Annotated in this window: 53 protein-coding genes (1 of these 53 running past the window's edge); 30 read left to right on the top strand and 23 right to left on the bottom strand. The window is 65.9% G+C overall.

The window, feature by feature from the left end:
* A partial coding sequence (locus F624_RS0127910) for a WD40/YVTN/BNR-like repeat-containing protein (RefSeq protein ID WP_019577681.1) occupies positions 1-913 on the top strand: 913 nt, incomplete at its 5' end.
* A gap of 149 nt (positions 914-1,062) precedes the next feature.
* The gene (locus tag F624_RS0127915) at positions 1,063-2,013 is read left to right on the top strand and encodes a SphA family protein (RefSeq protein WP_245573751.1); all 951 of its coding nucleotides are present in this window, start codon (positions 1,063-1,065) and stop codon (positions 2,011-2,013) included.
* Here the strand turns inward: F624_RS0127915 and F624_RS0127920 are convergent, their stop codons facing one another.
* Positions 2,014-3,123 (bottom strand): helix-turn-helix transcriptional regulator, encoded by a 1,110-nt coding sequence (locus tag F624_RS0127920; protein ID WP_019577683.1) that lies wholly within the window; start codon positions 3,121-3,123, stop codon positions 2,014-2,016.
* 283 nt (positions 3,124-3,406) lie between these two features.
* Between F624_RS0127920 and F624_RS0127925 the strand changes: the two genes are divergently transcribed.
* From F624_RS0127925 to F624_RS0127940, 4 genes are all read left to right on the top strand, one after another.
* Positions 3,407-5,158: an amidohydrolase gene (locus F624_RS0127925; protein ID WP_019577684.1), complete on the top strand. Its 1,752-nt coding sequence runs from the start codon at positions 3,407-3,409 to the stop codon at positions 5,156-5,158.
* A gap of 181 nt (positions 5,159-5,339) precedes the next feature.
* Positions 5,340-6,824 carry an amidase gene (locus F624_RS0127930; RefSeq protein ID WP_019577685.1) on the top strand — a complete coding sequence of 495 codons (1,485 nt, stop codon included), beginning with the start codon at positions 5,340-5,342 and terminating at the stop codon, positions 6,822-6,824.
* A gap of 67 nt (positions 6,825-6,891) precedes the next feature.
* Positions 6,892-7,878, top strand: coding sequence for a Bug family tripartite tricarboxylate transporter substrate binding protein (locus F624_RS0127935; protein ID WP_019577686.1), 987 nt, complete (start codon positions 6,892-6,894; stop codon positions 7,876-7,878).
* 149 nt (positions 7,879-8,027) lie between these two features.
* Positions 8,028-9,086 carry a helix-turn-helix domain-containing protein gene (locus tag F624_RS0127940; RefSeq protein WP_019577687.1) on the top strand — a complete coding sequence of 353 codons (1,059 nt, stop codon included), beginning with the start codon at positions 8,028-8,030 and terminating at the stop codon, positions 9,084-9,086.
* Positions 9,087-9,349: 263 nt separating this feature from the next.
* Here F624_RS0127940 and F624_RS0127945 read toward each other — a convergent pair whose 3' ends face one another.
* The 8 genes from F624_RS0127945 to F624_RS0127980 form a co-directional block, all read right to left on the bottom strand.
* The gene (locus F624_RS0127945) at positions 9,350-10,075 is read right to left on the bottom strand and encodes a substrate-binding periplasmic protein (protein ID WP_019577688.1); all 726 of its coding nucleotides are present in this window, start codon (positions 10,073-10,075) and stop codon (positions 9,350-9,352) included.
* Positions 10,076-10,487: 412 nt separating this feature from the next.
* Positions 10,488-10,973: a cytochrome c family protein gene (locus F624_RS0127950; protein WP_019577689.1), complete on the bottom strand. Its 486-nt coding sequence runs from the start codon at positions 10,971-10,973 to the stop codon at positions 10,488-10,490.
* Positions 10,954-11,415: a c-type cytochrome gene (locus tag F624_RS0127955; protein WP_019577690.1), complete on the bottom strand. Its 462-nt coding sequence runs from the start codon at positions 11,413-11,415 to the stop codon at positions 10,954-10,956. Before F624_RS0127955 ends, F624_RS0127950 begins: the two co-directional genes overlap by 20 nt.
* Positions 11,416-11,964 carry a methylamine dehydrogenase light chain gene (locus F624_RS0127960; protein WP_019577691.1) on the bottom strand — a complete coding sequence of 183 codons (549 nt, stop codon included), beginning with the start codon at positions 11,962-11,964 and terminating at the stop codon, positions 11,416-11,418.
* Positions 11,961-12,566, bottom strand: a complete 606-nt coding sequence (mauD, locus tag F624_RS0127965) for a methylamine dehydrogenase accessory protein MauD (RefSeq protein ID WP_051107557.1) — start codon at positions 12,564-12,566, stop codon at positions 11,961-11,963. Before mauD ends, F624_RS0127960 begins: the two co-directional genes overlap by 4 nt.
* The gene (locus tag F624_RS0127970) at positions 12,562-13,140 is read right to left on the bottom strand and encodes a MauE/DoxX family redox-associated membrane protein (RefSeq protein ID WP_019577693.1); all 579 of its coding nucleotides are present in this window, start codon (positions 13,138-13,140) and stop codon (positions 12,562-12,564) included. Before F624_RS0127970 ends, mauD begins: the two co-directional genes overlap by 5 nt.
* Entirely contained in the window at positions 13,140-14,306 is a 1,167-nt protein-coding gene (locus F624_RS0127975; protein WP_019577694.1) for an amine dehydrogenase large subunit, read from the bottom strand. The genes F624_RS0127970 and F624_RS0127975 overlap by 1 nt, the downstream gene beginning before the upstream one ends.
* A 163-nt stretch (positions 14,307-14,469) precedes the next feature.
* A complete protein-coding gene (locus F624_RS0127980) occupies positions 14,470-16,254 on the bottom strand; it encodes a methyl-accepting chemotaxis protein (RefSeq protein WP_019577695.1) in 1,785 nt (594 codons plus the stop codon).
* A 325-nt stretch (positions 16,255-16,579) separates the two neighbouring features.
* Here F624_RS0127980 and F624_RS0127985 point away from each other — a divergent pair, with 325 nt between their 5' ends.
* Both F624_RS0127985 and F624_RS0127990 read left to right on the top strand, forming a co-directional pair.
* A complete protein-coding gene (locus F624_RS0127985; RefSeq protein ID WP_019577696.1) occupies positions 16,580-17,011 on the top strand; it encodes a DoxX family protein in 432 nt (143 codons plus the stop codon).
* Between the two features lie 450 nt (positions 17,012-17,461).
* Entirely contained in the window at positions 17,462-20,104 is a 2,643-nt protein-coding gene (locus tag F624_RS0127990) for a bifunctional diguanylate cyclase/phosphodiesterase (protein WP_019577697.1), read from the top strand.
* Positions 20,105-20,205: 101 nt separating this feature from the next.
* Here F624_RS0127990 and F624_RS0127995 read toward each other — a convergent pair whose 3' ends face one another.
* Positions 20,206-20,835, bottom strand: a complete 630-nt coding sequence (locus F624_RS0127995; protein ID WP_019577698.1) for a DJ-1/PfpI family protein — start codon at positions 20,833-20,835, stop codon at positions 20,206-20,208.
* Positions 20,836-20,941: 106 nt separating this feature from the next.
* Between F624_RS0127995 and F624_RS35135 the strand changes: the two genes are divergently transcribed.
* The gene (locus tag F624_RS35135) at positions 20,942-21,157 is read left to right on the top strand and encodes a HEAT repeat domain-containing protein (protein WP_019577699.1); all 216 of its coding nucleotides are present in this window, start codon (positions 20,942-20,944) and stop codon (positions 21,155-21,157) included.
* On the top strand, positions 21,154-21,432 hold the full coding sequence (locus F624_RS0128005) for a hypothetical protein (protein ID WP_019577700.1): 279 nt from the start codon (positions 21,154-21,156) through the stop codon (positions 21,430-21,432). The genes F624_RS35135 and F624_RS0128005 overlap by 4 nt, the downstream gene beginning before the upstream one ends.
* A 244-nt stretch (positions 21,433-21,676) precedes the next feature.
* Here the strand turns inward: F624_RS0128005 and F624_RS33720 are convergent, their stop codons facing one another.
* Positions 21,677-22,174, bottom strand: coding sequence for a midcut-by-XrtH protein (locus F624_RS33720; protein WP_019577701.1), 498 nt, complete (start codon positions 22,172-22,174; stop codon positions 21,677-21,679).
* Positions 22,175-22,419: 245 nt separating this feature from the next.
* Between F624_RS33720 and F624_RS0128015 the strand changes: the two genes are divergently transcribed.
* A complete protein-coding gene (locus F624_RS0128015) occupies positions 22,420-22,602 on the top strand; it encodes a hypothetical protein (protein WP_019577702.1) in 183 nt (60 codons plus the stop codon).
* Between the two features lie 15 nt (positions 22,603-22,617).
* Here the strand turns inward: F624_RS0128015 and F624_RS0128020 are convergent, their stop codons facing one another.
* The 3 genes from F624_RS0128020 to F624_RS0128030 are packed head-to-tail and all read right to left on the bottom strand — an operon-like array spanning position 22,618 to position 25,613.
* Positions 22,618-23,313 (bottom strand): aspartate/glutamate racemase family protein, encoded by a 696-nt coding sequence (locus F624_RS0128020; protein ID WP_019577703.1) that lies wholly within the window; start codon positions 23,311-23,313, stop codon positions 22,618-22,620.
* 7 nt (positions 23,314-23,320) lie between these two features.
* Positions 23,321-24,238 carry an amino acid ABC transporter substrate-binding protein gene (locus tag F624_RS0128025; RefSeq protein WP_019577704.1) on the bottom strand — a complete coding sequence of 306 codons (918 nt, stop codon included), beginning with the start codon at positions 24,236-24,238 and terminating at the stop codon, positions 23,321-23,323.
* A 40-nt stretch (positions 24,239-24,278) separates the two neighbouring features.
* The gene (locus tag F624_RS0128030) at positions 24,279-25,613 is read right to left on the bottom strand and encodes an aspartate aminotransferase family protein (protein ID WP_019577705.1); all 1,335 of its coding nucleotides are present in this window, start codon (positions 25,611-25,613) and stop codon (positions 24,279-24,281) included.
* Positions 25,614-25,781: 168 nt separating this feature from the next.
* Between F624_RS0128030 and F624_RS0128035 the strand changes: the two genes are divergently transcribed.
* A complete protein-coding gene (locus F624_RS0128035) occupies positions 25,782-26,630 on the top strand; it encodes a MurR/RpiR family transcriptional regulator (RefSeq protein ID WP_019577706.1) in 849 nt (282 codons plus the stop codon).
* A gap of 154 nt (positions 26,631-26,784) precedes the next feature.
* Here the strand turns inward: F624_RS0128035 and F624_RS0128040 are convergent, their stop codons facing one another.
* Positions 26,785-27,705 (bottom strand): TauD/TfdA dioxygenase family protein, encoded by a 921-nt coding sequence (locus F624_RS0128040; RefSeq protein WP_019577707.1) that lies wholly within the window; start codon positions 27,703-27,705, stop codon positions 26,785-26,787.
* A 293-nt stretch (positions 27,706-27,998) separates the two neighbouring features.
* Positions 27,999-29,513, bottom strand: a complete 1,515-nt coding sequence (locus tag F624_RS0128050; protein ID WP_019577709.1) for a SidA/IucD/PvdA family monooxygenase — start codon at positions 29,511-29,513, stop codon at positions 27,999-28,001.
* Positions 29,514-29,695: 182 nt separating this feature from the next.
* Between F624_RS0128050 and F624_RS0128055 the strand changes: the two genes are divergently transcribed.
* The 5 genes from F624_RS0128055 to F624_RS0128075 all read left to right on the top strand — a co-directional run bounded on the left by F624_RS0128055 (position 29,696) and on the right by F624_RS0128075 (position 34,560).
* Positions 29,696-30,331 (top strand): LysE family transporter, encoded by a 636-nt coding sequence (locus F624_RS0128055; protein WP_031256532.1) that lies wholly within the window; start codon positions 29,696-29,698, stop codon positions 30,329-30,331.
* Positions 30,332-30,439: 108 nt separating this feature from the next.
* Entirely contained in the window at positions 30,440-30,907 is a 468-nt protein-coding gene (nikR, locus tag F624_RS0128060) for a nickel-responsive transcriptional regulator NikR (RefSeq protein WP_019577711.1), read from the top strand.
* A gap of 125 nt (positions 30,908-31,032) precedes the next feature.
* Positions 31,033-31,857: a HoxN/HupN/NixA family nickel/cobalt transporter gene (locus F624_RS0128065; protein ID WP_019577712.1), complete on the top strand. Its 825-nt coding sequence runs from the start codon at positions 31,033-31,035 to the stop codon at positions 31,855-31,857.
* A gap of 56 nt (positions 31,858-31,913) precedes the next feature.
* Positions 31,914-34,058 carry a TonB-dependent receptor gene (locus tag F624_RS0128070; RefSeq protein ID WP_051107549.1) on the top strand — a complete coding sequence of 715 codons (2,145 nt, stop codon included), beginning with the start codon at positions 31,914-31,916 and terminating at the stop codon, positions 34,056-34,058.
* Between the two features lie 94 nt (positions 34,059-34,152).
* A complete protein-coding gene (locus F624_RS0128075) occupies positions 34,153-34,560 on the top strand; it encodes a GFA family protein (RefSeq protein WP_019577714.1) in 408 nt (135 codons plus the stop codon).
* A gap of 141 nt (positions 34,561-34,701) precedes the next feature.
* On the opposite strand, the gene F624_RS0128080 is transcribed toward F624_RS0128075, so the two are convergent.
* Together F624_RS0128080 and F624_RS0128085 are read right to left on the bottom strand one after the other, a co-directional pair.
* Entirely contained in the window at positions 34,702-35,916 is a 1,215-nt protein-coding gene (locus tag F624_RS0128080) for a multidrug effflux MFS transporter (RefSeq protein WP_019577715.1), read from the bottom strand.
* Between the two features lie 66 nt (positions 35,917-35,982).
* Positions 35,983-36,306 carry a hypothetical protein gene (locus tag F624_RS0128085; RefSeq protein WP_157443666.1) on the bottom strand — a complete coding sequence of 108 codons (324 nt, stop codon included), beginning with the start codon at positions 36,304-36,306 and terminating at the stop codon, positions 35,983-35,985.
* A gap of 252 nt (positions 36,307-36,558) precedes the next feature.
* Between F624_RS0128085 and F624_RS0128090 the strand changes: the two genes are divergently transcribed.
* The 3 genes from F624_RS0128090 to F624_RS0128100 are packed head-to-tail and all read left to right on the top strand — an operon-like array spanning position 36,559 to position 38,862.
* On the top strand, positions 36,559-37,743 hold the full coding sequence (locus tag F624_RS0128090) for a thiolase family protein (RefSeq protein ID WP_019577717.1): 1,185 nt from the start codon (positions 36,559-36,561) through the stop codon (positions 37,741-37,743).
* A gap of 14 nt (positions 37,744-37,757) precedes the next feature.
* A complete protein-coding gene (locus F624_RS0128095; RefSeq protein WP_019577718.1) occupies positions 37,758-38,225 on the top strand; it encodes a MaoC family dehydratase in 468 nt (155 codons plus the stop codon).
* Positions 38,226-38,277: 52 nt separating this feature from the next.
* Entirely contained in the window at positions 38,278-38,862 is a 585-nt protein-coding gene (locus tag F624_RS0128100; protein ID WP_019577719.1) for a PaaI family thioesterase, read from the top strand.
* 364 nt (positions 38,863-39,226) lie between these two features.
* Here F624_RS0128100 and F624_RS0128105 read toward each other — a convergent pair whose 3' ends face one another.
* Entirely contained in the window at positions 39,227-40,696 is a 1,470-nt protein-coding gene (locus F624_RS0128105; RefSeq protein WP_019577720.1) for an efflux transporter outer membrane subunit, read from the bottom strand.
* 88 nt (positions 40,697-40,784) lie between these two features.
* Between F624_RS0128105 and F624_RS0128110 the strand changes: the two genes are divergently transcribed.
* The 5 genes from F624_RS0128110 (at position 40,785) to F624_RS0128130 (ending at position 47,540) form a co-directional block, all read left to right on the top strand.
* Positions 40,785-41,402, top strand: a complete 618-nt coding sequence (locus F624_RS0128110) for a TetR/AcrR family transcriptional regulator (protein ID WP_031256533.1) — start codon at positions 40,785-40,787, stop codon at positions 41,400-41,402.
* Between the two features lie 82 nt (positions 41,403-41,484).
* Positions 41,485-42,600 (top strand): efflux RND transporter periplasmic adaptor subunit, encoded by a 1,116-nt coding sequence (locus F624_RS0128115; RefSeq protein ID WP_031256534.1) that lies wholly within the window; start codon positions 41,485-41,487, stop codon positions 42,598-42,600.
* Positions 42,597-45,665 carry an efflux RND transporter permease subunit gene (locus F624_RS0128120; protein WP_019577723.1) on the top strand — a complete coding sequence of 1,023 codons (3,069 nt, stop codon included), beginning with the start codon at positions 42,597-42,599 and terminating at the stop codon, positions 45,663-45,665. Before F624_RS0128115 ends, F624_RS0128120 begins: the two co-directional genes overlap by 4 nt.
* Before the next feature lie 38 nt (positions 45,666-45,703).
* Positions 45,704-46,510: an oxidoreductase gene (locus F624_RS0128125; RefSeq protein ID WP_019577724.1), complete on the top strand. Its 807-nt coding sequence runs from the start codon at positions 45,704-45,706 to the stop codon at positions 46,508-46,510.
* 49 nt (positions 46,511-46,559) lie between these two features.
* On the top strand, positions 46,560-47,540 hold the full coding sequence (locus tag F624_RS0128130; RefSeq protein WP_051107552.1) for a LysR family transcriptional regulator: 981 nt from the start codon (positions 46,560-46,562) through the stop codon (positions 47,538-47,540).
* A gap of 48 nt (positions 47,541-47,588) precedes the next feature.
* On the opposite strand, the gene F624_RS0128135 is transcribed toward F624_RS0128130, so the two are convergent.
* Positions 47,589-48,761 carry a serine hydrolase domain-containing protein gene (locus F624_RS0128135; RefSeq protein ID WP_019577726.1) on the bottom strand — a complete coding sequence of 391 codons (1,173 nt, stop codon included), beginning with the start codon at positions 48,759-48,761 and terminating at the stop codon, positions 47,589-47,591.
* A gap of 27 nt (positions 48,762-48,788) precedes the next feature.
* Positions 48,789-50,033: a serine hydrolase domain-containing protein gene (locus tag F624_RS0128140; RefSeq protein ID WP_084679744.1), complete on the bottom strand. Its 1,245-nt coding sequence runs from the start codon at positions 50,031-50,033 to the stop codon at positions 48,789-48,791.
* A 141-nt stretch (positions 50,034-50,174) separates the two neighbouring features.
* Between F624_RS0128140 and F624_RS0128145 the strand changes: the two genes are divergently transcribed.
* Together F624_RS0128145 and F624_RS0128150 are read left to right on the top strand one after the other, a co-directional pair.
* The gene (locus tag F624_RS0128145) at positions 50,175-50,828 is read left to right on the top strand and encodes a response regulator (protein ID WP_019577728.1); all 654 of its coding nucleotides are present in this window, start codon (positions 50,175-50,177) and stop codon (positions 50,826-50,828) included.
* Entirely contained in the window at positions 50,825-52,189 is a 1,365-nt protein-coding gene (locus tag F624_RS0128150; protein WP_031256540.1) for a sensor histidine kinase, read from the top strand. The genes F624_RS0128145 and F624_RS0128150 overlap by 4 nt, the downstream gene beginning before the upstream one ends.
* Positions 52,190-52,300: 111 nt before the next feature.
* Here the strand turns inward: F624_RS0128150 and F624_RS0128155 are convergent, their stop codons facing one another.
* Both F624_RS0128155 and F624_RS0128160 read right to left on the bottom strand, forming a co-directional pair.
* Entirely contained in the window at positions 52,301-52,852 is a 552-nt protein-coding gene (locus F624_RS0128155) for a hypothetical protein (protein WP_043426924.1), read from the bottom strand.
* 93 nt (positions 52,853-52,945) lie between these two features.
* Positions 52,946-53,641, bottom strand: a complete 696-nt coding sequence (locus tag F624_RS0128160; RefSeq protein WP_019577731.1) for an NUDIX hydrolase — start codon at positions 53,639-53,641, stop codon at positions 52,946-52,948.
* Positions 53,642-53,802: 161 nt separating this feature from the next.
* Here F624_RS0128160 and F624_RS0128165 point away from each other — a divergent pair, with 161 nt between their 5' ends.
* From F624_RS0128165 to F624_RS0128175, 3 genes are all read left to right on the top strand, one after another.
* Complete coding sequence (locus tag F624_RS0128165) at positions 53,803-54,666, top strand: cysteine hydrolase family protein (protein ID WP_019577732.1); 864 nt, start codon at positions 53,803-53,805, stop codon at positions 54,664-54,666.
* 63 nt (positions 54,667-54,729) lie between these two features.
* Positions 54,730-55,926 carry a nicotinate phosphoribosyltransferase gene (gene pncB / locus F624_RS0128170; RefSeq protein ID WP_019577733.1) on the top strand — a complete coding sequence of 399 codons (1,197 nt, stop codon included), beginning with the start codon at positions 54,730-54,732 and terminating at the stop codon, positions 55,924-55,926.
* On the top strand, positions 55,920-56,012 hold the 5' portion of the coding sequence (locus F624_RS0128175) for an NAD+ synthase (protein WP_019577734.1). It continues 1,608 nt past the right edge of the window; only the first 93 of its 1,701 coding nucleotides appear in the window; the start codon lies at positions 55,920-55,922; the stop codon falls past the right edge of the window. Before pncB ends, F624_RS0128175 begins: the two co-directional genes overlap by 7 nt.

The raw sequence follows: 56,012 nt of genomic DNA on the forward strand, positions 1-56,012 counted from the left end.
CAACGCCCCCCGCCTGGTGCCCGCCGTGCGCGTGGCCCATGCCGGCACAGCCTCTTTGCTGGGCGCCACGCGTGCGGGCGATCGCCTGGTGGCGGTGGGCGACCACGGGGTGGTGATGCTGTCGGACGACGGCGGCCAGACCTGGCGCCAGGCCAAGAGCGTGCCGGTGGACAGCACGCTCACCAGCGTGTCGTTCACCGATGCGCGCCAGGGCTGGGCTGCAGGGCACTGGGGCGTGATCCTGCACACCGAAGACGGGGGCGAGAGCTGGGCCGTGCAGCGCAGCGCCACGGGAGAAGACCGGCCGCTGTTTGCACTGCACATGCTGGACGCCCAGCGCGGCGTGGCGGTGGGCCTGTGGTCGCTGGTGCTGGTGACGGAGGACGGCGGCAAAAGCTGGAACCCGGTCACGCTCGCGCCGCCCGAGGGGGCGCGCAAGGCCGACCTGAACCTGCTGAGCCTGTTTGCCACGGGCCAGGGCGTGCTGTACGCCACGGCCGAGAAGGGCATGCTGCTGCGCTCGGCCGACCAGGGGCGGCACTGGAGCTACCTGAGCACGGGCTACAAGGGCTCGTTCTGGACCGGGGTGGCGCTGCCCGGGGGCGAGTTGCTGGCCGCGGGGCTGCGCGGCTCGCTGTACCGCAGCACGGACGAAGGCAAGAGCTGGAGCCGCATCGACAGCCACAGCGAGTCGTCGATCACGCAGCTGCTGGCAGTGCCGGGTGCAGGGGGGGCGCAAGTCGTGGGTGTGGGGCTGGATGGCCTGAGGCTGCAAAGCCAGGACGCTGGGGCGAGCTTCAAGACCGAGGTGCGGCCCGATCACCTGGGGCTGACGGCGGCGGTGGTGAACGCGCAGGGGCGGCTGGTGCTGCTGTCCAAGCAGGGCTTGGTGCAGGACGCTGCCAAGCCCTGATGCCGGCGCTCGAACGGGGCGCCATTTCAGTGAATCTTCGAGGCAGATTTTTGAGGCGCCGATGTGCTCTGTGGCCCATATGGGACATGCGCCGCAAGCACCGTGTTTTTACGCTGGGGGCTCACCCAATCAACCCACGAGTCACCCTCATGAAGAAGCTTCAGACATCTCAACTGCCCGCCCGGTCCACCCGCTGCCTGATGGGCTTCGGCCTGGCCACACTGGCCCTGCAGGCCGCCCACGCGGTTGAAAACGGTTCGCCGATCACCCCCCCGGGTGTCTACGATTTCGGTGCCGGCCTGATGCCCCCGCCCACCGAGTTCGGCACCGTGGGTGTGCGTGCCGCGGCCACACGGGCCAGCGATCTGCGCGACAACGCGGGCCAGCGCTCTGCGGCCACGCCCAACCTCAAGGTGAACAGCTATTCGATGGCCTACATCCGCATGACCGAGCACAGGGTGGGCAGTGCCCGCTATGGCTGGGGCGGTGTGGTGCCGGTGCTGGACATGTCGATGAACCTCAGCGTGCCCACCCCGGTCGGCCCCGTGGGCCTGTCGGGCAAGAACCAGGCCCTGGGCGATGTGCAGCTGATCCCGGTGATCCTGCAGTGGGTGCACAACCCCGGCCTGTTCAGCAACTTCCAGCTGGCGGCCCAGTTGCCCACCGGCTCGTACGACAAGAACCGCTTGATCAATGCCGGCACCAACCACGCCACGCTGTCGCCCTCGTGGGCCTTCAGCTGGATCCAGCCTGGTGGGTTCGAGGTGTCGTCGTGGTTCCAGCTCAACTTCAACCAGCGCAACAAAGACACCAACTACCGCTCGGGCACCGAGTACGAGCACGACTTTGCCGTGGGCCAGCACTTCGGCCCCTGGACTGCGGGCCTCGGGGGCTACCTGTACCAGCAGATCAGCGACGATGTGGCGCCAGGCCTGAGCAACGGCAACCGCTCGCGTGCGCTGGCCCTGGGCCCGGCGCTGACCTACTTCCAGCCGGGCTCGGGTCTGCCCCTGGTGTCGATGCACATTTACCGCGAAACCCAGGCGCGCAACCGCACCCAGGGCACCAGCGCTGCCATCCGCCTGGGCTGGAGCTTCTGATCAGCCCAGCACCTGGGCCGCTGCCGAGCTGAGCGCCACGCGCACCAGGTCGGCCTGGCGCGAGGTGCCGGTCTTGGCCAGGGCCATCTTGAGCTGGTTGCGCGCCGTACCCAAGGCAATGCCCCGCTGCGTGGCGTGCAGCTCCACGGTCTCGCCTTGCGCCAGGGCGGCCACCAGCCGGGCTTCGGCCAGGGTCAGGCCCAGCAGCTTGGCCCAGATGTCGGGCGGCACGTTCACCAGGTCTTGCGCGCTGGTGACGGCCAGCATCACCGAGCGTGCGCCTTGCGTATCCACCGAGCTGGCACGCAGCGCGATGTGCAGGGGGCCATGCCCGTTGTCGATCACGGTGTAGTGCACGGCGCGGGCCGTATCGCGTGCGGCGGCCGCGATGTCTTCATGCAGGCGGGCGGACAGGCCGGGGCTTTGGGCCCGCAGCAGGCCGCCGCGGCTCGACAGGCCCCGCTCGGCACCGGTGAGCAGCATGGCGCTGTGGTTCATCCATTGCACCTGGCCCTGCTCATCGCAGGCGATCAGGGCGCAGCGCAGCATGTCGGCGTGCTGCTGCTGGCGTTGCATCTCGGTGCGGGCCGACAGCAGTTGCTGCCCCAGCTCGCAGGCCTGGCTCAGGTGGGGGGCGAGGGCGGCCAGCCGATCCTCGCTGTGGCGGTCAAAGGTGTCGGGGTCGCCCCAGGGGCGGTGCAGGGCGATGCCCAGCAGGCGTCCGTCGGCCAGGGGCTGCAGCGCCCCCATGAATTCGCCCAGGCCGATGCGGGCCAGATCGGCCTGCAGCGTGACACGCCCCGGGTCGTGCCGGTCAAACAATTCATCGTCGCGCACCACGCGGTTCAGGCCGCGCTTGAAGCGGTGTGTCTGCAGGCGCGGGTTGTGCTCACCCGTGACCTGGGGGCAGTCGAGCGGCCTCTGGCGTTGTGTGCGCGAGTCGCTGGCCTGCCAGCCCAGGCGCACGCCTTCGGTGCCCAGCTCGAAAGTCTGCACCACGGCCGAGCAGGCACCGGTCTCTGCACACAGCTGGTCCAGAGCCATGGTCCAGTGGGCCGGTTGCGACGCGCAGGCGTAGAGCTGAAGCAAAAGCTCGTCTTTGTTGTTCATGGCGTTCAGGGCGTCAAATTGGTGCGGCGTGATGCTTGGTGGGGCGTGTTGGGGCTTGATTCAGACCGTGCAAGCACCGACTGTGCCGACTTGCTTGGCGAGCCACCATAGAGAGATTCACCAATGCCTTCGCCGGCGTGTTGTGAGGGCAACGAGGACTTCGGGTCGGCTTGTACCAATTGGTACATGACCGGTTTCGCTGCGGTCGGTAGCCTGGGCTCTGTCAGTTCGCGGGCCAGGTTGCTGGTCTGCGCTCGGCATCAACCCCTTGCACTACACCGCCATGAACCGAACCCACGCGAACCCCCTCCATCGCCGCCGCTGGCCCGCCTTGTGCGCCTGGCTGGCCGGCGCCACCACGTTGCTGGCCCACGCCGCGGCCCCCACGCCACCCGCCGACCTGGTGGTGCGCCATGCCGCGGTCTATACCGTCGAGGCCCGCACCGGCTGGACCGATGCCTTTGCGGTGCGTGACGGCCGCTACGTGGCCCTGGGCGAGCGCGAGGTGCGCCGCCACATCGGGCCCCAGACCCGGGTGCTGGACCTGGCCGGGGCCATGGTGATGCCCGGCATCAACGACGTGCACATCCACCCTCTGGACGGGGGTTGGGAAGACCGCTTCGGCTGCAACTTCTCGCCGGCGGCCACGCTGGAGCAGGTGCTGGCCCGGGTGAGCGACTGCGCCAGCAAGGCCGGCCCGGGCGACTGGATCGTGGGCGCGGCCTTCAACGGCGGCCTGCTGGCCCAGATGTCCAGCAGCCAGGCGCTGGCCCTGCTGGACAAGGCCAGTGGCGACCACCCGGTCATCCTGCGTGACGACAGCTTCCACAACCGCTGGGTGAACAGCGAGGTGTTGCGCCGTGCCCGGCTGGATGCGGCCAGCACCCCGCCGCCTGGTGGCTTCTACGTGAAGGACGCCGGTGACGGCCAGTTGACCGGGCTGATGAAGGAGTTCCCTGCCTTCCACGCCATCGAGCAACTGATCCCGCCGCGCACACCCGAGCGCCAGATGGAGGCGGCCCGCGGCGCGGTGCGCACCCTCAATGGGCTGGGCATCACCGGCATCCAGGACGCCTTTGCCTACGAGAGCAGCCTTCGCCTGTGGGGCCAGCTCGACGCCCAAAAAGGCCTGAGCCTGCACTATGTCGGCTCCTTGCCTTTCCTGCCTTCGCCCCAGGCGGGTGACCGCAGTGGCCTGGATCTGGTGCAGGTTCGCGAATCATTGCGCAGCCCCCATGTGGCGCCTGACTTTGCCAAGCTGTTTCTCGACGGCGTGCCCCCGGCGCGCACCTCGAACATGATTGAGCCCTACCTGCCCGATGCCGAGCATGGCGCGCACTACCATGGCCCCAGTACCTACACCACCGAGCAGCTGGTGGACATGCTGACCGAACTGGACCGCCGGGGCGTGCCGGTGAAGATGCACGCGGTGGGCGACGGCGCGGTGCGCCAGGCGCTGGACGCCGTGGCCGAGGTGCGCCGCCGCAATGGCCCCAAGGGCCCGCGCCACCAGGTGGCCCATGCCTCGCTGGTGGCCGAGGCGGATGTGGCCCGCTTCAAGGCCCTGAACGTGGTGGTGGATGTGTCGCCCATGCTGTGGTTCCCCACCGGGCTCAACCTGGCTTCCGCCGCGGCCATCGGCCCGGAGCGTGCCGACCGCTTCAACCCGATCCGCAAACTGGTGCAGGCCGGCGCCTTGGTGGCCGGTGGCTCCGATTGGCCCGCGGGCCAGCCCACGCCCAACCCCTGGATCGGCATCGAAGGCATGGTCACCCGCCGCAACCCGCTGGGTGAGATGCCGGGCCAACTGGGGGCCGATCAGGCTGTCGACCTCGCCACGGCGCTGCGGGTCTACACCCTCAACAGCGCCCAGGCCATGGGCCTGGGGCCGGTGACCGGCTCGATCGCCGTGGGCAAGTCGGCCGACTTCATCGTGCTGGACCGCCACCTGTTCAAGGTGCCGATCACCCAGGTGCACCAGACCCAGGTGAAGCAGGTCTTCTTCGAGGGGCGCGAGCTCTCGCTGCAGCCCTGAGGGCGGGCCGCGCAGCGTGTGGCCGGTCGGGGGCGGCCACATCACCGGGGCGTGCCCATCCGGTGCAACCCTGATTCGTTTTTGCGCAAATTGGATAACGGTCGCGCGCGCTCGTCCCTAGCATGGGGCCATCGCGCTGCCACTGGCAGCCCAGGCCTTTTTGCTGAACGGATCACCCCCCATGACTCCCCCCCTGGATTCTGCTGCGCCCGCGAGCGTGGCACTGCCCGATATTCTTGCTGCCGACGCCCTCACGCTGTCGCGCCGCATCCGCTCACGTGAGCTGTCGTGCCTGGAGCTGATGCAGGCCACGCTGGTGCACCTGGACGCCCTCAACCCCCGCTTCAATGCGGTGGTCTCACGCATCGAGCCTGAGCTGGCCCTGCGCCAGGCGCGCGACAAGGATCAGCTGCTGGACCAGGGCCAGTGGCAGGGGTGGATGCACGGCTTTCCACAGGCGCCCAAAGACCTGACCGCCACCGCCGGTCTGCCCACCACCTTCGGCAGCCCGGCCCTGGCGGGCAACATGACTGCGCACGACAGCGTGGTGGTAGAGCGCCTGCGGCGCGAGGGTGCCATCCTGATCGGCAAGACCAACACACCCGAGTTCGGCCTGGGCTCGCACACCTACAACCCGCTGCACGGCGTGACCGGCAACGCCTACGACCCCACGCGCAGCGCGGGGGGCAGCAGCGGCGGCACAGCGGTGGCCTTGGCGCTGCATTTTTTGCCGGTGGCCGATGGCAGCGACATGATGGGCTCGCTGCGCAACCCTGCCGCCTGGAACAACGTCTATGGCTTGCGCCCCGGTTTCGGGCGGGTGCCCATGGCCCCGGCCGCCGACGTGTTCTACCAGCAACTGGGCACCGAAGGCCCGATGGCGCGCAACCCGCAAGATTTGGCCTGGTTGCTGTCCACCCTGGCCGGCCCCGATGCGCGTGCGCCCCTGTCGCTGCCGGGCGACCCGCTGCAGTATCGCCAGCCCCTGCAGGCCGATCTGCGCGGGCGCCGCGTCGGCTGGCTGGGTGACTTCGGGGGGTACCTGCCCATCGAGCCCGCACTGCTGGCGGCGAATCGGGCCGCGTTGTCGCATTTCGACACCCTCGGCTGCCCGGTGGAAGAGGTGGCCCCGTTCTTCCCGATGGAGCGCCTGTGGCGCAGCTGGTGTGTGCTGCGCCAGCTGATTTTGGCGGGCCACCTGGGGGGCCTGTACGGCAACCCCGCCACGCGCGAGCTGCTCAAGCCCGAGGCGCGCTGGGAGTTCGAGCAATCCCAGGGCCTGGATGCCGCCACCATCGCCCAGGCCATGGCCACGCGCAGCGAGTGGTATGCCGCCGTGATGAAGCTGTTTGAGCGCTACGACCATCTGGTGCTGCCTGCAGCCCAGTTGCCCCCCTTTGATGCACGCTGGCATTGGCCCGACCAGGTGGCCGGCCGCGCCATGGACACCTACCACCGTTGGATGGAGGTGGTGATCGGCCCCTCGCTGGCGGGCGTGCCCACCGCAGGCGTGCCGGCCGGCTTCGATGCCGCAGGCCTGCCGCAGGGGCTGCAGATCATGGCGCGACCGCAGGCCGAGTTGGCCCTGCTGCAGCTGTGCGAGGGCTGGTACCAGGCCACGCCCTGGCGCCATCAATCGCCACCCGTCTTGCGCACCCCGGTCTGAGACCGGCCGCTCCATTTCAGTGCCTCCCCTCCCTACCCACGACGCTCATCCGAAAGGACCTCTCCCCATGAACCATGCCCATGCTTCCCTGCCGCGCCGCCAATGGCTGCTGGCCTGTGCCGGCGCTCTGGCCAGCGGCGCCACCTGGGCCGATGGCCGGGTGGTCAGCCTGATCGTTCCCTACCCGGCCGGCGGCGGCTCCGACATCGTGGCCCGCCAGCTGCAGCCCGAGCTGGGCAGGCGACTGGGCGAGACGGTGATCGTCGAGAACCTGGCCGGCGCGTCAGGCGCCATCGGCACCCAGCGCGTGGTCAGTGCGGCGGGCGACGGCCACACCCTGCTGGCCGGTTCGCCGATGGAGATCATGCTCACCCCGCTGGGCATGGCCGCGGCCCGCTACAAGCCCGAAGACCTGCAGCCGGTGGGGCAGTTTGCTGTCACCACCATGGTGCTGCTGGTGCGCAGCAACCTGGGCGTGAACAGCGTCGACGAGTTGCTGCAGCTGGCCCGCAAGCCCGGGGCCAAGGAACTGAGCTACGGCAGCATCGGGCCCGGCTCGCTGTACCACCTGCTGGGCGAGCGCTTCACGCAGCTGGCCCGGCTCAAGACCCTGCATGTGCCCTACAAAGGCATGGCGCCCCTGGTGCAAGATCTGATCTCGGGCCAGTTCGACTTTGCCTTTGTGCCGCTGGCGGGCAACATCCCCGACGTGATCGAGTCGGGCCGCGTCAAGGCCCTGGCCCTGGCGGCCTCGCAAAAGCACACCAAGCTGAGCAGCCTGCCGCTCATGAAAGACGTGAAGGGCTTCGAAGACTTCGTCTATGGCCTGTGGAGCGGGCTGCAGGTGCCGCGCAGCACGCCCGAGCCCCTGCAGCAGAAGCTGCACCAGATCTGCAACGAGATCCTGGCCGTGCCCGAGGTGCGCCGCACCATCGAGGCCGGTGGCAGCAGCGTGGCCCCGCCCATGGAATTGGCCGCCCTGCGCGCCAGCTACGCCGCCGACATCGACAAGTACCGGGCCATTGCGAAGGCCATCAATTTGCAGCCGCAGTAGTCGTCGCCTCGCCTGCACGCGGGGGTGTACGTGCGGGCCGGCCCCGATCTTGCATGGTTGTCAGAGCTTTGTCGGGCGGGGTGCACCTTTGCACCTTATCGGTGTTGCAACCGATGGCGCCCTGGCCCCGAAGTTCTGATACTGCCACGATGGACACCCGCAATCTGCCCCCTGTACACACGCCCCCAGAAGCCTGGTCCGAGCCCTGGTCGGAGCCGTGTTACCAGCGCGCTCACACCCTCGACGCGCAAACCCAGGCCGCCAGCCTGAGCTCCTGGCAACAGCATTGCGAGCAGCTCAGTGCGGGCCGCTTCGAAGGCCTGCTGGAAGACTTGCGCTTTGACCAGTTGCAGGTGTTCCGCGAAACCACCAACCAGTCCGTGCTGCAGGACGGCAGCGCGCGCAGCGGCCATGTCACCGTTGGCCTGGCCGATTTCGATGCGGGCCGGGCCAGCTTTTGCGGGCACCAGATCGACCCCGACACCCCCATCGGCATCCAGTCGGATGTGCCCTTTCAGCTGGTCACCGCCGCTCGCATGGAGCTGGTCGGCATCAGCATTCCCTCGACTGCTTTGCAGGCCCTGGCGGCCAGGGTGGATGGCCCCGAAATGGCAGGTGAGGCCTGGCAGGTACCGCGCACCTGCGTGCTGCGCGCGCTGGGCCCGCGCCGGCAAGAGCTGCAGCACCTCACCGCCTCGGCGCTGACCCTGGGGCAGCAGGCCCCGAACCTGCTGGGCCCGGCGGCGGCCCGGCGCACGCTGGGCCTGGCCCTGGCCGACGCGGTGCTGCAGTGCTTTCGCCCTGAGCACGTGGTGGCCGATCTACCCACCTGTGCCAGCTCGCGCCAGCGCATCGTGCGCCTGGCCCGCGAGTACATGCAGGCCCACGCCGAGTCGGTGATCACCGTGCCCGACCTGTGCGATGCGGCACACACCTCGCGCCGCGCCCTGCAATACGCGTTTGAAGACCTGCTGCAGGTCAGCCCCATCACCTACCTGCGCTGCATGCGCCTCAACCGCGCCCGGCGCGACCTGCTGCGCCAGGCCAGCCAGGGCGTGGGGGCCGGTGGGGGGGGTGTCGGTGATGTGGCCGCCCGCTGGGGCTTCTGGCATTTGTCACGCTTTGCGGGTGATTACCGGGCCCTGTTTGGTGAACTGCCTTCGGCCACGCTGGGGCAGGTGAAGCCTGTGGCTAAACTGCAGCACTGAGCGGCTCATTGGACGATGTCTGGGCAGGGCGCAGGCTGTGTTGAAACGTCGATGGTTGGTTTTTCGGCGGTGCGTGAACCCTTGCCTGCATTGAATCCGCTGGCAGATTGGATTGGAATACGCGTCTGGCCCCCCTATCTCCAACAGATCTTCGCGGTCATTGCCGCCCAAAACGATAGGCTTGTGTCGGTAGCCTCGCGAAGTCAGGTGATGCACCGCGAGAATTTCAGCCGGCTTGGGTTGGAGAGGGATTGGCCATCAACTCACTGGCGCACGCCTGAACCGGCAAGATACTGGTTGAAAATCGCGTCGTAGGTGCCGTCCTTCTTCATCGACCGAAGCGCTTGGTCAAACGCTCGGGCGATCTTTCTGTGGTCCTTCTTGTTGCTGAAAGCGAGATAGCTGGGTATGGACTCGATGGAAGGCGACAACTCCTTGATCGATCCGGCCACGCCGAGCGTTCGCGCTGAATCGAGCGCGACGTGTCGATAGGAGGGGATGACGTCGATGCGATCTTGCAGCAGTTTTCGGATGTTGGACGACGCACTGTCCGTGGTGTCCACCTTCTTGAAGGTTCCCTGCCGCAATTCTTCATCAAAGCGGGGGCCGTAGCTCGTTTCGTTGATGACGCCAATGCGCAGCTCAGAAATCTTTTTCAAGTCACCGTCGAAGCTGATGGTCGAGTCCTTGCGGACGAAGAGTGCCTGAACCTGGGTGATCAGCACCTCATCTGAATAGGTCAAGAACTCTTCGCGCTCGCGGGTCCGATAGGCAGAAAAAATCCCATCGATCTTGCCCGCCTTGACTTCGGCAAGGCAACGTGCCCAAGGCATGAGGGCGATTTGAATCGGATAGCCTGCTCGTTGGAACGCTTCATGGATGACGTCCACCAGCATGCCGGATTGCTTGCCATTCTCGACGTACGCCGTGGGGATGCTGTTTGCGGCACCCAGGACCAGTGTGTGCGCGCAAGCCACGGAAAGGCTCATCGGCACAAGGCACGCCACCCACAGGCAGGCCCCAAGCCAAGAGCGCTTCCTTCGTGGAGACAAGTGATCTGCACACATCGGTTTCTCCTGTGAGGCACGGCAGCCCCAGCATGCCGGCAAAACAGACAAAACGCAACGCGCTAGCTCAAATGCCGCGCCGGGAATGCTCTGCGAATCTGTTGCATTGACCGATTGAGCCTGCCACCAATTCGGGCCATGCCATCAGCCCCTGCCATAGATCTAGCGGCGGCTGAGCTGCAAGACGAGCTGGGTGGTGGCCTTGAAGCAAGAGGACTGCGGGGTATGTCCTGGATCGGCCCCGGGGCAGCAGGCCAACCCTCAACGCGAATCAACACTCCAGCGTGCTGCGTACGATCTTGCTGCGCGATCCACTCGCATCAAGCCGCTGCACTTATTCGATCGAATACCCCATCTGCCGCAGCTGTTGCACCACCTCAGCCCGTGTGCGGGCCACATCGCTGGGCCGGCTGGCGCGCAGGCGCTGCACCTCTGCCTCGGAGTAGGGCGGGGCGCCGGGGGGCAGGCTGTCGCCGGCCCATTGGCCCAGCATCCAGTTCATCAGTTCGGCCACCTGGCGGTCATTGAGGGGGGTGTTCATCACCCCCGGCACCTGCACGATCAGTGCGCGGCCCTCGGGCAGGCGCAAAAAATGGCCCAACACGCCTTTCATGCTGGGGATGCCGCGCTGCGGCATGCCGCTGCCGTCGTCCAGGTGGCAGCCCATGCAGTGCAGCTTGTAGTTCAGCGCGGGGCTGCCGGCCGACACCGGCTGCGCGGCCAGTGTGGGCACGGTGGCCAGCAGGGCCGAGGCCCCGAGCAGCAGGGCCCTGGCCAGGCTGGTGATGCCGGGCAGGGGCCTAAGGCGCCAGTGCCGCATCACGTTGCGCCCTCAAGGCCTTGGGGCTGACGGTGCTGGCCCGGGCCTGGGCCAGGTCGGCGGCCGCAAAGGCCGGTACGGCGGCCTGGCCGGCCAGGTCTCGCACGACATGGCTCAGGGCCGCGGCCAGTTCTTCGTCAGACAACTGGGTCTGCGCCGGCATCACGCTGTTGTAGGTCTGGCCTTCCGACACGATGCGACCTTGCAGCCCGTGGGTGAGCACCAGCGCCAGGTATTGGCGCATGGCCGGCTGCCCGGCCCGTGCCGCCACCGCGCCGACCAGCGACGGCGCCAGGCCGGGGGCGCCCACCGCCCCGGCCTGGTGGCAGGCCACGCAAACCTGTTGGTAGACCGCCTGGCCGTCGGCGGCCAGGGCGCCGGTGCCCAGGGTGCAGGCCAGCAAGGCGGCGGGCAGGGCGGGTTTGAAAGGATGCCAGCGCATTCAACTCTCCTTCTCGGCCACGCCGACGATGATCGAGGTGGTGCAGTGGAAGGCCGAGCTGTCGTTGGCCATGCACCAGTTGATGTCGTTGTGCAGGCCCATGCGGTAGCCCGGGCGCTCGCCGATGTTGGTGTTGCACAGGCAGCGGCCGCAGGCGCCCCGGCCGCAGCAGTCGTTGTAGCTGATCAGGTAGTCCTTGCCGTCGGCCGGGTTGTGGCAGGTGCCCACCCAGGCCACCTTGGAGGGCGTGGTGCCCGGTGGGCAGCTGGTGGCGCTGCCGCCGCAGCACGAACACAGAAAGCCGTCCACACCGCAGTAGCGCCAGTAGTCGCAATCGGTTTCGGTGGGCGGGCCTTTGCGCTTGCTGGCGGCGTTGTGTTCAGCGGCCAGGGCCTGGCTGCTGCGGTCAAAGGGCAGCACGGGCAGCGTGAAGGCGCTGGCCACCAGCACCCGGCTTACCCGCACCAGGGCGCTGCGCCGCGAGGTGTGGCTGGCCAGTTGGCGGCTGCGCCGCTCTGCCAGGCGATCAAACCAGTCGAGCAGGCTCATGCGGCCTCCTTGTTCAGCAGCTTCTGGTCAATGAAATCCTGCACCGAAGCCACCTTGAGGTCGCTGGCGGTGAACAGGCTGTCGAGCTGCTCGCGGCTGTTGACCAGGCCCTTGGCGCGCAACACGCCCTGGCTGTCGATCAACACCGCGTAGGGCAGTTTGGCGATGCGCAGGGTCATGCCCAGCTCGTGCGACAGCACGTAGGGGAAGTGGGCCAGGCCAGCCTTCTGGCGGAACACCTCGTGCTCGGGTTGCTCGCCGTCCGAGGCCAGCACCACGCGCAGCCAGGGCGCCTCGTCGCGGCGGATGCGCTCGACGATGGGCAGCAGCTTCTTGCACACCGGGCAGGTGGGCGACAGGAAGAACAGCAAGGTGCTGTGCGTTGTGGGGGCGCCCAGCTCCAGGGTGCCGCCGCCCAACTGCGGCAGGCTGAGCCGTGGCGCGGGCGAGCCCACGGCGGGGCCCGAATCCATCATCAGCGCGCCCATGGGGGCGATGCGTTCGTACAGGATGCCCACCTGTCGCGACAGGGCCAGCACCACCACCACCAGGGCGATCACGGCGCACCAGGCCAGCACGTTGGAGATGATCAGGGTTTCAATCATGGTTGTTCCTCAATTCGGCAAGACGGGGTTGGTTGCTCAGCAGTTGGTTGGTGACGGCATACAGGCCGATGGCAAACAGGGCGGCGGCGCAGGCAGCCAGGCCATCGGCCCAGCCCACCGGGCGGGGGGCCAGCGGCGCCAGCGCGGCCAGGCCCAAGCCCAGCAGGGCGGCGTTGCGCCACAGCAGCGCGCCCGACAGGGTGAGGCCGCTGCCGCGGCTGCCGTAGCCACCGCAGCCGCAGTCGATGCTGCGCCCCTGGCGCAGGGCCAGCGCCACGGCGCTGCTGGCCACCCCCAGCACGCCCAGGGCCAAGGCGGCGCCCAGCGGACGGGTGGAGACGGGCAGCAACAGCAGGCCGGCAGCCGCTTCGCTCAAGGCCAGCGCATGCGCCACTGGGCTGACCAGCAACGGCGGCAACAGGCCGTAGGCCTCGGTGGCCATCACAAAGGCGCTGAGGTCGCGCAGCTTGGCCAGCGCGCCGAACAGCAGCACCAGGGCCAGGCTGGCTGCTGCCGCGTGCGACAGCACCGGGTCCAGCCAGGGGAGGGCGGTGTTGACGGTATCGAGCATCACTGCACCTCCAGGTAGACCGGGGTCTCGCCCACGGCGTCAAGCCGGCCCAGGGTGGTGCTGCGCTGGGCGCTGGTGCTGCGCGGGTCGAGCGCCAGCAGGTGGTTGCCCGCGCCATCGAGCACAAACAGCCGGGGCGTGGCCGCCGGGCTGAAGACCATGGAGACCGCGTTGTGCCCGGGCCAGCGCGCCACACGGGCCTGCCGCTCCAGATCGAACACCCAGATCTGCTGGGCCGGGTTCTTGTGCGACCCGTCCACCGCCTTGGCGTGCATGCCCACGAACAGGCGCTGGCGCTCGGGGTCGATGGCAAACAGCTGCATGCCGCCGGGGCGCCAACCTGCCTTTTGCTCGGCCGGGCTCAGCAGCGACCACACCGGCAGCACCTGCACACCCTCAGGCTGCAGCTGCAGGCGGTGCATCTGGCCGCCGTAGCTCACAAAGTACAGGGTGTTGCCGCTGCGCTCGTAGTGGATGAACACCGGGTCGGTGTCGGCATCAAAAAAGGCCACCGGGGCGCTGCGTGGTCGGGCCTGGCCCGCTTCGTCGAGTTCGATGGTGGCCAAGGTGCCGTCGCCGCACACGGTTGAGAATCGGTTGGGCTGCTCGGGCCAGGGGATCACGCCCCAGCAGCCCGGGGTGGGCACCTCGGAGGCCAGCTTGCGCCCTTGCAGGTCGACCACGCTCACGCTGCTGGCCGGTGTGGCGTTTTGCACCAGCAGCCAGCGGCCGTCGGCGCTGGGGGCCAGCGTGGCGCGGATGTTCATGGCCTGGGCGTGCTTGGGCGGTATCTCGATCTCGTGCCGGAACACCAGGTCGTCGGTGCCGTACACCTCCACCACATCGCTGCGCTGGCCGCGGTACAGGCGGGGGTAGTAGGTGGTGGCCACATACAGCTCGCGCCGGTCGGGCGACAGCGCTACCTGGCCGGCAAAGCCGGTGCTCATGGCACTGAGGTAGCGCATGCGCTGGCCATCGATCACGTGCAGACGGTTGTCGGCAATATGGCTCAAGGTCAAGTCGGCCAGATAGACGCGGTGGGTGGCGTCGGGGTCCAACTTGGCGATGGTCTGCCGTTCGTTCGGCAGATCCGCCGCCAGGGCGCCTGCGGCCAAGCAGGTTGCCAGACAGCCCGCACCCAGGCGGGCCAGACGGGAGGGTTTCATGCGCAGACCGGTCCTTTCTTCAGAGGCTCAGCCGAGGGGCTGGCGCAGGCTCAGAAGATAGGTCGGGTGAGCGGCGGGGGGTTATCCGGTTTTGGCAAGACTGCGCGGGCAATGTGCCGGCGGCGGGGCTGGTTCGGCCACCGGGTCAGCGCCCTGGCTCGGTTCAGAAGCTCTCCCAGCTGTCGTCCGTCGGGGCAGGCCGGCTGGTCGGGGCCTTCGGGGCCATGGCCAAGGCCGCGGGTTTGCCGGCGTTCGGGGCCTTGGGCGCACCGGTCACCTGCTTCAGGGCGGGGCGTTGCCCCAGTGCTCTTGGTGCTGTTGCGGCTGATGGTGCTCGTGGCGCGATGGGTGCACGGGCCGGGCCCGCAGCATGGCCTGCTGCCAGCTTGAACACCGCCACGGCCTGCACCAGGTCGTTGGCCTGGCCGCGCAGGCTGTCGGCGGCGGCCGACATTTCCTCGACCAGGGCCGCATTCTGTTGCGTGGTCTGGTCCATCTGGGTGACGGCCTCGCCGATCTGGTTCACGCCCTGGGCCTGTTCGGCGCTGCCGGCCGAGATCTCGGCCATGATGTCGCTCACGCGCTGGATGCTGCCCACCACCTCGCTCATGGTGGCGCCGGCCCGGTCCACCAGGGCCGAGCCGGACTCCACCCGCTCGACGCTGTCCTGGATCAGGCGCCGGATCTCTTTCGAGGCCTCGGCGCTGCGCCCGGCCAGGGTGCGCACCTCGCCGGCCACCACAGCAAAGCCGCGGCCCTGTTCGCCGGCCCGGGCGGCTTCCACGGCTGCGTTCAGGGCCAGGATGTTGGTCTGGAAGGCGATGCCGTCGATGACACCGATGATGTCGGCGATCTTGCGCGAGCTGTCGTTGATGCCTTTCATGGTGTCCACCACCTCGGCCACCACGGCACCGCCCTGGCTGGCTACACCGGCGGCGGCCTGTGCCAGCTGGTTGGCCTGGCGTGCGTTTTCAGCGTTGTGGGTGACGGTGGAGCCCAGCTCCTCCATCGAGGCGGCGGTCTCTTCGAGGGCACTGGCCTGCTCTTCGGTGCGGCCCGACAGATCGCGGTTGCCCGAGGCGATCTGGGCGCTGGCAGAGGCCACGGCCTCGCTGCCCTGGCGCACGGTGCTCACCACCTGCACCAGGCTGGTCTGCATGCGCTGCACCGCCGCCATGATGCTGTGGGTGTCACCAGGGCGCAGTGCCACGTTGAAGCTCAGGTCGCCGTCGGCCACGCGCGTCACGGCCTGCGACACCTCGTCGGGCTCGGCACCCAAGGCGCGGGTGATGCTGCGTGCAATCGTCCAGGCCAGCAAAACCCCCAGCACGATGGCGATACCGGTGATGCCCAGCACCCAGGTAATTCCCGATGAGACGGCCGCCGTGGCATCCACCCCTGCGGCTCGGGCCAGTTCCTGTTGCATGGCCACCGAGTCGTCCAGGGCCTTGAAGATCAGGTCCTGGCGCGGCGCCACTTTGGTCAGCAGGATCTCGGTGGCGGCCTTGGCGTCTTCGGGCTTGCCGGTCAGGCCCAGCTTGATGGCGGCATCGATGTCGGCGTCGTAGGCCTCGCGGTTGTTCTGGACGATCTTCAGCAGCTCAATGGCATTGGGTCGTGCCAGCGTCTTGTCGAGCTGTGCCAGCAACTCCAGGCTGCGTGCCCGCAAGGGTGGGATCCTGTCGGCCTGGGCCTGCGCATCTTTCACGTCTTCGATCAAGGCCACCGTGCGGGTGACGCGGGCTATCGATTGCAGCTTGTCTTTCAACTCGGTGAACTGGCCGACCTTGACCAACCGGTTGTTGATCAGGGTGTCCAGCTCTGTGGTCAGCAGCGAGAACTTGTTCAGGGCCAAGGCCCCCACCAGCACCAGGCTGAGCAGCAGCAGGCCAAAGCCCAGTGCCAGCCGGGTGGCTACTTTGACCTGATTGAATTGAATGGATCCCATGTTGTTTTCTCTCTTTTTGATAATTTGAGACTGATTTGCTCATTAAAGAGGATTTGTCTGACAACTTGGCCCTATTCTCTGGTCGCAGGTGTGGTGATTGGGTTGTTTGATCGAAGCTGGGCGGACCGCCAAGCACCCGTGTGGCTGGTGCTCGCATTTGTCGATCTGGGGATGATTGGCTTTGGAACAGAGACAAATCATTATTTAAACAATTGTTTATCTTGTTTCTGATCGTCAATAAAGTTCATCCATGCCGAGTGACTGGCGCCCTGAAGGGCAAAAACCTCCGGCAGCCATTGACGCAAACCCTTTCAGGAGAAACACGATGTCCCACACCACTGTTGACCAAACCCCGCTGCAAAACGCTCTCAACCTCGCCGGCCGTGCGCTGCTGGCGGTGCTCTTTTTGCCCGCTGGCATCGGCAAGTTGACCGGCTTTGCCGGCACCGTGGGTTACATCAGTTCAGCGGGCCTGCCGCTGCCCAGCGTGGGGGCTGCGCTGGCGCTGACGGTCGAGATCGTGGGCAGCCTGGCCTTGCTGGCCGGCTGGGGCACGCGCTGGGCTGCTCTGGTGCTGGGGCTGTTCACCCTGGCGGCGAGCTTCTTCTTCCACCCGTTCTGGAGTGTGGCCCCGGAGCAGGCCTATGTGACCCAGTTGCTGTTCTTCAAGAACATCGCCGTGGTCGGCGGGCTGCTGGTGCTGGCCGCCCAAGGGGCGGGCGCCTGGAGCCTGGACGCCCGTGCCCGTCGGGGCTGAGCAGCCCCGGGTCTGGAGGATGCCGGGGGTGGCGCGGCGCCACCCCGGTCAAGCCGCCAGACTTCTCCCAGGATTCTTGGGATAAAGCTGTGGACAAGCCGTGCCCTGCGGCTGCAAAGTGCTCGTAAGTGCTTGATTTGAAAGGGCTTGGTTTGGGGTGCTCAAAAGTGAGGCAGTCCCCATGCCCGGCCAGCTGGGCATCTTCCCTCTGGTTATTTCTTGATGTGGGTCAATTCGCAGCCACAATATCCGGCTACCCTGAACCCCTGAGGTCCATCACCGCGTCCGGCAGCGTGCGCCTCGGTCAGTCGAGGGGTGCGTTTGACAGCCGGGGTCTGAGAACACACCATCCAGGCCCAACGGTACCCAACAGTGGCTCTCCTAGAGAACATCCTTCACCGCCGCCCTCCAGATGCACAGCTGCCAGCCGAACGCTGGCGCCGCGGCGGCATGGTGGCGCTGGGGGTGTTGGCCTTGCTGACCTACATCGGCCTGATGTCTTGGGGGCTCAAGCAATCGCACGATCGTGAGTTCGAGCTGGCCCAACACAGCCAGGAAAACCTGGCCAAGGTGCTGGAGAGCCACGCCGCCGCCACGGTGCAGAAGATCGACACCGTGCTGTTGGCCACCCAGTTGCGTCTGGGCGAGAGGCTCCAGGGGGAGCGCAATGCCCCCCGGGCGATCAACGCGGCTCTGGCCAAGTACCTGGGCTTGATCACCGAGTCGCAGAGCCTGCGGGTGGCCAATGCCGAGGGGGCCTTCATCTACGACGCCGCCGGCACCCTGTTCTCTGCCAGCATCCGTGACCGTGACTATTTTTTGAGGAATCAGGCCGATCCCAGCGGGCAACTGGTGATCTCCGATCCAATCTTTGCCCGCATCACCCACAACTGGGTGATCACCCTCAGCCGGCGCATCGATGACCGTGACGGCCGGTTTGCAGGACTGGTCCAGGCCGCGGTTCGGGCCGATCATTTTCAGGATTTTTACCAGGGCCTGAAGCTGGGGCCGGGCCGCACCGTGGCCTTGCTCGATGACCAGATGCGCCTGGTGGCCCGCTTTCCGGAAGCGCCCGAGCGCCTGGGCAAACCCCTCGGCAGCCCCGCGCTGCGAAGCCTGATCGCCGAGCGGCGCACAGAAGCCATCTACTCTGCCCCTTCAGCGGTGGACGGGGTGGAACGCCTGTTTTCGCTGCGCAAGATCGGCACCCACCCCTTGTATGTGCTGGTGGGGTGGGAATACACCGAGTTCATGGCGAACTGGTACCGCCAGGTGTTCTGGGCCGCCTTGAGTGCGGTGATTCTCGCCCTGGTGCTGCTCGGCTGGGTGCTGGTCTGGCTGCGGACCTATGACGAGGCCCGGCGCCTGGCCCGGGGGATGACGGAAGCCTACGAAACCACGGTGCACCGCACGCGGGCCCTGCTCGACAGCCTGCCCGACCCCGCCTGGCTCTCGGACCGCAACAGCTGCATGATCGCCGTGAACCAGTCCTACTGCCGCGCCAGCGGCAAGGCGGAAGAGGCGATCGTCGGCCGCTCCGTCGCCGAGATCTGGCCGGCCGAGGTGGCCGCCGAGATGTCCCGGCAGGAGGCCGAAACCCTCAACAGCCTGCAGCAGCGTCGCCGCGAGTCAGTGCAGGACATCGCCGACGGCAGTCGCCGCAGCTACGAACACATCTCCACACCGGTGCTCGATTCCAGCGGGCAATTGGTGGGCGTGGCCGGGGTGGCCCGGGACATCACCCAGATCCGCCAGGACGAAGAACGCATCCGCGACCTGGCCGAGCACGATGCGCTGACCACCTTGCCCAACCGCACCCAGCTGCACCAGCGCCTGACGCAGGCCCTGGCGCTCACCGTGGGCGAACAGGCCGGCATTGCGCTGATGTTTCTCGACCTCGATCACTTCAAGAACATCAACGACACTTTGGGCCATGACGTGGGCGATGAGCTGCTCAAACAGGTGGCACAACGCTTGCGGGCCCACCTGGATGCCCGCGACACGGTCAGTCGCCAGGGCGGTGACGAGTTCATCGTGCTGCTGCAGCAGGCCACCGGGCCGGCCCAGGTGGCCCAGATCGCGCAGCGCCTGATCGAGGTGGTGTCCAAGCCCTTCCAGGTCGGCCGGCATGAGTTGCAGGTCGGGGTGAGCATCGGCATCAGCACGTACCCCGGCGACGGCGTGGACATCGGCTCCTTGCTCAAGAACGCCGACACGGCCATGTACCAGGCCAAGGCGGCTGGCGGCGGTGCCTATCAGTTCTTCACCGCGGAGATGAACGCCCACATCATGGTCCGCGTGGCCCTGGAAAACAGCCTGCGCCAGGCCATCCGCAACCAGGAGTTCGAGCTGCACTACCAGCCCCAGGTCGACGGGGCCAGTGGCGAACTGCTCGGCCTGGAAGCCCTGATCCGTTGGAACCACCCTGAGCAAGGCCCGATCTCCCCGGCGCGTTTCATCCCGATCGCCGAGGAGGCCTACCTCATCAACCCCATCGGGGAATGGGTGCTGCGCGAGGCCTGCCGCCAGGCCCGGGCCTGGATGGACCAGGGGCTGGCGCCGAGGGTGATGGCCGTCAATCTCTCGGCGGTGCAGTTCCGGCAGCAAAACCTGGTCGACCAGGTGGCCAGAGCCTTGCAGGAGTCAGGCCTGGAGGCCCGGTGGCTTGAGCTTGAGATCACCGAGAGTGCCTTCATCCACAACACCGAGCGCATCATCGAATTGCTGGCCCAGTTGCGCGGGCTGGGGGTCAAGCTGTCGGTGGACGACTTCGGCACGGGCTACTCCAGCCTCGGCTACCTGAAGCGACTGCCCTTTGACAAGATCAAGATCGATCAGTCCTTTGTCCGCGACCTGCCTGGCAGCACCGACGACGCCGCCATCACCCGGGCCATCATCGGCATCGCCGGCAGCCTTCACAAAGAAGTGATCGCCGAAGGCGTCGAGACCGCCGAGCAGCGCAAGTTCCTGCTGCGCCAGGGCTGCCTCAGCATGCAGGGCTACTTCTTCGCCCGCCCCATGCCCGCGCGCGCGCTGGAGGCCTGGCTGCGCGCCGGCAAGGTCGATGTCGAGCCCGTTACATTGCAGAGTTGAAGGCCGATGTTGGGCTGATAGCGGACTGGTGGACGGCTGACGCCTTCTCGCCTGCCGCTGAGCCAGCTCGGCCGCTTGATGGCGACATCAGGCGGGCGCTATCAGGCCTTGGGGCGCAGGTAGTCCGGCCCCCGGGCCTGGAGCTCGGCGCTGCCGTAGCGCACGCTGGCCGGGTAGTACTCGGCTGCCAATTGCACCTGGCCGGCCACCTCGTCACCCGCCGCGCTGGCGATGAAGGCCAGCATCAGGTCAATGCCTGCCGACACGCCAGATGATGTCCACACCGAGCCATCCTGCACGTACCGCTCTTCGAGCACCGTCACATCGCCCAGTGCCCGCAGGCGGTCCAGCGAAGCCCAATGGGTGGTGGCCTTCTTGCCCGACAACAGGCCGGCCGCATGCAACACGAACGAGCCGGTGCACACCGACAGCATGGCTTGTGCGTGGCGGGCCTGGGCCGCCACAAAATCGAGCAGCACCGGGTTGCTTACCTCGCGGCGCGTGCCCTGGCCACCGGGCACCAGCAGGAAGTCCAGCGGCGGGCAGTCGGCAAACGACACATGCGGGTTGATCGACAGGCCCTTGGCACAGCGCACCGGCCCATCGTTTTGCGCCACGATGAGGCAGGGCGAGGGGCCCTCTGCCACCTTGCTCCACATGGTGAGCATTTCCCAAGGGCCCGCAAAGTCGAGCTCTTCCACGTCGTTGAAAACCAGAATGCCAAAGTTCATCTTGAAGCCTCTTTGCTCTGCGCGGTTGAGCAGTGCTGGTAAGCCTTTTTATGACACTTTCAGTCCGCTGTGGCTATGATGTGTCAAAAAATTTCAGGGGGAATTCATGGCCACACCACAGGATGCGGTTCAGCTGCTCATCACGATACTCGAGTCTTTGAACTCGGGGGCACCAATGAAGGCCGCCGCGGCAGAAGGCCTTGGGTATGCCGGAGGCTTTGATGCGCGAGCCGCGCTGATCAAGGCGCTGACCAGTCCCAACCGCGGCTTGGAGGTCCGTGTCGCTGCCGCCAAAGCCCTCGGCCGAGCTGCCCGGGATTGAGCCACCTTCTCACGCTCTCAATCCACCAGGCCACCCCGGGTCTGTACCGAGCCAGGGTCTCGCAGGGTGATGTGGAGGTCACAGAGCCGAGTTATCACCAGAACGTTGAGTCGGCGATCTTTGACCGCGCTGGCCCTGCTGCCTGGGAGGGCATCATGGGCTTCCATGTCTGGTACGGAGGCATCTACGTCGGCACCTTCCCGATCGAACTCATAGAGTCCAGGGAAAGCGAACTGGGGGACTTTTTGTCCGCACTGTCTCAGGCTCTTGCATGATTCGGTGGTGCCACTTGCCCAGTGGCACTTGGCGCGCGCAAGAGCCAGGAACCTGACGAGTTCCTGCACAGGCCCCCTGCAGGCCGCAGGGCCGCAAAGACGTTATGGCGGCGCAGGCGTTCGTTTTGTCGCTGGTTCCAGCCTGTCCGCGGCTCATGCCAGCCGCTGAACACATGGCAAAAGGGCCACGCATCAGCGAGGCCCTTGATGATTGACGCACCTGCTGAGGTGCGTTCATCCAACGTCAAATGGGGCAGAAGTTGCTGACCGTGCAACTTGCGGTCGGCGCAAGGGTCGGTAAATTGGTGCAAGTGCCTGTAGGCGTCGGGGAGCCTGTCACGCTCGTGATCTTGACGGTGATGCCAGTGTTGTTGATCACGTTTCCGGTGTTCCCGCAGTTCAAGGTGACCGAGCCGCCGCCCTGCTGGATGAGTGACGTGTCTGCATTGGCCGTGGCGAGAGCCTCCTGCCCGAAGTGTCCACCCGCCAGTGCCAGGGTGCCGGCTCCCGCGGCCAAGAACAAAGCTGCCAATGGCTGGCCCTGCAGGCGCGAGCGAAGGTACCGGTAGCTGAGCAAGGCCATGAGAGCGGCCAATGCCAGCAAGGTCCACTCGGAAAGGGTCGGCACGTTGGCCCCAGCGGGCACGTAGGTGACGACCGCACTACCGCCGGCGAAGGCCAGAGTCCCCCCGAGCGAGGCAGTTAAAGCCAGAAGCAGACGTGAAATTTTGGCGAAGGTCATCGGTGATTCTTTGAAGTTGTAACAAAGTTTAAGCGAAAATTCGGTCCCGTGTTCGGCCAATAGGAACCTTGGTGACCGCAACCCATCCGTTGCATGCACCTTCATGGGCAGGCTTGTAGGTTGAGGCGCTTGCAGGGCCGGCACACGCCCATCTGCATTTTGCGAACAAGCATCCGCCTTTTGCTTCGTAGCCGGCGCGCCCTGGCGCATCAAGAATCAGCAGCACAGGCCGGCGAGTGCTACCCATGGTGGGCGAGGAAGACTTGGCCGTGCCCTTCGAGCGCCCGCGCACCTTCGAAGACCTGGTGACCGAACCCGATGACGGCCGCCTCAAGCGGCGCATCCTGAAGGCCTTGCGGCATGGCGAGGCGGGGGCTGCACCCCGCGATGCCGACACCGAAGCCCAGCCCCTGCCTCGCGCCGCCTGAGGCGGCCTGAACGTGTCAGCGTGGGCCCGGGCTTCCTGAACCTTCAGCCTGGTTTGCTGAACCTCGCATGGCAGACAGACGCTGGCGAAGCACTCTGACGGCACTGTCGACAGTGCTCAGGACCTTGACGCCGGTGGCCTTTTCGCAGGCCTCCCGGGCTCGCGCCATGCTGAACTGCGCCAAGGCCACCAGATCACAGCCTTCTTCGACAAGGCGACGTGCACGGTCCACGATCAAGGCATCGTGGGTAGCCACATCGCCCGCGTTGAGGGCAGCCAATGCACCACCAGCCATTTCGAGGCGCAAGGCAACATGTCCAGGAAATTCGAGCGGCATCGATTCAAGGGTGGGCGCAAACGTGGCAACCAGACCGATGCGTCGTCCCTGGCCCAGGGCCTCCTCGATCATGGCCTCGTTCGGCTTGAGCACCGGAATGGCTGAATGCCTGCGAGCCACCCGTTCGATGCAGGGACCAAAGGCCGAGCAGGTGAACAGGATCGCATCGGCCCCTGTGGCGACGGCATAGCCCGCCAGCGTGCTGAAGCGGTCGTGCATCACCTCATTAAGCCCCAGGCCTTGACTTGCCAGGTCGGCGGAGAGGCTGTCATCCAGCAGATTCATCCGTTGCGCCTCTGGCCAGTCGCGGGCCATGGCCAGGTTGATGGGGGCCACGGAGTGACTGAGGGCGTGGATCAGTGCGATGCGCGTCATGGCCAGCTCAGATGCCTTTGGACGAGGGGTTGAGGAAGGCGTCACGGGTTTCGGCATTCATCGGGTAGTTGATGTTGATGCCCTTGGGAGGGATCGGTGCCATGAACCACTTGTTGTAGAGCCTGTCCATCTCGCCCGATTTCATCATCCCTGTGACCACACGGTCGACCAGGGCCTTGAATTCGGGGTCGTCCTTGCGGAACATCAGCGACTGGTTCTCGGTGCGCAGACTTTCGCCCACGATGGCGAAATCCTTGGGATTGCGCGCATTGGCGATCTGCCCAGCCAACAGGATGTCGTCCAGCACAAAGGCAGCGGCCCGTCCGCTCTCCACCAGCAGGAAGGACTCGGTATGGTCTTTGCCGGCCAGCTGATTGACCTCGAGGTTCTTGCCTTTGTCGGCCAGGCGCAGCAGGCGAAACGAGGTCGTGCCCGTGGTGGTGACCACCGTCTTGCCTTGCAGGTCGGCAATGCTTTTGATGCCTGAATTGGCTTTGACGGCCATGCGGACGTTGTAGCGGAAGATGTCAGGCGAGAAGGCCACATCCTTCTGACGCTCGACCAGATTGGTGGTTGAGCCACACTCGATGTCCACCGTGCCATTGGCCACCAGCGGGATCCGATTCTGCGAGGTGACGGGTTGGTACCGCACCTCGATGTTGGGCAGCTTCAGCTCACTCTTGAGGGTCTCCAGGATCTTGTGGCAGATGTCCAGGCTGTAGCCGATGGGCTTGGGCCCCCCATCCACATACGAGAAGCCGAACGAAGCCTCCCGATAGCCCAGGGTCACCGAGCCTGTGTCGCGGATTTTCTGGAGGGTTGAGATCTCTGCAGCCGATGCGGCGTTCGCGGCAAGGCCGATGGCAGCCAGGGCAAGCACTGAAGTCAGCCAGGAGCTCAGCAAAGGGGGGTGGCGTTGGGTCATGAATACACCTCGGGGTTGAAGAATCGAACGGGGGAAGACATCAGTGCGCCTGCGCGGGCACGACAGCCTCGACGGCCTGGGCCAGCAAGGTGGCGATCTGCTGCAATTGATCGTGGCTGGCGATGTAGGGCGGCGCCAGCAGCACGTGGTCGCCCTGCAGGCCATCCACGGTGCCGCCGAAGGGATAGCACAGCAGGCCTAGCTGCATGGCCTTCTTTTTGAGGTGCACGTTGACCTTGTCCGAGGCGGCAAAAGGCCGCTTGCTGGCGCGATCTGCCACCAGCTCGATGCCCCAGAAGAAGCCACGCCCCCGGATATCGCCCACATGCGGGTGACTGCCCAGGGCGGAGCGCAGCATCTGCCCGAACAGAGCACCGTCATGCCGGACCTTGGCCAGCAGTCCGTCACGCTCGATCACCTGCTGCACGGCCAAGGCCGCAGCGCAGGCCACCGGGTGCCCGAGGTAGGTGTGCCCATGCTGGAAGAACCCGCTGCCGGCCGACATGGCGTCAACGATGTGCTTTTGCGCCAGCACCGCACCGATGGGCTGATACCCGCCCCCCAGGCCCTTGGCGACGGCGATCAGATCGGGCACCACCCCCTCTTGTTCGCAGGCGTGCAAGGTGCCGGTTCGGCCCATGCCGCACATGACCTCGTCAAGGATCAGCAGCACGCCATGGCGTCGGCACACGGCCTGCACCGCCTTCAGATAGCCTGGCACGGGGGTCAGCACACCGGCGGTGGCTCCGCCCACCGTTTCGGCCACGAAGGCCAGCACGCTTTGCGGGCCTCGCGCCAGCAGGGTGTCTTCCAGCTCCTGGGCCAGCCGCAGGCCATAGGCCTCGGGGGTTTCACCCTCATGCTGGTCACGGTAGGGGTAGCAGGGCGACACATGGGTGGCTTCGACCAGCAGCGGCGCAAACGGGGCCCGGCGCCACTCGTTGCCACCCACCGCCAGAACCCCCAGCGTGTTGCCGTGGTAGCTCTGCCGCCGCGCGATGAAGTGCGTGCGCTGAGGCTGGCCGATCTCCACGAAATACTGGCGCGCCATCTTCAGTGCGGCCTCCATGGCTTCTGATCCGCCGCTGACGAAATAGGCATGGCTGGTGCCCGCCGGGGCGGTCCGGACCAACTGGTCGGCCAACTGCTCGGCCACCTCGGTGGTGAAAAAGCTGGTGTGCGCATAGGCGATCTGATCGATCTGGCGGTGCATGGCGGCCAGGACATCCGGGTGTGCGTGTCCGAGCGACGAAACGGCGGCCCCGCCCGAGGCGTCGAGGTATTCGTGGCCGCTGGCGTCACGCAAATACAGTCCGCGTCCACCGACCGCTACCGGCGGCAGGTGGTTCAGATGGCGGTGGAAGACATGGGTCATGGCCTGCTTGGGATGAAAAGTTGATGACGGCCCAAATGTACCATTTAAATATATAAATGGAACAAATGATCCAAATTGAGATCAACCCTCCGCTTGGGCTCCGACCGGCCGGACATCCGCTAAAGTGGCCGAAACTCAAAGTCAGCCCGCACCGGGCGCACGGCACCCATGGGATTCAGAGAAACACTTCGCCACCAGTTCGACAGCCTGACTCCGGCCCAGCAGCAAGCCGCCAAGTACGTGCTGGACCACCCCAACGAGGTGGTGACCAGTTCGATGCGGGCCGTGAGTGCCCGCATGGCCATGCCGCCAGCGTCCCTGGTGCGCTTTGCGCAGCAACTGGGTTTTGACGGCTGGCCCGCGCTCAAGGAGGCGCTGCAGCAGGATCTGGGACTGGATGTCGAGCCCTATGCGCAAAAAGCCAAAGGCCTGGTCGGCCGGGTCAGCGACAACGGCCTGGTCGCCGAGATGTTCAAGGTCCATCGGGCCAATCTGGAGTTCACGGAAGCCCGGAACACCGCAGGCCTGCAACGCGCGGCCACCTTGTTGGAGAACGCTCGGGTGGTTCATGTGGCGGGCTTTCGTGCCTGCCTGCCGGTGGCCTACTCCCTGATGTACGTGTACCGCCTGTTCCGCGATTCGGTGACCCTGCTGGATGGCATGGGGGGCGCTCTTGAAATGCAGATGCGGGCCATCCAGCCCGATGACGCCGTGACGATCGTGAGCTTCAGCCCCTATTCCAGAGAGGCCGTCGCGGTGGCCCAGCAGGCCCGGGAGACCGGCTGCAAGGTGCTGGCGCTGACGGATGCGCCTTCATCACCCCTGGCTTTGCTGGCCGACGAAGCCTTGTTTTTCTCCACCCGCAGCCCCTCCTTTTTCCCCTCCATCGCGGCTGCCCAGGCCTTGTCGGAAGCACTGCTCGAGCTCTTGGTGAGCCGAGCTGGCAAGGAGGGGGTCACGCGCCTTGAGCAGGCCGAGCGACAGCTTGTTGAATCGGGCGCTTACCAACGCCAATGAAGAAGGGTGCCGGCCCCTCGCGCCCCAGGCCTGCCCCACGCCGCGCGCAGTAGCCCTCGATGAAGACGGGCCAGCACCACGGGCCAGGGTCGTTCAAGAGGGCGTGTGCTGCCCACACCCGCGAGCCATGACTCGCGGACGCTTGCACCGCTGTTCAGAACGGCGTGCTGCCCGACAGGCTGATGCGTTTGAGCACGCGGCGCTGGGCCGGGTTGAATTCGGTGCGGCCATGCAGTGTGATCTGGTTGTCCCAGTACACCACGTCGCCCACCTGCCAGCGGTGGGTGTAGGCAAAGCGATCCTGCAGCAGGTGGGCGCGCAGGCGTGCGATCAGGGCCGCGCCGGCTTGGGGCTCGTAGCCCACAAGTTCCACCTCGGTGCCTTCGCCCAGGAACAGGGCACGGCGGCCGCTGTCGGGGTGGGTGCGCACCAGCGGGTGGGCCACCCAGGGCGTGACGGGTTCGATGTCGGGTGTGCGGTAGTCCACCTTGCCGCCGGGCAGCGGCTTCTTGGAGCGCAAGAAGGGGTTGTAGGTGATCAGCTGCAGGCCGTCGATCTCGCGGCGGGTGGCCTCGTCCAGCGCGTCGTAGGCCAGGGCCAGGTTGCGCCAGGTGGTATCACCCCCCTGGGCGGGCACCTCCAGGGCCAGCAGCAGCGAGCCGGCCGAGGGCTGGGGTGTCCAGTGGTGGTCGGCGTGGGCCGGCAGCTCGTGGTTGCCCAGCAGGCCGTCGTCCACGTTGGACACGCGCACCACGTCAGGCGTGTTGCCATACGGGTCCGAGCCCAGCACCGGCGCGTTGCGCGGGGACGTGAACACGGTGCCGAAATGCAGCGTGAAGTCGAGGTACTGCTGATCGCTGGGCGACTGGCCCGAGAACACCAGGATGTGGTGGCGGCGCAGCGCGGCCTTCAGGGCCAGCACCTGGGCTGCGGTGGGCCGATCGCGCAGGTCGATGCCACTGACCCGGGCCCCCAGTGGCGCGTCCAGCGGAGTGATGTGCAGCGTGCCCAGGTTGTTCGAGTCCAGGCGGACGGGGGTTGTCTCGGTGTCGGTGGGGCGGAGTACGGCGGACATGGCGACCCTTGTCATTGGCCGCTTGCGGCAGCCGGGTTGTGGATGGTTGGAATCGAAGGGGATGCTAGGGGCCGCCCCCTGGCCCACCAAGGAAGAAAAGCAGATATGCACATGCGGGGTGGTCGCCCTGCCCGCGGCCGACTTCTCCCTGCAATACCTGGACAAGGCTGTGGACAAACCGTGCCCACCGACTGCAAAGCAGGCTTAACTTGTTGATTTGAAAGGGCTTGCCTTGCCCTGCTTAAAAATTGGGCAGGGCAAGGTCGTGGCGCGGCCAGGCCGCTTCAGGTGTTTCAGGCCTGCGCTGTGGCCAGCTCCGTGGCCGCTGTCGTGGTCTCGGGGCCCTGCCACAGCGCATGGGCATACAGCGCCTCGGTGAAGTCGGGTGGCACCGGGGCATTGAAGCGCTGCTCGTGCAGTGGCCAGTCGCTCAGGAACAGCGACTGGCTGATGTGGCGCACCACGCGCGGCACGTCGCGGCGCAGGCTGGGAACGTCGCCCAGGGGCAGGCCGCTGCTCACAAAGCCGCCGGGGTTGTAGATGTGGATGTGCTGCAGCCAGGGCGCGGTGCCGGCCACTTTCTCCTGCAGCTCGCTGCCCAGGCCCAGGTAGGGGTGGCTGGCCAGGCCCTCATGGCGCTCGTGGGCCGGGGGCTGGTAGCGGTCGCGCCATTGGGCGGCCAGGGGGGCCAGACTGGCCAGTTCGGGGCGCAGGGCCAGGTCGGCGTGGAAGCCGGTGCCAGCGATCACGTAGTCGAAGTCGAAGCGTTCACCGCCCACTTCGGCACGCACCTGGCCTTCGTGGGCGTGTGCGGCCTGCCAGGTCACGCCCAGGTGCAGGTGGAACTGCGGGTGCTTGAGCACGCGCTGGATCGAGTCGGCCGGTGCGGTCGAGCCGGCCTGCTGGTAACGCAGGGCCTGGGTCCAGCGCACCGCGTCGGGCAGCAGCGGGTAGTTGTCGTAGGCACCGGGGTAGCCACGGGCGCGCAGCACCGGCAGGGCCGCCAGGTGCTCGCGGCGGGCGAACAGGCGCACCTCGGCGGCGCCCTGCTCCAGGGCCACGCCGGCCGCATCAAAGGCCGAGGCGGCGCCGCCGATCACGGCCACGCGGCGGTTGCGCAGGGCATTGAAGTCGATCAGGTCCGAGGTGTGGGCCCACAGCTTGCGCGGCAAGCCGGCCACCACGGCGGGGATGTTCGGGGCGCCGCTGCCGGCCACGCCATTGCCCAGGATCAGCTTGCGCGTGGTCTCGGTGCGGGGCTGGCCGGCCACCTCCAGGTGCAGGCGCAGGTGCTCGGGCACCAGGCCCTGGGCGGGCACGGGTTCGATGCGCAGCAGCCGGGTCTGGTAGCGCACCTGCAAGCCGGTGATCTCGCGGAACCAGCTCAGGTACAGCGGCCATTCGAGGCGCGGGATGCGGTCGAGCGCGGCAAACGCGGCCTCGCCGTGGCGTGCCTCGTACCAGGCCTGAAAGCCCAATGCAGGCAAGCCCAGTTCGGGGCCCACCAGGTTCTTGGGTGTGCGCAGTTGCTGCATGCGGGCGCGGTGGCGCCACAGACCGGCGCCGGCCTCGTCAGCCGCGGCGTCGACCACATGGAGCTTGCGGATGCCGGCGCGCTGCAGCGCAAAGGCAAAGGTACTGCCGGTGTGCCCCGAGCCCACCACCGTGACATCGTGGTCGATGCCCGGGTGCGGGCTGACCCAGTTGTCGGGCGGGGCGCCGATCCAGCGCAGGGTTTGCAGGGCGGCAGCGTCCAGGGAGGGGTCGATGTGTGACATGGTGTGCGGGCCGCGGACGGGCGCGGTCATCGGGGTGGTTGAACAGGCTGGCGGCCATGTTCATGCCGTGGCAGGGCCAGGGTCAATTGAGATTTCCGTCTGTGCTTATGCGAGGGTGATGCGCCCCATGCGGCCCCGGTATGGTCCTGAGAAGTGGGCGATCACGGGGCCCCGGGGCCGTCTGCTTTAATCGCTCATCGACTGGAATCGCCATGCCCTACGCATCTTCTCTTCTGCTGCTCGCTGCGGTGTACCTGGCCGTGCTGGCCAGCCCTGGGCCGAACTTCTTCATCCTCAGTCAGCTGTCGCTGGATGGCCGGCAGCGCGATGCGCGTTGGACGGTGCTGGGCCTGGTGACGGGGTCGGTGTTGTGGGTGGTGTTGTCGATGGCCGGCCTGTCGGCCCTGCTGGCCAGCCACCCCCTGGTAGCCACCGCTGTGCGCCTGCTGGGGGCGGCCTACCTGGTCTGGTATGGGGCGATGTTGCTCAGGTCGGCCTGGCCTTCACGGGGCGGCCAGCAGCGCAACGGCCCCCGTTCCCTGGCTGCCACGCACTCAGCGGGCGCGGCCTACCGGGTGGGGCTGATGACCGGGCTCACCAACCCCAAGAGCGCCGTGTTCTGGACCAGTGCCTTTGCCACCCTGCTGCCCGCGGTTTCGCCGGCCTGGTTCAAGGTGCTGGTGGTGCTGATGGTCTTGCTGCTGTCGCTGGGTTGGCACCTGGGCATCACGCTGGTGTTTGGTCTGCCGGCACTGCGGCAGCGTTACCTGCGTCTGGAGCGCGCCATCAATGGCATGGCGGGCGGCGCGCTGGTGCTGCTGGGGGTGCAGCGGGTGGTGGGGCGCTGAGCATGTGCAGCGCGCTGTTTTGCTGGGCTGGGCTATCAACCCGTTCTAAACTGTCGGCGCTCTCATCCGTCCCCTTGGATGAGGACGGATGTTTGCACAGGAGCCCCCATGAAGCGCTTGACCATGTCCCTGGACGACGACCTCGCCGATGCGTTTGACGCCATCGTCAGCGAGCGGGGCTATGAGAACCGGTCCGAGGCCTTTCGCGATCTCCTGAGGGCCGATCTGGGCAAGGCCCGGCAGCAGGACAACCCCGACGGTTTGTGCGTGGCCACGCTGAGCTATGTGTACAACCACCACCAGCGGCAATTGGCCCTGCGGTTGACCGACCTTCAGCACGAGCACCACGAGCTCACCATCTCGACCACCCATGCCCACCTGGACCACGACCATTGCGTGGAGGTGGTGATCCTGCGCGGCCAGACCCGCCTGGTGCAGGCCTTTGCCCAATCGGTCACCACCCAGGCGGGCGTCAGTCACGGGGCGCTGCACATCGTGCCGCTGGCGGCACACCACGCCCACGGGCATGAGCACCTGGTGCCCATGGTGGGCGCAGGCACCAGGCCGGTGCGCTAGCGGCCCAGGCCGCTTTCTGGGGTGCCTGCCTGTCTGCAGATGGCATGGCACGGATTTTGTATGATCATTTCTAGATTTATCATACAAACCCTGCCAACCCCAACCCACTCCACCCGGTTGCTGTCATGCATGACCTACCCACCGACTGGGGCGCCTTGTGTGCGCTCATCTTCCTGCTTGGCATGCGCCATGGCTTTGACGCCGACCACCTGGCCGCCATCGACGGCCTGACCCGCCTGAACCAGCAGCGCAGGGCCGGGGTGGCGCGTTATTGCGGGGCCCTGTTTTCGGCGGGCCATGGCGCCATTGTGCTGGCTATCGCCATCGTGGTGGGCTCAGTGACCGAGCGTTGGACGCCCCCGGCCTGGTTGGATGCCCTGGGGGCCTGGGTCTCGATCACCTTTTTGCTGGCCATCGGCGCCATCAACCTGCATGCGGTGCTGACGGCCACACCGGGCAAGACCGTGCCCCTGGTGTCGTTGAAGGGGCGTTTTCTGGGGCGGCTGGCGCAGGCGCGCAGCCCTTTGGGCGTGGCGGCGGTCGGGGCCTTGTTTGCCTTGTCGTTCGACACGGTCACGCAGTCGGTGATGTTTGCCGCCACGGGCGCCCAGTTTGGCGGCGTGATCCCGTCGGTGACGCTGGGCTTGCTGTTTGTGCTGGGCATGCTGGTCACCGATGGCTTGAACGGCTGGTGGATTGCCCGGCTGATCGCCCGTGCCGACGAGATCGCTGCCCTGGCCTCGCGGGTCATGGGGGTGGCCGTGGCCGGCGTCAGCCTGTTGGTGGCGGCCCTGGGCATCAGCCGTCTGGTGTCGCCGGCCTTCGAGGCCTGGAGCGACGGCAAGGAACTGGCCTTTGGCGCCTTGCTGGTGCTGAGCCTGGCCGCCAGCTACCTGCTGGCGCGGACCCTGGCGGCGCGCCGCCCGCCAGCCCGGCAGCACGCGCCGTGACCCGCATGGAGCACGTGCAGATGCAAACCAGGCAGGGTGTGAAGACACGGACGGGCATGAGCCGTCTTCAGGGAAAGGCGCAGCTGCGCCACACGACCCTGGCCCTGGCGGTAGCCTGGGCCTGTTCTGCCGCGCAGGCCCAGCCAGCCGCACCAGCCCAAGCTGCGCCTGCACCCGACAGCGAGGCCTCGGCTGCCCCCCAGCCCCCCAGCCTGGCACCGATCAACATCACAGGCCGCCACTACGACAACTCGGTCGGCAGCAGCGATGCCGCCTCGCAAGGGGTGATCCGATCCGAGCTGCTGGCCAGCCGGCCCGCGCTGCGCCCGGGTGAGGTGCTGGAGTTTGTGCCCGGCTTGATCGTCACCCAGCACTCGGGCGACGGCAAGGCCAACCAGTACTTTCTGCGCGGCTTCAACCTGGACCACGGCACCGATTTCGCCACCCGCGTGGACGGCATGCCCGTCAACATGCCCACCCATGGGCACGGCCAGGGCTACTCGGACCTGAACTTTCTGATCCCCGAGCTGGTCGAGCGCATCGAGTACCGCAAGGGCCCGTACTTTGCCACCCATGGCGACTTTGCCGCTGCCGGCGCGGCCGACATCCTTTACAAGACCCGGCTGGACGCCCCGTTTGCCCAGGTCTCGGTGGGCCAGAACGGCTACCGGCGCGGGTTGGCGGCCGACTCCATTCAGCTGCGTGACGACCTGACGCTGCTGGGCGCGGTGGAGTGGATGGGCAACAACGGGCCCTGGACCGTGCCTGAGGGCCTGCACCGCCAGAACGCGGTGCTGCGCCTGACCCAGGGCACGCGCGAGCGCGGCAGCACGCTGAGCCTGATGGCGTATGAAGCCCGCTGGAACTCCACCGATCAGGTGCCCCAGCGCCTGATCGATGCCGGCAGCTACAACGGCCGACCCTTTGGCCGCTACGACTCGGTGGACCCCACCGACGGCGGCAGCACCTCGCGCTACAGCCTGTCGGGCGAATGGCACGACCGTGACCGCACAGGCGAGACCCGGGTCTCGGCCTACGCGATGAAGTATTCGCTCAAGCTGTTCTCGAACTTCACCTACGCCATGGACCGCCCCGCCACCGGCGATCAGTTCTCGCAGCAGGACGAGCGCAAGGTCTTTGGCGGCCAGGCCTCCAGGGCCTGGAACCACACGCTGGCCGGCCTGGACGCGCGCACGGAAGTGGGCATGCAACTGCGCAACGACCGCATCCATGTGGGCCTTTACGACACCCAGGCGCGCCAGATCATCGCCACCACCCGCGTGGACGATGTGCGTGAGACCCTGCTCGGCGTGTATGGCCAAAGCACCGTGCAACTGACACCCTGGCTGCGCAGCGTGCTGGGCTTGCGGGGTGATACAGCGCGCTTTGCCGTCAACAGCCTGAGCAACCCCGCCAACTCGGGCAGCGCCCGCGCCAGCCAACTCTCGCCCAAGTTCACGCTGGTGGCCGGCCCCTGGGCCCAGACCGAGTTCTTCTTCAACACTGGCAAGGGCTTTCACAGCAACGACGCCCGTGGCACCACGGCCAAGGTCGACCCCAGGACCGGCGACCCGGTGCAGGCCGTGCCCGGCCTGGTCGCCGCCCGCGGCTGGGAGTTGGGCGTGCGCACCGAAGCCATCGCCAACTTGCAAAGCTCAGTGGCGTTCTGGCGCCTGAACTCAGACTCGGAGCTGGTCTATGTGGGCGATGCCGGCAGCACCGAGGCCAGCGGCGCCAGCCGCCGCCACGGCATCGAGTTCAACAACCGCTGGACGCCCAGCCCCCACTTTTTGCTGGACGCCGACCTGGCGCTCACCCATGCGCGCTTTGCCAATGGTGAGCGCATCCCCAATGCGGTGGACTCGGTGGCCTCGGTCGCTGCCACGGTCAAGGACATCGGCCCCTGGTCGGCCAGCCTGCAGTGGCGCTACCTGGGCAGCGGCGCATTGGTCGAGGACAACTCGGTGCGCAGCACCCCCGCCTCCACCTTCAACCTGCGCGTGACCCGCAATCTGCTGGACCTCAGCCGCGGCCCCGCCAGCCTGACGGTGGATGTCTTCAACCTCTTCAACCGCAAGGTGGACGACATCCAGTACTACTACGCCTCGCAGCTGCCCGGCGAGGCCTCGGCAGTCAATGGCCGGGTGGTGCATCCGGGCGAGCCGCGTTCGGTGCGGGTCACTTACAGGGTGGCTTTCTGAGGCGGCCCTCGACAAAGGGTGTGGGGGCAGGGGCTGGTTCTGTGGCGTCGCAAAATGGGGGCTTGAGCCTCATCGGCCCCTCAGGAGAAATCAAATGAAAGTTGACGGCCAATGCCATTGCGGCGCCATTGCCTACGAGGCTGAAGTGCAGGAAGGCAGCATCTCGGTCTGCCATTGCAATGACTGCCAGATTCACTCGGGCTCAGCCTTTCGGGCCAATATTTCAGCACCTGCCGCGAGCTTTCGCTTGCTCCGTGGCACGCCCAACACCTACATCAAGACGGCCGCCAGCGGTGCCCGACGGGTGCTGGCGTTTTGTGGCCACTGCGGCACCCCGGTCTATGCCTGCGCGGCCGAAGCGCCCACGGCGTATTCATTGCGCGTTGGCACGCTGAATCAGCGGCACGAACTCGGCTCGCCCATGCGGCAGATCTGGACGCAGCGGCGCCTGCCCTGGGTGACCCTGCCCGACGACGTGGCGGCTTTTCACGGGCAGCCTTGATCAGCCTGTTTTGAAGGCGCTGACAAGTTGTTTGGCCGGGCCTGGTTCGGTTTGAACAGCCAGTTGAGCGCCCCGCAGAGCCGGGTCGCTTCATGTGATGGTCGATGGTCGATGGGGCGGGCACCTTCAAGGTTGGTCCCATCATGGCGTGGTGGTCGATCTCCAAAATACCAACACGGCCAAACCCAGGCAGGCCGTCAGCACGATGCCAAAAGCCAGGTAGGCAGGCACTGGCAGGGCTGCGGTGATTCCAATCGCCAGGGCTGCGCAGCCCATCTGCAGAAAGCCCAGCAAGGCCGAAGCAGCGCCGGCCTGCTGCCCAAAAGGCTGCAGGGTGATGGCGGTGCCCAGTGGGTTGATCAGGCCCATTCCAAGCAAAAACACGGTCAGTGCCAGAGTGAAGTAATAGATATTTTGCGGGCCGACCAGCAGGGCGATCGTGCCACCGAACGCGATGACGAGCCCCGTGCGGGCTGCTCGAACAGCTCCCCACCGGCGCGCCAGGCGCGGCGCCAGCATACCGGCGCCGAACACGACAAACACCGTGGCGGCAAACAACAGCGCCATGCCAAGCGGCGAGAACCCAAACCCTTCCATCAAGAGGGCAGGTGCCATGCCAAAGAACGAGTACAGGGCAGCGATGACCAGGCTGACTGACAGGGCTGGTGCAATGAAGCGGCGGTCCAGCAGCAATCGTCCGTAGGTTTTGAGCACGGCAGGCAAGGAGAGGGCAACGCGCCGATCGGCAGCATGGGTCTCGCCCAGCCGGAGGGCGTAATGGCCACCCAGCAAAATCGCCATCACGCCGACCACCGCGAACGTCGCACGCCAGCCCAGCAGGCTGTTGAACACGCCCCCGAGCAGCGGCGAGAAGCCTGGCGCTGCGGCCATCGCCACCATGATCAACGACAACGCGCGCGCCAGGGCGGTGCCGTCGAACAGGTCTCGGGCGATGGCGCGTGACAGCACCGAGGTGGCGCACACGCCCAGGGCTTGCACGATGCGCCCCGTAATGAGCTGGGGCAGTTGGGTGGCTGCAGCACACATGGCACAACCGGCAACGAATACCGCCAGGCCGCACAGGACCAATCGCTTGCGTCCGAAACGGTCTGACAAGGGCCCGACGAACAGTTGGCCCACTGCGAAGGCCACGAAGAAGGTCCCCAGCGTTGCACTCAGGTCTTTCACCGAGGTGCCCAACTCTGCACCCATGGCGGTGAAGGCGGGCAGGATGATGTTGGTGGCCAAGGAGCCCAGCGATGCCAAGCCGGCCAGCAGGAGCAGCAGTTCGCCCGTCAAGGGCATCTGCGTGTGCGTGGCTCCATCGGCGGTCGTGGCTTGTATTTGCTTTTGCATTGTTCAGTTGAGGTGGAAGGGGTGTGAATGGGGCGGGGCGCTGGGCGCTTCTGACGCGGTGGGCCGTCAGTGGCCGTAGGAAACCTGATAGAGCTCGACCATTTCGCAGTCAGGCGCGGAGCTGGCGAAGCTGTAGCGAACCTCATCGGCATTGAGGCCCCAGCGCTCCTGAACATCGACCAGGCCGACGCGGTGGTTGATCTGAACAACACGAAAACGCAGCAGCGGGGCCAGGTTTGCCCGTGGCACCGCACACAAGGTGGTGTGAGCGTCGGGATCCGGTAGCACCAGGCAACTGTCGCCCGCGTGAATCACCAGCACATGGGCCCCTCTTGGGAAAAATCGGCCGTCCACCTGAGTGTCTTTGACGACCCGCATCATCGATTGCATCTCGGTCTCCTTTGGGGCTTGCCGCAATCGCCCACACCTAGCCAATGGATGGGACGTCTTCATGCTGTGGATTGTAGGTGCAATGATTGCATATGCAATAGAAAAATGGCAAGATCATCAGCAGCTGCCTGGGGCTGGCAATGTCAGCAAGCGCTTGGCAGCGCGAGGGCTGGTGGCGACAGCCGCATTCAAGCGGCCCGGCCCCTGTCTGAATCCTCTTCAACCGTCCTGCTCGCACGTCAAGGAGTCCCCATGAGCCAGCCCGACATTGTTTTGTGCGCACCTGTTCGCACGCCGATTGGTACCTTTGGCGGTGCACTGAAAGACACCCCCGTCACCGCGCTGGGCGCCGCTGTGGTCCGCGAAACCTTGCGGCGCGCCGGGCTGGCGCCTGAGGCCGTCAGTACCGTGGTGCTGGGGCAGGTGGTACAGGCTGGGGCCAGGATGAACCCTGCGCGTCAAGCCGCCGTGGGTGGCGGCCTTCCTGTGCAGGTGCCAGCGTTGACGGTCAACCGGGTCTGTGGATCTGGCGCCCAGGCCATCGCGAGCGCCGCATTGGAGGTGGCGGCAGGCTACGCCAAGGTGGTGATTGCCGGCGGTATGGAGAACATGGATCAGGCCCCCTACCTCTTTCCCAGCGGGCGCTGGGGCCATCGCATGGGCGATGCGTCGTTGCTCGATAGCCTGCTGCGCGATGGTCTTTGCGATGCCTTCAGCGGCCAGCATTCGGGATGGCACACGGAAGACCTGGTCCAGCAGTACAAGATCACGCGCGAAGACCAGGACCGCTGGGCTGCGCGCTCACAACAGCGTTTCAGTGAGGCCCAGGCGGCCGGACATTTCGACGATGAAGTCGTGGCCATCGAACTGGCCGGTCGCAAAGGGCCCGTGCGATTCGAGCGTGACGAGGCCAACCGCCCCGGCACGACGGCAGAAGCACTGGCCAAGCTCAAGCCGGCTTTTCGAGAGGGCGGCACGATCACGGCTGGCAATGCACCTGGCCTGAACAGCGCCGCGTCGGCATTGATTGTGGCGGAGCGCAGCCATGCCGACCGGCTGGGGCTTCAGCCATGGGCGCGTCTGGTGGCCCACGGGGTGGCTGCTGTGGAGCCCGGCATGTTCGGCATCGGCCCCGTACCCGCTGTGGCGCTTGCGTTGGAGCGCGCCGGATGGACGCGAGCTGACATTGAACGCATCGAGATCAACGAGGCCTTTGCTGCCATCACGTTGGCTTGTCTGCGCGAGTTGGGCTTGCCGGAAGACATCGTCAATGTGGAGGGCGGGGCCATTGCCCATGGCCATGCCATCGGTGCCACAGGCGCCGTGCTGACCACCCGACTGTTGCATTCGATGCGCCGAGACGGTCTGAAGAGAGGCGTTGTCACCTTGTGCATCGGTGGGGGCCAAGGCATTGCTCTCGCGCTCGAGTTGCTTTGAGAGGAGGTTCGATCATGGGCCCTCTTTACCTCGAAGACTTCGTGCCGGGACAGCGCTTTGCCGGTGCCACACGCATCCGTATCGATGAACCTCGGGTCAAAACCTTTGCAGCAGAGTTCGACCCTCAGCCTTTTCATCTCGATGACAGGGCGGCCAGTGTGTCCATTTTCCGCAGCTTGGCGGCCAGCGGCTGGCATACCGCCGCTGTGACCATGCGTTTGCTCATCGACAGCGGCCTCCAACCAGCCGGAGGCATTGTGGGGGCTGGATTCGACGAACTGCGTTGGCCCGTTCCGGTGCGGCCGGGCGACGAGTTGCGCGTGGAAAGCGAGATCCTCGAAGTGCGCCCCTTGCGATCCAGGCCTGGGCAAGGCGTCATCAAGGTTCGAACCAACACCCTCAATCAAAGAGACGAAATCGTCCAGACCTCGGTGGGAAATTTGATGGTCATGACCCGCACCACGAAAGACAACTTGTCATGAGCACCCCTCGCTTGTCCCTTGCCACGGCACAGGCGCCATCCATGAAGGCACGATGAACACACAGACCAACCCCCTAGGATTCCAGATGACAGAGAGACAAAGTAGCGAAGAGTGGATTCTTCAACAAGCAAGGGCCCGGCAGCGTGCTCAAGACGGGGGCGGGCAGGCGGGTATCGCGCCGCTTGCAAAGCTCGCTGGCAAGTCGGGGCTGCAGGTACTGGAAGCCATGATGTCAGGTGAATTGCCCTATCCCCCCATGAACGAAACACTCGGTCTGGACTTGATCGAGATCGGAGATGGGCATGCCGTGTTCCAAGGCATTCCGTCCCGTGCCCACTGCAACCCCATGGGCACCGTGCATGGCGGCTGGTACAGCACCTTGTTGGACTCTGCGCTGGGCTGTGCCGTGCAGTCAAAGTTGCCAGCGGGTCGTGCGTACACCACCGCAGAACTCAGCGTCAAACTTGTCCGATCCGCCTCGGAAAAGACCGGCCCGCTTCGCGCCACTGCCCATGTGGTTCATCACGGAAAACAGTTGATCACTGCCGAGGCGAAGGTCTTTGACGCGGAAGGCAGGCTCTATGCGCACGCGACCACCACCTGCCTTGCGTTTGAGCTTGCCCCCGCGATGCGTTGATGGAGCACTGACACCCGTTCCGTGCAGCGGGCTCTCACCAAGTGACCAAGGTGCCAGGGACCCTGCTCAATGCCCCCATGGGAAGTGCGCCAGACAGGGGAAGCGTCATGAGGCTCTGGCACGCCGGCTTGGCCGCGGCCAGCTGCAATGGCATCGCCAGGGCACGCGGTACTTGATCTGGCTGGCCATCGGGGGCTTTCCCATCGCAACCCTTTGGAGCGTCTGCACCGCGATGCCCTGCGTGGTCGAATCCAGGCCCCCAGAATGACGTCTTGAGGGTGGCGGCTGGATGTGCCTCGTTCAGCCGCTACGTTCCTGCCAGCGTGTAAAACCCACGCCCCTTCGGCTTGGCAGGGCATCAGGGTCAGGACTTGGCCTGCACTGGCACGGGCGCCGACTCCCACCCGCCCCCCAGCGCTTTGAAAGTCGCCACGGCCGAGCGTGCAAATTCAAGCTGCGCCTGCACGCGTGCGTCGGTGGCTTGCAGCAATATTTCGTCAGCGCGCAAGACCTCGATCATGCTGACCACGCCTTTTTGGTAAGCCGAGAGCGATGACGCCCGAGCCCGGCTCAGCGACTCGACGCCTGCCGTCAATACAGTCACCTGCTCTTGGCGCCGGGTGTAGGCCGAGAGCGAGTTCTCGACGTCCTCGGTGGCCTTCAGGGCTGCCAGCCGGTAGGCGGCCAGCGTCTCGGCCTCTTGACCCTTGGCTTGCTCGATTTGCGCATTGATTCGCCCGAAGTCGAAGAGACGCCAACGCAGTCCCAACACCCCTGTGGCCTGTGCAGCCCCGCCTGAGAAAAGGTTGCTGCTCGATACGGTGGTTGCGCTGCCCACCAGGCCGCTGAGGGACAGCTTGGGGTAGTACTCCGAGACCGCCGCGCCAATGCGCGCGTTGGCGGCCGCCAGGCGCCGCTCGGCCACGATCAGGTCGGGGCGACGCCGCAGCAGATCGCTGGGCGACCCTGTCGCAATGCCTGTGGGGGTGGCTGGAATCTCGCCGGGTGCCACCAGTTCTGAGCGATGGGTACCGGGCGGCGTCCCGAGGATGACATCCACGGCGTTCATCGCCGTGTCCAGTGAAGACTCCAGCACGGGCAAGGCGGCTTTGGCTTGTGCGAGTGCCCCTTCTGTTTGTTGCGCTTGGAATTCAGGTGCGAGTCCTTTGCTGCTCAGCAAGCGAACCTTCGCCAGCAGGTCTTCCTGCGTCCGGACTTGCTGACGCGCCACGGTCAAACGTGCCTGCAGGCCTCGAATCATGATGTAGATGTCGGCAGTCTGCGCCGCCACGGCCAGTCGCGTGGCGAGGGCGCCTGCTTGCGATGACTGAAGCTCGGCGGCGGCGGCTTCCCGGCCCCGGCCCAGACTGCCGAACAGATCCAGCTCCCAGCTTCCGCCCAGGTTGGCCTCGTAGGCGCTGCCATCCCGGTCGAAGCCTGGGACGGAATTCAGAACCTGACCCAGCGGTGTCTGCACAGACTGATGGGCCCTGGCCGCCTGAGCGGACACCGCCCCGGAAGGCCGCAGTGCCGCGTCGGCCGCCCCAAGTCCCGCACGTGCCTGGGTGACCCGAGCCGATGCCTGGGCCAGGTCCAGGTTCTGCTCCAAGGCCAGCGCCACAAGCCGCGTCAGTTGGGGGTCCCCGAAGGCAGACCACCAGGTCACGAGATCAGCACGGGCTGGCGTTTGGGCCTCTTGGGCCTGATCCGTCCTGGCTTGGCCTTGGAACTGCGCGGGCAGGGCGATCTCAGGCCGGACGTAGTCCGGGCCCACGGCGCAGCCGGCGGACAGGCTGGCCACGACGATGGCGGCAAGGGTACTTTTGGGCAGCATATAGTTTCTTCCGATGAGATTCGTTTGTGACCATAATACCAAATAGTCACTAGTTGTCCAGTGCCCCAGACTCACGTAAGCTGTGCCCATGACCCACGCAAGTTCCCCTTCCACCACCGCCCGTGGCCCTGTTGACCACGAGGTGCGCAGCCAGATCGTTACTGCTGCCACGGAGCACTTCAGCCGCTACGGCTACGAAAAGACCACGGTCTCGGACCTGGCCAAGGCCATTGGCTTTTCCAAGGCCTATATCTACAAGTTCTTTGAGTCCAAGCAGGCCATCGGCGAGATGATCTGCGCCAATTGCCTGGGCGACATCGAGTCCGAGGTCAGGGCTGCGGTAGCGCAGGCCGAGCACCCGCCCGAGAAGCTGCGGCGCATGTTCAAGGCCATTGTCGAGGCCAGCCTGAGGCTGTTCTTCCAGGATCGGAAGCTCTACGAAATCGCGGCATCGGCCGCGACCGAGCGCTGGCAGACCACCCTCGTTTACGAGGCCAACATCCAGGCTTTGTTGCTGGAGGTTTTGCAGCAAGGGCGCCTCAGCGGCGACTTCGAGCGAAAGACGCCGATGGATGAATCGGTCGCCGCGATCCTTTTGGTGATGCGGCCTTACCTCAACCCTTTGATCCTGCAACACAGCCTCGACTACGCCGAACAAGCGCCCGCCCAACTCTCCAATCTGGTGCTTCGCAGCCTGTCTCCCTGACGGTTTTGTGTTTGTGACTATTGACTAAATTGGTCACAAGATTAAAAATGAAGGTCCCGATCAACCTGTTCAAGGGACTTTCATGCTTCGGCTCCGCCTCGCTACCCCGTTTCTCATCTGTGCCTTGCCGTTGGCCCTGGTCGCTTGCGGCGAAAAGGCGGTTTCTGATCCTCGCACCAGCCTGCCCGTGGTGCGTGTGGCCGTTGTGCAAGAGGCCAACTTGGCCTCACGGGCCTTCACGGGCACCGTCGCGGCCCGGGTGCAGAGTGACCTGGGCTTTCGGGTGCCGGGCAAGGTACTGGAGCGCCTGGTGGATGCGGGGCAGTCTGTCAAACGCGGCCAGGTGCTGATGCGCATCGACTCGGTTGACCTGAAGCTGGCCGCGCAGGCCCAGGATGAGGCTGTGCTGGCTGCCCGAGCGCGTGCCCGCCAGGCCGCTGACGACGAAGCGCGGTACCGCGATCTGCGTGGCACCGGCGCCATCTCGGCATCGGCCTATGACCAGGTGAAAGCGGCGGCGGACGCCGCGCAAGCCCAGCTCAGTGCCGCCGAGGCGCAGGCGCGCGTGGCCCTCAACGCCAGCCACTATGCCGAGCTGGTGGCCGACGGGGACGGTGTCGTCGTGGAGACGCTCGCTGAACCAGGCCAGATCGTGGCCGCTGGGCAGGTGGTGGTGCGGCTGGCCCGCGCCGGTCAACGTGAGGCGCTCATCCAGTTGCCCGAGACACTGCGCCCCACCATCGGATCGGCGGCAAAGGCGAGCCTGTTCGGCAAGGAGGGCGTTGAAGTGTCCGCCCGGCTGCGACAGCTATCCAACTCAGCCGATCGCTCGACCCGCACCTTTGAGGCCCGTTACGTGCTCGAAGGCGATTTGGCCCAGGCCCCGCTGGGATCGACGGTGGTGATTCGCGTCAATGACCGAGGCACCGCCACGGGCGGGAGCTTCAACGTGCCATTGGCGTCGCTGTACGACGCAGGTCAGGGCCCTGGGGTGTGGGTCATACGCGGCGAGCCGGCCCGGGTCAGTTGGCAGCGGGTGGCCGTCGAGCGTCTGGATGATTCCAGTGCCCAAGTCACGGGCAAGATCAAACCGGGGGACCGGATCGTGGCACTCGGTGCGCACCTGCTGCGCGAAGACCAAGAGGTCAAATTGCTGGACGTTGTCGCCACCGCTGCCGGCCAAGGAGCACGTCCGTGAGCGAAAGCCGATTCAATCTGTCCGCGCTTGCGGTGCGCGAGCGATCCATCACGCTGTTCCTGATCTTCTTGATCTCGGTCGCGGGCATCGTGTCGTTCTTCAAACTCGGGCGCGCTGAGGATCCGCCGTTCACGATCAAGCAGATGACCATCGTCACCGCCTGGCCGGGTGCCACGGCGCAAGAGATGCAGGATCAGGTGGCCGAGCCGCTGGAAAAGCGCATGCAGGAATTGCGCTGGTATGACCGCACCGAAACCTACACCCGCCCCGGCCTGGCCTTCACCCTGGTCTCGCTGCTCGACAGCACCCCGCCTTCGGCGGTCCAGGAGGAGTTCTACCAGGCCCGAAAGAAGGTGGGAGACGAAGCCCGGAAACTGCCGGCGGGTGTCATCGGCCCCATGGTCAACGATGAGTACGCCGACGTCACCTTTGCCCTCTACGCCCTCAAGGCCAAGGGCGAACCCCAAAGACTCTTGGTGCGCGACGCGGAAGCGCTGCGCCAGCAATTGCTGCACGTGGCCGGTGTCAAGAAGGTCAACATCATCGGTGAGCAGCCCGAGCGCATCTTCGTGTCCTTCTCCCATGACCGCCTGGCCACACTGGGCGTCACCCCGCAGGATATTTTTGCGGCGCTCAACAGCCAGAACCTGCTGACCCCGGCCGGATCCATCGAAACCAAGGGGCCTCAGGTCTTTGTGCGCGTCGATGGTGCCTTCGACACCCTCGAGAAGATCCGGCAGACCCCGATCGGGGCGCAGGGGCGCACGCTCAAGTTGTCGGATGTGGCAAGCGTTGAGCGCGGGTATGAAGACCCCGCCACCTTCATGATCCGCAACGGCGGCGAGCCCGCTTTGCTGCTCGGCGTGGTGATGCGTGACGAATGGAACGGGCTGGACCTGGGCAAGGCCCTGGAGGCCAAGGTCAGCAGCATCAACGCAGAACTGCCGCTGGGCATGACGCTGACCAAGGTGACCGATCAGGCCGTCAACATCAGCTCGGCGGTCGACGAGTTCATGGTCAAGTTCTTTGTGGCCTTGCTCGTCGTGATGGTGGTCTGTTTCGTCAGCATGGGCTGGCACGTCGGCATCGTGGTGGCGGCGGCCGTCCCGCTGACGCTGGCTGCGGTGTTCGTGGTCATGGCGGCCACGGGCAAGAACTTCGACCGCATCACGCTGGGCTCGCTGATCCTGGCGCTGGGCCTGCTGGTGGACGACGCCATCATCGCCATCGAGATGATGGTGGTGAAGATGGAAGAAGGGTACAGCCGCATCGCTGCGTCGGCCTATGCCTGGAGCCACACGGCCGCGCCCATGCTGTCCGGCACGCTGGTCACAGCCATCGGCTTCATGCCCAATGGATTCGCCCGATCCACCGCTGGCGAGTACACCAGCAACATGTTCTGGATCGTTGGCATCGCGCTGATGGTCTCCTGGCTTGTCGCCGTGGCGTTCACGCCCTACCTGGGTGTCAAGCTCCTGCCTGAGTTGCCTCAAATCGAGGGCGGGCATGAGGCCATCTACAACACGCCGCGCTACAACCGCTTTCGCCAGGTGCTGGGCCGGGTCATCGCGCGCAAGTGGCTGGTGGCGGCCACGGTGGTGACGCTGTTCGTCATGTCCGTGCTGGGCATGGCCGTGGTCAAGAAGCAGTTCTTCCCGACCTCGGACCGGCCAGAAGTGCTGGTGGAGGTGCAGATGCCCTATGGCACCTCGATCCAACAGACCAGCGCCGCCACCGCCAAGGTCGAAGCCTGGCTGGCCAAGCAGGAAGAGGCCGTCATCGTCACCGCTTACATCGGTCAGGGCGCGCCGCGCTTCTTCCTGGCCATGGCGCCTGAACTGCCGGATCCGTCCTTCGCCAAGATCGTGGTGCTCACCGGCAACGACAAGGAGCGCGAGGCCCTCAAGTTCAGGCTGCGCCAGGCCATTGCCGACGGTTTGGCCCCCGAGGCGCGCGTGCGCGTCACCCAGATCGTGTTCGGGCCGCCTTCTCCCTTCCCTGTGGCCTACCGTGTGATGGGGCCCGACCCCGACAAGCTGCGCGAGATCTCTGCCCAGGTCGAGGCCGCGCTGCAGGCCAGCCCGATGATGCGCACCGTCAACACCGACTGGGGTCCCCGTGTACCCACCCTGCATTTCACCCTCGACCAGGACCGGCTCCATGCTGTCGGGCTGAGTTCGAGCTCGGTGGCGCTGCAGTTGCAGTTTCTCCTGAGCGGGGCGCCGCTGACAGAGGTGCGCGAGGACATCCGCGCGGTGCAGGTGGTCGGCCGTGCTGCGGGCGACATCCGTCTCAACCCCGCAAAGATCGCTGGCTTCACCCTGGTCGGCGCGACCGGGCAGCGCATCCCGCTGTCGCAGGTGGGCAAGGTCGAAGTGCGCATGGAAGACCCCATCCTGCGCCGGCGTGACCGCACCCCGACCCTCACCGTGCGGGGCGACATCGCCGAAGGCTTGCAGCCGCCCGATGTTTCAGCGGCCATGACCCAGCAGCTGAAGCCCATCATGGACAAACTGCCCAGTGGCTACCGCCTCGTGGAGGCCGGCACCATCGAGGAGTCGGGCAAGGCGACAGTCGCCATGCTGCCGATCTTCCCCATCATGCTGGCGGCCACCCTGCTGATCATCATCCTGCAGGTGCGCTCGATCTCGGGCATGGTCATGGTCTTCCTGACCAGCCCCCTGGGCTTGATCGGGGTGGTGCCCACCTTGCTGTTGTTCCATCAACCCTTTGGCATCAACGCACTGGTTGGCCTGATTGCCCTGTCCGGGATCCTGATGCGCAACACGCTGATCCTGATCGGGCAGATCCGTGAGAACGAAGCGGCTGGCCTGGACCCGTTCCGCTCGGTGGTGGAAGCCACGGTGCAACGGGCTCGCCCTGTGATCCTGACCGCACTGGCGGCGATCTTTGCCTTCATCCCGCTCACCCATTCGGTGTTTTGGGGAACCTTGGCCTACACCCTCATCGGCGGCACCATGGCCGGCACGGTCATGACGCTGGTGTTCCTGCCTGCCATGTACGCCATCTGGTTCAGGATCCGGCCGACCGCCCAGCCAGGCTGATCCCACTGTTGATTCACACCCCCCATCAAGGAATAGCCATGTCGAACTCCAAAGTCGTTGTTGTGACCGGCGTGTCGTCGGGCATCGGGCGCGCCGTTGCCATCCGGTTTGCCGAGCAGGGCTGCTGGGTCTTTGGCACCGTGCGCGATACCGCCAAAGCCCAAGCCATCCCCCATGTGACCCTGGTGGCGATGGATGTCCGCGACGGTGCGTCGGTCGAGCGCGGTGTCCAGTCCATCATCGCGCAGGCCCAGCGCATCGATGTGCTGGTCAACAGCGCAGGCGTCACCTTGCTGGGCGCTGCAGAAGAAACCTCTGTTGAGGAGGCGCAGGCCCTTTTTGATACCAACCTCTTCGGCCTGCTGCGGGTCATCCAGGCCGTGCTGCCGCACATGCGTCGGCAGCAGGCCGGCCGCATCGTCAATGTCAGCTCGGTGCTGGGCTTTCTTCCTGCCCCGTACATGGCGCTTTACGCCGCCTCCAAGCATGCCGTTGAAGGCCTGGCCGAAACGCTGGATCACGAGGTTCGCCAATTCGGCGTTCGGGTCTCGTTGGTCGAACCCTCCTTCACCAAGACCCACCTGGATCTGAACGCCCCGCGGGCAGCGGCCAAACTGGCCGCCTACAGCCATGAGCTTGGTATGGCCTCCAAGGCGATTGAGAACAAGGTGAAAAATGGGCCCTCGCCTGACGGGGTGGCCCACTCGATCGTCAATGCCGCACTGGGCCCCTGGAAGATGCGCCACACGCCCAAAGGCGAAGCATCGCTCCTGGCCAAGCTGCGCCGTTTCATGCCGGCCGGCCCCGTGGAGAAGGGCATCCGGAAGACGTTCGGATTGGCTTGATGGCGCTTGTGCCGCTGGACCGGGCCGCAAGGCGAGAATAGGAAACCCCATGGACTACCTCCACTCGATACGCGTCTTCCAATGCGTGATCGACGAAGGCAGCTTTGCCGCCGCTGCGCGCAAGATGGACCTGTCTCCCGCCATGGTGACCCGTCAGATCAAGTACCTCGAAGACACCCTGGGCGCTCGACTGCTGAATCGCACAACCCGGGGCATGGCCCTCACCAGCGCGGGCGAAGGTTATCTGCAGCGGCTTCGCCCCATCCTCTGCGAACTCGAAGATGCGGCCGACCAGGCGCGAGCCCATTCCAGCGGCATCAAAGGCAACTTGCGTGTATCAAGCACCTCCCTGGTCGCGGTCAACCTGCTGGCGCCCTGCGTGACGGATTTTCAGAAACTGCACGCTGCAGTGCAGGTGGAAATTCACACCACGGACCACCCGGGGCAGGCGCTGAAACAACACGACCTGTCCATCCTGAAACACGATGAGCACTTCAATGCCGACGTGGTGGTGCGCCCCGTGCTGGACATGAACTATGTCTTGTGCGCATCGGTAGGCTACCTGCAGCAGCATGGTGTACCGAAGACGCCGGAAGAACTCGCCACGCATCGCATGGTGCGCCTGCGCCCCCCAGGCTCACGACTGCAAGCGGTGGGGCTGGTGAACCCCGCAGAGCGCGATCGAACCGTCGAGCTCTCCTGCGCCTGGTCTGTCATCTCCAATGACGATGAGACAGCCTATCAGGCCGCCTTGTCTGGCGCAGGCCTGGCGCTGTTGCCCGAGCTCGCCTTGAACGGGCGCCCCCATGGCGGTCAGCTGCGGCGTGTGATGGCCCCGTGGGTCAGCGTGGACCGGCTCAGGCTGGTGGCCACCTTGCCCAGTCGCCACTTTGTGCCGCAACGCACCCGTGCGTTTCTCGAGTTCTTCATCCAGCACGTGCAACGGGCTGCAAATGGGGCGGCGATGGGGGCCGCAATGGGGGCGGCCATGGTGCGGCAGCCCATGGTGGCGGAGGGGGCTGCCCAATAGAGCCTTGATCCAGGGCCATCAGCTGTTGCGGGGGCATGCTGCAGTCCGTCAAAGGCACACCCGCAAGACCTCGCAGAGCGTATCCAACACGCCTGCTGACAAGAACGGCGAGCGCAAGACCTTGTACTCTCCTGGCAAGTGGCTCCGCACCAGCGGCTCGACCAGTTTCAGCCCGGCGTCGCTGTTGGTCAGCAGAACCAGGGCATCGCCCGAGGCCGGTACGGCGAGCACAAACGCGCGGTAGCCGGGGTTGTTGCCCCACTGCCAGAACCGGGTGCCGGCGCCGTCTGCCGAGGTTTCCAGCCCCCAGCCCAAGCCCCAAGCCAGGTTCAAGCGCGCGTCGACGTTCACGGGCGATTCGGCGGTCATCGCCTGCAGGGCCGGATCGCGCAGCCAGGCGATCACAAAGCGGGCATAGTCATCCCCGGTGGTGTAGAGGCTGTAGGCTGCCACGGGCTGGTTCATGAGTACCTGCTTGCGCGGTGCCCCATTGGCTTTGGTGCCTGGCAGCAAGTGGTCGCCGATCCGGGGTGTCCAGCGGTAGCTGCTGAGGCCCATGCCCAGCGGGGTGAAGACCAGCGCTTGCATCACTTCGTCCAGCGGGCGCTGCATCACGCTTTCAACCGCCCGCTGCAGCAGCACATAGCCCTCTCCGGAATAGGACCAGCGCTCGCCCGGCGTGCCTTCAAAGCGCAGCGGGCCCGAGGCCCAGTTGGGCAGCCCTGCCGTGTGCTGCAACAGCATGCGCACGGTCACGGCACCCAGGCGCGGGTCGGTCACGACATCGCTTTGGGTGGCCAACTCAGGGTGCAGTGGATTGAAGGCATGCCGATAGCCTTGGGGCGGGTACTGCAGCACGGGCGCGTCCAGCGCCAGCCGCCCCTGTTGCACGAGCTTCAGCACCGCATAGGCGAACACCGGTTTGCTCAGTGATGCGGCCTGGAACACGCTGTCAGGCGGCACCTGCAGCGCAGGATCGCAGCCCGATGCCGTCGTGACAGATTGAAGTTCGCGCTGCCGGATCACCGCCACCGCTGCGGCGCACACATGGTGTTGCCGGGCCAACTGCGGCAACGGCTCGCTGGGGGCGGCAGACGCGGCCGTGGAGCCCGGAGCAAGGCCGGCTTTGGGCGGTGAGGCACAAGACACCACCAGCAACAGCGCGGCCATCCAGCTGGAGCGGCCGAAGCCGCGCAGGGCAGAAGTCAGGGTTCGAGACATGCGCAAATCCTACTGGACGCCAGGCGCTCACAGCGCAATCGATTGCTGCTTCAGCACCTCGCCGAGGGTCTGATCGATGCGGGCCAGCACCCAACTGCTGCCATCTTTGGCGAAGTAGCCGGTGTTGCTCAGGCCGAACAGCGCAAATTCGCCAGCCCGGTCGAGTGCCACCTCGGCCATGAAGCCGGTCACGTGGCCAGTGTGGGTCAGCAGCAGCCGCTTCGGTGTGGCCACGGCCTGCCAGCCCCAGACATAGCGGCCATCAGAGGCTGCGAGCAAGTCGCGCACATAGACCTGTGGCAGCGGCGTGCGCTCCCCCTGCAGCGCCTGCACATGCCAGCGCAGCCACTGCGCGTAGGCCTCACCCGTGCAGGCCCAGTTGCCGGCGGGGGCGATGATGTCCAGCCAGTCCTGGGTGGCCAGGCTGTCCGGGGTGGCCTCGACCACGGCCAGCGCCCCGGCCGGGCCCTCATGCCCCCACAGCAGGTCGGAGGGCTTGGGCACCCAGGATCGCCAAACCCCTTGCAGGGCCAGGGGCTGCACCAGCACCTCGTCGAACACGGCCTCGAAGGCCCTGCCCGTGCGCGCTTCCACGATGGCGGCTGCCAGCACGTAACCTGCGTTGGAGTAGTGGAAGTCGCGCCCCGGCACGACACCGTCTGCAGGCGCCTGGGCCAGCAGCCAGCGTGCGAAATAGCTGCGACGGCCCACCGGGGTGTCGGGCAGGGGGCGGGTGTCGGCGCCGACCGCCGCCAGGAAAGCGTTCTCTTCCTGGCCGCTGCCGTTGAAGGCCGGCACGCCACCGCGGTGGTGCAGCAGATCGGCCAGGGTCACCTGCGCGTAGGCCGGGTGGATCTCCCCAGCCCAGGTCGGAAAGGCCTGCGGCAGGGTCATGGACAGGGCCGGGCCGCCGCGCTCGGCCAAAGCGGCGATGGCCGCACTGGTCATGGCCTTGGTGTTCGAGCCGATGGCAAAGCGGTCTTGCGATTCCACCGAGGCATTCTGGCCTTGACGCCGCTTGCCTGACACGGCCACGGCCACGCTGCCGGCCTTGCTGCTCACCTGGCCAAGCACCATGCCGACCAGGCCTGAAGCGACCCCGGCGTCCGCCTGGGCCTTGAGCAGGGCGGCAAGTCGGCTCTGATCCGAACTGTCGGCGCCCCCGCCGCATCCCGTCAGACCAAGCTCCAGCCCAAGGCCCAGGCTGCCGGACAGCAGAAGTTGCAGCACCGAACGGCGGCGCAAAGGTGAACAAGTGGCGTGAGTCGACATGCGAAGGCCTTGAAGTTGCGATGGCCGCCAGTGTGCGCAGACCAAGCCAAAGAGAAGCCAAATTCCGGCTTGGAGGGCTCGCCGCAGGCGCGACCCGCTCGCTTTGGGTTTCCCCAAGGTTGGCCCCCTAGAATCCCGGCCATGCACATCCTCCTGGTCGAAGACGATCTTGATCTGGGCCCGGCCCTGCTGGCGGCCTTGCGGGCCGAGGGCGTGAGCGCGCAATGGGTGCGGCGCGCCGCCGACGCCCGCGCCGCCATGGGGCCCGAGGTCGACCTGGTCTTGCTGGACCGCGCCCTGGCCGGTCAGGAAGGGCTGGATCTGCTGCGCCACTGGCGCATGAAGCGCATCACCACCCCGGTGATCGTCATCACCGCGCGGTCCGCGCTGACGGACCGACTCGAGGGCCTGGACGAAGGGGCCGACGACTACCTCGTCAAGCCCTTCGAGATTCCCGAGCTGTTGTCGCGCGTGCGGGCCGTGCACCGTCGCCATCGCCAGCAGGCCAGCGAGGTGTGGGAGCTGGGCGAACTGGCAGTGTCGCCGCGCTCGCACCAAGCCTGGCTGAAGGGCGAGTTGCTGCCCTTGTCTACACGTGAATTCCAACTGCTGCTGGCCCTGGCCAAAGACAGCAGCACGGTGGTGCCCAAGCAACTGCTGGGGCAGTTGCTGGAACCCCTGGGCGAGCCGGTGGACGCGGCCACCGTCGAGGTGCACCTGTCGAACCTGCGCCGCAAGATCGGCGCCGAGCGCATCCGCACCGTGCGCGGCGTGGGCTACCAGCTCCGGCCATGAGGAGGCCGCCGTCGTCATTGCAAGGGCGCCTGTTGGGGGTGCTGCTGGTCGCGGTGGTGCTGGTGGCCGCCGTGCTGGTGGGGATGGACTACCTGGCGTTCCGGTCCAGTATTTCTGACCGCGTGGCCCAGCGGTCTGCGGCCGAGGCCCTGGGCGAGGCACTGGCCGACGCGGACGAGCCCGTTGCCGCCGCCATCGTGCGGGCCTCTGAACTCCAGTTCAATCGATCGCGGCGTGCTGCCGGATTGCCCGACATCGAAGACCTGGCGTTCGAGCTCCAAACCCTCGAGGGGCGGCAGGTCTATGCTTCCGCGCCATTGAATGGCCAGCCTGCGTTGACAGTGGAGCAGGCGCGGCAGCAGGTCTTGCAGGTGCCAGGGCACGCCTACTGGCCCTGCCTGCACGAAACCGCTCGCTGGCGCGTCATGCTGCTGGAGCCTGTGGTGCAAGACAGCCTCTTGCTGCGTTGGCTGGGTGGTGGCATGTTGTCCTCTGTCCTGGTGGCCATCCCCTTGCTGCTGCTGCCGCTGTGGTGGGCTGTGCGCTCCGGGCTGGCACCGCTGCGCCGGCTGGTGTCAGCCCTGGCGCAGCGCGATGCGGCCACGCTGACGCCCCTGCACCTCGACCTGCGCTATGCCGAGCTTCAGCCCATCGTCGGTGCCATCGATGGCCTGCTGGCGCGTGCGCGCCGGCACCTGGAGCATGAGCGCCGCCTGACGCACGACACCGCGCATGAACTGCGCACCCCGCTGGCCGTGCTCGCCGCCCAGGCCCATGCCCTGGCCACTGCGCCCGATGCCGCTGCGGCGGAGCTGGCCCGGCAGGGCATTGCGCGGGGTGTGCAGCGCACATCGCATCTGGTGGAGCAACTGCTGACCCTGGCGGGGCTGGAGTCCCCTGACATCGCCCGCCCCACCCAGACCATCGACCTGGTGGCGCTGTGCCGCCAGCACCTGATCGACCTCACGCCACTGGCCGACGCCCGTAACATCGAGATGGCCCTGGAGTCGCCCGACCAATGCCAGGCCACGGTGGTGGTGCCGCCCCTGCACTCCATCCTCGACAACCTGCTGCGCAATGCCCTCAACCACTGTCCGCCGGGTTCGCTGGTGGAACTGCATCTCACACAGCAGGCGGGGCAATATCGAATCGAGGTGCAGGACAACGGCCCCGGCATGCCCGCCGAGGAGCGCGAGCGGGCCTTCGAGCGCTTCTTCCGAGGGCAGGGGGCTGGCCCGGGCTCGGGTCTGGGCCTGGCCATCGTGCACGAGGCCGCTCGGCTGCTCGGGGCCCGGGTGTGGCTGGCAGAGGGTGTTGGGGGGCGCGGGCTGCGTGTGACCGTCGAGTGGGGCGTCGGCTGACTTGGGGTGGGATGGTGTGTGGCGTTGGTGGCTCAGCCTAAGTGCCAAAGGCTGGACCTGGGTTGTCGACGCTTGTGCCTGCACTGCGGTGCTGCAAGATCCAGCCGAGTTTCACCGGCAAACGTCGGCGGCTCGCGCCGGCTGGGCATCGAAGAACATCACCAGATCGCTCAAGGTCTTGACCTTGCCAAAGAACGGGTTGGACTCTGTTTTGTCGAGTGATCGGCCCGCCCTGTCGGCGATGCGTGGGGCCAGGTGCATGTCAAGTTCCTCGGCGTCGATGCCGATGTCGACGAGCCGGTCTGATGCCCGCAGTGGAACCCGGGCTCCGTCATGGGCCAGCACAGCCTGCGTCTCTTCGTACACCGCGCGGATGACCCAGGTGTCCGTGGCGCGGGCGTTGAAGGAGCGGGCAAATTGGCAGATCGATTCGCCTGTGCGAGACCGGGCCAGGGCCCACCTTTTGTGCTTTTCACGCTCAGTTGCATTCTTCACGCACAGCGTGAGCAACAGCATGCCCAGTACCGTGGCCAAGGGATGTGCCACCGCCAAATAGCCCATGGCAGACAAGAAGATCGCTGCAACGCCGCCAATGCCCGCCTTTGCCCGCCAGGTCTTGGGCCTGGTGTGGACAGGGGGCATGGATCGGGAGGGGGCACGCATGGCGAGCATGCTAGCAAACACGCGTTTGGCCAGCGGGTTGCGGCGCCGTCGCGTCATCAACCTGGAGGTCTCATGCGCCTGGTGCGTGGTCTGTCAGGAGTTGATGCCACGCACCACGAGCGACAAAGCCCGCCGGTACTCCTTTCGCAGCCGGTAGACCCTGGCGGGACGATGCGCCGCGCCCGTCTCCATGGCGCCTTCGATGGGTTCCAGAATCCCCAGTTCGTCCATCTTGCGCCTGAAGCTCACCTTGTTGATGGCCTCGCCCAAGACCGCCTCGTAGACAGCCTGCAGGCGCGGCAGGGTCACCTGGTCTTCGCAGAGGTAGACCGGCAGTGAGGAGTATTGGCTCTTGGAGCGAACGCGGGCAACCGCCAACTCGATGATGCTCTTGTGGTCAAACGGCAGCTTGGGCAATCGACTGACTGGCGCCAAGACCATCCCGTTGGGGGCCACATCCAGTACTTCGGCGGGCACCAGCGCGTAGTAGACGATCGACACCGACCATCCTCTCGGGTCCCGGTCTGCGCCGGAATACGTGGCCAATTGCTCCAGATAGGGGCTGACGATCGCCGTCTTTTCCTTCAACACCCGGGCCGCTGCGTCCCAGGCCGTCTTGTCTTCCTGTGGGTGGATGTAGCCACCCGGCAGTGCCAGCTTTCCTGCACAGGGGGCGTTGCGGCGCTCGAAAAGAGCCACATGCAGCGCTTCATCCTTGAGCGTCAGCAGCACCACATCAACGGTGCAGATGATGGGGGGGAAGTCGAAATCAATTGCATTCTTGGCCATAGGCTTGCACGCTCGCTTGTCTTTGTTCACTCTAGCAACGAAGTAGCTTACCAAGTCGAATCCCTTCATGCAGAGATATCTGATCAACTCGTTTTTATAGTTAGTTGCACAATAAAACTAAGTAATGTAGAGTGCACTCAACAACACGAGTGGAGGCTCACATGAAACAACGGATTCAGCTGCTGATCATCGATCCGCAAAACGACTTCTGTGATCTGCCGGAGAGCTGGCAGTTCTCAGCCCCAATGACGGAGTGTCGGGTCGGGCCGGCGTTGCCTGTTGCTGGCGCGCATGCCGACATGCAACGACTGGCCGCGTTGATCCATGCCGGGAAAAGCGGTATCTCGGACATCATCGTGACGCTGGACTCTCACCACAGGGTCGATGTGGCGCACCCCCCGTTCTGGGTGCAGGCGGATGGGTCACCCGTCGCGCCCTTCACCACGATCACGGCCCGCCAAGTTCGAGATGGCGTTTACCGACCCCGCATGGCGGCAGCGCTGCCCCGTGTCATCCGCTACCTGGATGAACTGCAAGCACAGGGCCGGTATACGTTGATGGTCTGGCCGATTCATTGTGAGATCGGCACCTGGGGGCACAACATCCATGCGGGTGTGCAGGCCGCCTGCAACCAGTGGGAGGAAGAGCAGCTCAGCATCGTCAGGCAGGTCTACAAAGGTGCCAATCCGTGGACCGAGCACTACAGCGCCCTGCAGGCCGAAGTGCCCGACCCGGGCGATCCGGAAACCTTGCTGAATCAGAAGCTGATCTGGCAACTGGATCAGGCCGATGTGCTCCTGATTGCCGGCGAAGCCAGCAGCCACTGCGTCAAGGCCAGCACCGAACACATTGTGGACAAGCTGCCCAGCCGGCAGTTGAGCAAGGTGGTCCTGCTCACCGACTGCATGAGCCCTGTGGGCGGCTTTGAACAGCAAGCAGCGGGATTTTTCGCCGCCATGGCTGCCCAAGGCGTGCATCTGGCCACCAGCGAGGAGGTCTTGCCTCGCTTGCTGGCCAATGCCTGACCGCCGCGCACGGGCCCAACCCTGGGCGACCGTGGAATCCGCACTCTCAATAGAAAGCCCCTCATGAGCGCCGTCATCAGCAGTCTCCTGGAGACCGATCTTTACAAGTTCACCATGTGGCAGGCCATGCTGCACAGGCACCCGCAAACCCAGGCCGAATACGCCTTTGTGTGCCGCAATGAGAGTGCCTTTGCGCTGGCGGAGCTTGCGGACGAGGTCAACGCTGAACTGGACCACCTTTGCAGCCTCAGCTTCAAGGCCGATGAGCTGGCCTACTTGGGCAGCCTTCGGTACATGAAGTCCGACTTCGTGGACTTCATGCGGATCTTCCGCTTTCAGCGCGATTTCATCGAGGTCAAGACCCGGGGCCCCACACTCGAAATCGTGGCCCGGGGGCCACAAGTCCATGTCATGGGTTTCGAGATCTACGTGCTGGCCATTGTGAATGAGCTGTACTTTCGTCGTTTCGATGCCCCTTCAGCCCAGGCTGAAGGACGCCGCCGGCTGGCCGACAAGATCAGACTGCTCAAGCAATTCGGCTCGGAGCCCACGCGCGCCAATCCTTTCGAGTTTTTTGACTTCGGCGTGCGCCGGCGCTTCAGTGGGGTCTGGCAGCGCGAGGTGGTCAGCCAGTTGAAGCAAAGCGTGCCGGAGTACTTCAAGGGCACATCGAACGTCCTCCTGGCCAAGGACCTGGGTCTGGTTGCCATCGGCACCATGGCGCACGAGTACCTGCAGACCTATCAAGCCCTGGGGGTGCGTTTGCGTGATTTTCAACGGGCTGCCCTGGAGGATTGGGTGCAGGAATACCGTGGAGACCTGGGCGTGGCCCTGACCGACGTCGTCGGCATGGACGCCTTCCTGGCGGATTTCGATCTCTATTTCGCCAAACTCTTCGACGGCCTTCGTCACGACTCCGGTGACCCCATCGAGTGGGGCGAACGGGCGTTGGCTCACTATGCCAAGCTGCGCATCGATCCCCGCCCCAAGCGCCTGGTCTTTTCGGATGGGCTCGACGTGCCCACGGCTTTGCACATCTATCGCCACTTCGCTGACCGCATTCAGCTGGGCTTTGGCATCGGCACGAACCTCAGCAACGATGTCGGCCTCCAGCCGCTCAACATCGTGATGAAACTCACGCAAGCCAATGGCCAGTCGGTGGCCAAACTGTCCGACTCCCCGGGCAAGACACTGTGTCGGAACGAAACCTTTCTGGCCTACCTGCGCCAGGTTTTCAATGTGAAAGGCTGTCCATGCTGAAGATCACACTGGCTCAACTCAACCCGACGGTGGGTGATATCGACGGCAACGTGACCCGCATGACCCAGGCCGCCCAACGGGCCTGG

This window comes from Curvibacter lanceolatus ATCC 14669 (genome assembly GCF_000381265.1).
In the GTDB taxonomy this organism is placed as follows: Bacteria; Pseudomonadota; Gammaproteobacteria; order Burkholderiales; family Burkholderiaceae_C; genus Curvibacter; species Curvibacter lanceolatus.

Coding starts and splice junctions, on each gene's coding strand:
- F624_RS0127915 (WP_245573751.1), top strand. CDS start 1,063: ATGAAGAAGCTTCAGACATCTCAACTGCCCGCCCGGTCCACCCGCTGC.
- F624_RS0127920 (WP_019577683.1), bottom strand. CDS start 3,123: ATGAACAACAAAGACGAGCTTTTGCTTCAGCTCTACGCCTGCGCGTCG.
- F624_RS0127925 (WP_019577684.1), top strand. CDS start 3,407: ATGAACCGAACCCACGCGAACCCCCTCCATCGCCGCCGCTGGCCCGCC.
- F624_RS0127930 (WP_019577685.1), top strand. CDS start 5,340: ATGACTCCCCCCCTGGATTCTGCTGCGCCCGCGAGCGTGGCACTGCCC.
- F624_RS0127935 (WP_019577686.1), top strand. CDS start 6,892: ATGAACCATGCCCATGCTTCCCTGCCGCGCCGCCAATGGCTGCTGGCC.
- F624_RS0127940 (WP_019577687.1), top strand. CDS start 8,028: ATGGACACCCGCAATCTGCCCCCTGTACACACGCCCCCAGAAGCCTGG.
- F624_RS0127945 (WP_019577688.1), bottom strand. CDS start 10,075: ATGAGCCTTTCCGTGGCTTGCGCGCACACACTGGTCCTGGGTGCCGCA.
- F624_RS0127950 (WP_019577689.1), bottom strand. CDS start 10,973: ATGCGGCACTGGCGCCTTAGGCCCCTGCCCGGCATCACCAGCCTGGCC.
- F624_RS0127955 (WP_019577690.1), bottom strand. CDS start 11,415: ATGCGCTGGCATCCTTTCAAACCCGCCCTGCCCGCCGCCTTGCTGGCC.
- F624_RS0127960 (WP_019577691.1), bottom strand. CDS start 11,964: ATGAGCCTGCTCGACTGGTTTGATCGCCTGGCAGAGCGGCGCAGCCGC.
- F624_RS0127970 (WP_019577693.1), bottom strand. CDS start 13,140: ATGCTCGATACCGTCAACACCGCCCTCCCCTGGCTGGACCCGGTGCTG.
- F624_RS0127975 (WP_019577694.1), bottom strand. CDS start 14,306: ATGAAACCCTCCCGTCTGGCCCGCCTGGGTGCGGGCTGTCTGGCAACC.
- F624_RS0127980 (WP_019577695.1), bottom strand. CDS start 16,254: ATGGGATCCATTCAATTCAATCAGGTCAAAGTAGCCACCCGGCTGGCA.
- F624_RS0127985 (WP_019577696.1), top strand. CDS start 16,580: ATGTCCCACACCACTGTTGACCAAACCCCGCTGCAAAACGCTCTCAAC.
- F624_RS0127990 (WP_019577697.1), top strand. CDS start 17,462: ATGGTGGCGCTGGGGGTGTTGGCCTTGCTGACCTACATCGGCCTGATG.
- F624_RS0127995 (WP_019577698.1), bottom strand. CDS start 20,835: ATGAACTTTGGCATTCTGGTTTTCAACGACGTGGAAGAGCTCGACTTT.
- F624_RS35135 (WP_019577699.1), top strand. CDS start 20,942: ATGGCCACACCACAGGATGCGGTTCAGCTGCTCATCACGATACTCGAG.
- F624_RS33720 (WP_019577701.1), bottom strand. CDS start 22,174: ATGACCTTCGCCAAAATTTCACGTCTGCTTCTGGCTTTAACTGCCTCG.
- F624_RS0128015 (WP_019577702.1), top strand. CDS start 22,420: ATGGTGGGCGAGGAAGACTTGGCCGTGCCCTTCGAGCGCCCGCGCACC.
- F624_RS0128020 (WP_019577703.1), bottom strand. CDS start 23,313: ATGACGCGCATCGCACTGATCCACGCCCTCAGTCACTCCGTGGCCCCC.
- F624_RS0128025 (WP_019577704.1), bottom strand. CDS start 24,238: ATGACCCAACGCCACCCCCCTTTGCTGAGCTCCTGGCTGACTTCAGTG.
- F624_RS0128030 (WP_019577705.1), bottom strand. CDS start 25,613: ATGACCCATGTCTTCCACCGCCATCTGAACCACCTGCCGCCGGTAGCG.
- F624_RS0128035 (WP_019577706.1), top strand. CDS start 25,782: ATGGGATTCAGAGAAACACTTCGCCACCAGTTCGACAGCCTGACTCCG.
- F624_RS0128040 (WP_019577707.1), bottom strand. CDS start 27,705: ATGTCCGCCGTACTCCGCCCCACCGACACCGAGACAACCCCCGTCCGC.
- F624_RS0128050 (WP_019577709.1), bottom strand. CDS start 29,513: ATGACCGCGCCCGTCCGCGGCCCGCACACCATGTCACACATCGACCCC.
- F624_RS0128055 (WP_031256532.1), top strand. CDS start 29,696: ATGCCCTACGCATCTTCTCTTCTGCTGCTCGCTGCGGTGTACCTGGCC.
- nikR (WP_019577711.1), top strand. CDS start 30,440: ATGAAGCGCTTGACCATGTCCCTGGACGACGACCTCGCCGATGCGTTT.
- F624_RS0128065 (WP_019577712.1), top strand. CDS start 31,033: ATGCATGACCTACCCACCGACTGGGGCGCCTTGTGTGCGCTCATCTTC.
- F624_RS0128070 (WP_051107549.1), top strand. CDS start 31,914: ATGAGCCGTCTTCAGGGAAAGGCGCAGCTGCGCCACACGACCCTGGCC.
- F624_RS0128075 (WP_019577714.1), top strand. CDS start 34,153: ATGAAAGTTGACGGCCAATGCCATTGCGGCGCCATTGCCTACGAGGCT.
- F624_RS0128080 (WP_019577715.1), bottom strand. CDS start 35,916: ATGCAAAAGCAAATACAAGCCACGACCGCCGATGGAGCCACGCACACG.
- F624_RS0128085 (WP_157443666.1), bottom strand. CDS start 36,306: ATGCAATCGATGATGCGGGTCGTCAAAGACACTCAGGTGGACGGCCGA.
- F624_RS0128090 (WP_019577717.1), top strand. CDS start 36,559: ATGAGCCAGCCCGACATTGTTTTGTGCGCACCTGTTCGCACGCCGATT.
- F624_RS0128095 (WP_019577718.1), top strand. CDS start 37,758: ATGGGCCCTCTTTACCTCGAAGACTTCGTGCCGGGACAGCGCTTTGCC.
- F624_RS0128100 (WP_019577719.1), top strand. CDS start 38,278: ATGAACACACAGACCAACCCCCTAGGATTCCAGATGACAGAGAGACAA.
- F624_RS0128105 (WP_019577720.1), bottom strand. CDS start 40,696: ATGCTGCCCAAAAGTACCCTTGCCGCCATCGTCGTGGCCAGCCTGTCC.
- F624_RS0128110 (WP_031256533.1), top strand. CDS start 40,785: ATGACCCACGCAAGTTCCCCTTCCACCACCGCCCGTGGCCCTGTTGAC.
- F624_RS0128115 (WP_031256534.1), top strand. CDS start 41,485: ATGCTTCGGCTCCGCCTCGCTACCCCGTTTCTCATCTGTGCCTTGCCG.
- F624_RS0128125 (WP_019577724.1), top strand. CDS start 45,704: ATGTCGAACTCCAAAGTCGTTGTTGTGACCGGCGTGTCGTCGGGCATC.
- F624_RS0128130 (WP_051107552.1), top strand. CDS start 46,560: ATGGACTACCTCCACTCGATACGCGTCTTCCAATGCGTGATCGACGAA.
- F624_RS0128135 (WP_019577726.1), bottom strand. CDS start 48,761: ATGTCTCGAACCCTGACTTCTGCCCTGCGCGGCTTCGGCCGCTCCAGC.
- F624_RS0128140 (WP_084679744.1), bottom strand. CDS start 50,033: ATGTCGACTCACGCCACTTGTTCACCTTTGCGCCGCCGTTCGGTGCTG.
- F624_RS0128145 (WP_019577728.1), top strand. CDS start 50,175: ATGCACATCCTCCTGGTCGAAGACGATCTTGATCTGGGCCCGGCCCTG.
- F624_RS0128150 (WP_031256540.1), top strand. CDS start 50,825: ATGAGGAGGCCGCCGTCGTCATTGCAAGGGCGCCTGTTGGGGGTGCTG.
- F624_RS0128155 (WP_043426924.1), bottom strand. CDS start 52,852: ATGCGTGCCCCCTCCCGATCCATGCCCCCTGTCCACACCAGGCCCAAG.
- F624_RS0128160 (WP_019577731.1), bottom strand. CDS start 53,641: ATGGCCAAGAATGCAATTGATTTCGACTTCCCCCCCATCATCTGCACC.
- F624_RS0128165 (WP_019577732.1), top strand. CDS start 53,803: ATGAAACAACGGATTCAGCTGCTGATCATCGATCCGCAAAACGACTTC.
- pncB (WP_019577733.1), top strand. CDS start 54,730: ATGAGCGCCGTCATCAGCAGTCTCCTGGAGACCGATCTTTACAAGTTC.